Here is a 55,473-nt window from a genome sequence, read left to right on the forward strand (position 1 = left end):
GCACCGCGGGCGAGAACAAGACCATCGGTGTGGTCAAGGCCATCGTGGGGTGGTGGCGTGCCAACGCACTGGCCGACCGACAGCGCACCCTGCATCGGTCGGTGGTGTGGCGGTACGAGGAGTTCGTGGGGGATCCGGATGGACATACGGACCATCTTGCGCGGCTCGTGCCCGACCGGGGAGCGCGACGGACTCGGGAGCAGACGGCTCACGCCGTTGCCGGAAACCGACTGGCGCGTTCCGACTGGGACGGGGCCATCAGGCTCGACGACGAGTGGGCCAGTGAGATCTCGAGGCCTTGGCGCATCCTCGGTGGCCTTCTCTCGGCTCTCCGTCGACGGACCTAGGACGCCGCCCGGGACCTCGCTCGGGTCATCCGGGGACTATCGGGATCCGCCCCGTCTTGGCGAAGGTCGGTCTCGCTCATGAGCCACCACGAGACGCCGATGAATAGAGCCAGCGTGATTGAGAAGAAGCCCTCGTAGAAGTTGAGGCTCGTCAGGACTCCCGCCGCCGCCACCAGAACGAAGGCTCGCCGGTCATGCTGCTCGGAGGTCAGCTCTGCCGTCTCGACCGTCCGCAGGATCCGGGCGAGCGGGATCCAGTAGAAGGCGGCGATGGTCAACGTGCCACCGATGACGCCGAGAAAGACCAGATTGGACAAGAAGTGGTTGTGGACCCCGGCTTCCGTGTCCAGGCCATTGATCTCTGCCCAGGCCGAGTGCGGCCAACCGAACGCGGCAGCCCAAGGGTTCTCCGTCAGAAGTCGCACCGCGCCGTAGGCCAACGTGCCCCTCACGGTGACGTTGCGTTCGAAGATGCCCTCACCGACGAGTGCCCTGACGAACCCGAGCTCGGTCAGTGTCGGGAGAGCCTGACTGACCAGGAAGGTGGCAAGGCTGGCTCCTAGCAGGGCGAACCGGGTGAGGACCCATGACCGGGTACGTACCGCCAGGAACCATGTCGCGACGAGGACCGCCGCCGCCAGCATCATGTTCCGCGACTGCCCCATACCGAGAATCACCGCACAGCCACCCAGCAGCAACCATCGGCGAGGGGTGGACATCTGCTTCCAGTACACCAGCACGAAGGCCAAGGCGATCGAGAGGATGATTCCTTGCTCACCGTAGCTCCGCGGAACGCCGGCCGTCTTGAAGAACGGCATGGGAATGCCGAAGGTTCGCGCTGGCAGAGGTCGTTCGAAGAGAGCGAATCCCGTGACGCCGATGAAGGCAGCGAGAGTTGCGAGGACGAGGAATCCGATGAGGTACGTAGCCAGGCCGCGACGAAAGGCCCGCGGGGTTGCCATGAGCAGAGAGACGCTCAGGGCTGCGAGGATGAGCGCCCAGCGTGACGCGGCGAAGGTGATTTCGGCCCCCTCGTGCAGCGCGACAACTCGCACCGAGTACAGGGTGGTTGCGAGCACCGAGAGACCGAGCACCAGCATGTGGGAGGTCGTGAGCCAGCGGTGAGCGCCGGTGACGAGGGAGTAGATGATCGTGAGGTAGGCGAGGCCGGCGACGAACAGGGGAGCGGCAAGTGCCTCGACTCCACCACTCGTGGGTCGTGGCAGCAGAGGCAGGAAGAACAGGCTGAGCAGGGCCAGGGACTGCGCGAGGTCGTTCCGAGTTGCGGATCTGGTCACGTCAGACCCCCTCAGCTCGGTAACCCAGAGGCTCCGCCTCGTCGGCAACCACAGACCATGCCGCTGACGACCAGGAGTCAGGCCAGGACCTCCACCCTCCGGTGGAGAGGCTGAATCCTCGGGTGCCCGCGACGCGGCCGGCTTCCCGGCCGAGGTCGTGGTCGTGGTCGTGGTAGTCCAAGACGTCGGGGCTCCAGGTCAGCCCGAAGTGGTCCGTCACCGCGTGCAGGGTGTCGTCGGGATGCGCACAGAGATCTTCATACCGGATGCTGAGTGTCTGTCGGGGGTGATCCACTGCGAAAGAGCGCAGGCCGCGGGCGAGAGTTGCCCAGTACCTGGCCGCGCTGAGCACCAGTTCCTCACCCGTGCCCTGCGAACCCAGCGCAGGATGACGGACGGTGCCCCCCTTCGTGAAGGAGTGGATCTGGTCGAGGGGGTGCCGCTGCATGACAAGGAATGCCGCATCCGGGAACAGCGTCCTGATGCCGTCGGGCATCTCCGCGTACCGCGGTGACTTGTCGGCCCAACCGGACGCGGCTCCCCTTCCCTCGGCATAGGTGTCCAGCGGGTTGCGGGCGGCCTGTGACAGCAAGCGGCGGACATCGACTTCCTCGTAGCCCAGGTCGCGATATCCGGCCATGCTGGCGTCATCTGCCATCACCTGCGCGATGGGAGCCATGAAGTCAGTCTCCGGCGGGACTGCCAGGTCGGGATGCGAATCGAGACAGTAGCGCAGGAGTGTGGTCCCGGATCGGTAGGGCGAGAGCACGAACCGTGCCGGAGTGTTGCTGACAGCCACCGAGGCGTGGATGACACGCACCCGCGTTCTGCCTCGAATCACTTCTCCGTAGGCTCGCCGAGCCGACTCCTTGAGTCGCATCAGCCGAACCTGCATCGCGTTGCGGGCCATGGTCACTGAACCTCTTCTGTCCGTGTCCGCGGTGCCGGCTTCGTGGTGCGGATTCCGTCGAAGCCGTCGACCTGGTTTCCCTGGAAGACGACGTCGTTCGAGCGCATGCCTCGCAGTCGAAAGGCGGAGCCTGCAGTGGGACTCTCAGTCTGCAGGATGTTGTTGTTGACGCTGATTCCTTGCCCACCGTCGATCAGGCCCGCCGGTACGCCATCGGAGACGCGCATGGTGTTGCCATCGATCACCCACCCGTTGGGCGCGGCGCCTGCTCTCGCCCTGAGCGATATCGCGTAGCGCCCCCGAGCGGCCAGGATGGTGTTGCCCGAGATCTGGCAGCGGTCTGACTGTCGGACGGCCGTGACTGCGTCACGGCTGATGGCCGCCGTCGCATCGATGCGGTTCTCCCGGAGCGTGATGTCGCGGGAGTTGACGACGTGCACGGCGCCGACAAGGCTGTTGTTCGCCACCAGGGCACGGTGCACCCAGGCGAGCGCCACTGCGTAGTTGTCGCGTGCTACCAGGCGGCAACCTTCGACCCGCAGATCTTGAACGGTCGCACCCTCGACGGGTTCGGAGTCGATGGGCTGGACGTCCGAGGAGATGTGGCAGTCCATGATCGTGATCCCTCGAGGCCCATCGCCCGTCCCACGCCCGTACAGAGTCACGCCGTTCTGCTTCATTCCTGTGATGGAGCAGCGGCGCAGCTCGAGATCGCTGCCACCCAGGATCTGAACGCCTCCCCGGTGGGGGTTGTTCGTGAGTGTCAGCTCGTTCAACAGGATTGAGTGTGCTCCGCGGACGACGCTGACGCCGAATGAGGTCCCCCTGGGTGCGCGGCGGAGGTCCAGGGAGAGTCCTTGGAGACTGATGTCAGGGTTCTCGATCCGGATCAGCCGCACGGACTTGCGGGTGCGTCGGGCGAAGCGCAGCGTGCCGGGCCCACTCATGGTGGTACCCGCTGTGGGGACTAGGGAAGCGAACGCGTTGGTCTCAGAAAGGACGTAGGTCCCCTCTGGCACGGTGAGCGTGCTGCCCGCCGCGCGCTCCAGCCCTGCGATGAATGCGGCCGTGTCGTCCGTGAGCCCGTCCCCTACGGCGCCGACATCGCGCACGTTGGTGGACTGTCCGCGACCGGCACGGGTGCAGGCGCTGAGGGTGAGGGCCGCCGCACCCGCGGTGACGAGCGCTCTGCGCGACAGGGAGGTGTCGGCCCGCCCTGAGGGGATCGCGCGCTCGTCAGGTGTCGTCATGGGTCTGAAGGTAGAACTCTCGCCAGAGGTCGCGCACCATGGGCTGAGAGAATCTGCGGAGGACGTCGCGCTGTGCGGAGCGCCCGAGTCTGTGACGGCGTGCCGAATCACCGCTCAACGTGCCGATCGCCGCGACGAACTCATCGACGTCGCCCTGTGTCACCAACAACCCGGTGACGTCGTTCTCGACCACGTCGCGGGTTCCGGTCGCATCCATCGCGATCGTCGGCACGCCGGCTGCGGCCGCCTCGATGATGACCGTGGCCAGGCCTTCTCTGCGGGTGGGCAGGATGAGCATGTCGCTGACGGCATACAGCGGGCGCACGTCATCGATCCTTCCGAGCATCCGGACGTTTGGGAGCGCCTCGAGTTGCGCGATGGCTACTTCGTCCGCCTGACCGGCTGGTTCAGGTCGACCCGCCACAACGAAGGTCACGTCGGTGAGCCTCGACGCCGCCGCGACCAGGGCGTCGACTCCCTTGTCCCGGGTGAGTCGGCCGACGAATGCCGCGGTGGGCCTCCCACCCTCGATCCGGTGTGTCTCGCGGAAGGCCGTGCTGACGTCACCCGGGACTGGTTCGAAGAAGTGTGGGTCGACTCCGTCGGCGGAGCCATGTCCGATCACGCGGACGGAAGAAGGACGCACCCCCACATCGATCAGGCCCTCACGCACCGACTCGCTGACAGCCGCGGTCTCCGTTGCCAGCAGGCACATGGAGCGCTCGATGAGCTCCTGGATTGCTCGGCGCTGACCCTCCATGCCTTCATGCCGCAGCCCGTGACAGACATACACACGCCGGGGAACGCGGCGCAGCCATGCCGTGACGAGGAGCAGGAGCGACATCTTGGGAGTTCCCGCACTCACGATGTCGGGACGGATCCGACGCACGATGCGGTCAAGATGGAGGAGCGCCCGGACATCCTGGGTTGCCCGCACGTCTCGACTGATCGGCAACGCGTGCACCGTCGCAGAGTTCCTGGCAGAGAAGTCGTCGAGAGGGATGCCGTCAGCCTCACCGCAGACAAGGTGAACCATCGCTCCGGCGTCGGCGAGCTCTTTGATGTGTCCGTCGAGGAAAGCCAAAGCCGTGTGGGGCGATGTGACGCCGAAGAGAATCGTCGTCATGACTCAGCCCTCCCCGGTGGGGGCGTGCCACGGGGGGAAGTAGTCCGTCGACGGCACCTCGGACGACAAGCTCGCAAACGCCGAGGAGTCGATGACGGCAGTGCGGAGCTGCATCACCGCGTTCGAGCTGGTGCAGCGGCTCTTGAACCTGGCCAGGGCGTCGTCACCTCCGAGTCCGCCACCCAGGTGCAGGGTGAAGGGGGTCGGCAACATCTCACGCTTGGCGAACTCGATGATCGCATTGGTCGCCTGAACACTTCGGCCCTGCACGGTCGCTCCGGAGAGGTGGTAGTGGAGGCGGCTTCCCCAGGCCAGGAAGATGGCCCCCGCAACCACGTCCCCATCGATCGAGGCCAGGACGAGTCTGACGGCTCGGTCAGGCAGCTGCAGAAGCCGACGGTAGTACTCGTCCGGGAGGCGTAGCGAGCCGCGAGCCCCGACTCGGGCCATGGTCTGGTCGTAGATCTCTCGGAACGGGTGATCGGCCGTCACCAGGCCCGCAGGATCGGTCTCGGCGACGCTGACGCCGGACCTGTCTGCCTTGCGGCAGGCGGTGCGGTGAGCGCCCGAGACGGCCGCGAACTCGGTGTCTACGTCATGGATGTGGGACAAGAAGGTCGGGTGATCGCGGAGATGCGACGTGGTCTCCACGAGGGCGCCCTGCGGATCGAGCGGGGAGAGCCGGAAGACCTCAGCCACGAGTCCTCGCGCCCTGGCCGCGGCGATGTAGGCGTCTCGGAAGGCCGTGACCGACTCAGGTGACGTGCCGTCGGGCACAGAGATGCCGCCGTACCCGTAGGGGGTCACCGTGTCGTACATCCGCGGACCACCAGCTTCACGGCGGATGTAGGGGTAGACGATTCCGGTGCTCTGATCGGAGGCGCACTCCCACCTGCCACCGTCGATCAGTTCCGCGCTGTGCCCGTAGGCCGAGTGCGAGTAGACATCGGCGACGGCAATCCCTGGGTCGTGCTGATAAAAGGAGATCACAGGCATCACGCCGGCTGCTGGAGGTCGTCGACGGCATGAGCGTTGCGGTCGGCCGACACCGTGGGTCGCAGCAGGGCGAGTGGTGTGCGAAGGAGGGTGCTGAGGTAGAGGCGAACCGACGCCGTGTCGGACCAGCGGGTGTCCAGGGTCAGACGCTCCGACCAGAGGACGGTGTTGCGGCCGGCGATCTGCGCCAGGCCGGTGAGGCCTGGCCGGGTCCGGAATCGTGGGTGGCTCGCGCCTTCCGGGAACCGGTCCACCCAGCTGGGCAGCACCGGCCGGGGGCCCACCAGGCTCATATCGCCTCGGATCACGTTGGCGATCTGCGGAAGCTCGTCCAGCCCCGTGCGCCTCAGCAGCGCGCCCGTCGGAGTCACGCGCTGGCGGGTCGGCGCACCGCTGTCATCCAGGTAGGAGTCGGCATCGTTGATCATCGTGCGGAACTTGTACGCGGTGAACGGCTCGGCGTGCAGACCTGCTCGCTCCTGCGTGAAGATCACCGGTGCGCCCTGCGCGACTCGGCACAGCAGGGCACAGCCTGCGAGGAGCGGTCCCCAACCGGGAGAGGTGAGCCCCACGACGGCCAGGTCCAGGATCCGCAGAGACCTGTTGCTGTCAGTTCGGAGAGTCACGAGTCGTCTGTCCCAGGTAGTGGTCGAGGTGAGTCAGGAGGGCACGTCGGTCCATGGCCGGTAGCGAGTGTAGTGAGTCCTGCGGCTGGCGAGGCTGCGGCCATGCCCTCTGCTCATCTGGCGCCACGTCAAGGTGGTCCAGGACTCGAGAGAGCTCTCGGGCAGGATCGCGACAGAGCTGCTCGTAGGTGACCACCAGGGTCTCGGCCCGGTCTCGGATACCGCTGCTCTCGATGGCCCGCTGGACGTTGGCGACCTGGAAAGCCACCCTCTCGAGGTCGCTGGAGAAAGCAGGCCACGGGCCAGGGGGCGCGATGCCGAACCACGATGACTCAGAGATGTCAAGAGATCTGCGCGTTCGCACCAGGCTCGCGGCAATCTGCTCGAGCGAGCGCTCGACGAGGAGGTACCGCTGAGCACCGACCTCGGAGAGGTAGTCGAGATGGGCGGGCACCAAGAAGTTCTTGTAGACCGTCGGAGCCTGGAAGATGGACGAGATCGCGTCCAACGCCCTCCGCAGGTCTGCTGGTGGCCTTGCTGATCCAGAAGGCTCCAAGGCGTTGGTGTCGTGGCCAAGCGCGTCTCGCCAGAAGTATCCGAACTCGTGGGGATCCAAGGGGTCAGGAGTGCGGCCGGCCACGGAGTTCAGTGACGTCGTGCTGGCTGTCACAGACAGTTGCCTCTGGAGCCGGGCTCCTACCCATGGGCTGCGCCAGAAGAGAGCCATCAGATTGCTGGGGTAGCCGACCTGACCGGACGCCGCGAGTGCCTGGAAGAGAAAGGTCGTGCCAGATCGAGGAAGCCCGACGACATGCCCCGAGGGGAAGGTCGGCCCGATGACCTCGTCGGCAGGGAACTCGGCCGCGATCGTGATGTTCAGCCGATCGAGAAAGGCTTCGAACCCCGCATCCTTCTCCGCGTACCTCATCGCAGCGAGATCAGCGCATCGCGTAGAGCCGCGATGACCGTGTCGATGTCGTCGTCCGTCAGAGCAGAACCGCTGGGCAGGGTCAGCCCACGCCGGAACAGACTCTCGCCGTGAGTCGAGCCGAAGAAGCGGCCAGAGGTGTAGACCGGCTGCAGATGCATCGGCTTCCACAGATGACGTGCTTCGATTCCTCGCCCCTCCAAGTCTGCGAGAACGTCGTTGACGTCGATTCGATCACTCTCGATGACTGCGGTGGTCAGCCAGCAGTTGTCGGACTCGTCGCCACGCTCCGGGCGGACGCCGAGGAAGCGGAGGGGAAGGTCGGCCAACGCCTCGACGTAGCGCCGGCGGATGCTGTGCCTGCGCTGGATCATGCGGTCGAGCCTGGTGAGTTGACCACGGCCGAGAGCGGCCAGGATGTTGGACATCCGGTAGTTGTAGCCCACTTCTGTGTGCTCGTACCACGGCACCGGCTCCCTGGCCTGGGTTGACAGCTTGCGGGCGTGCTCGATGAGCCGCGAGTCGTCGCTCAGCAGCATGCCTCCACCGGACGTCGTCATGATCTTGTTGCCGTTGAAGGAGAGGGCTGCCGCGGCGCCGAACGACCCCGCCGGACGCCCGCGATAGGTCGCTCCGAGCGACTCTGCGGCGTCCTCCACGAGTGGCACTCCACGAGCCTCGAGGTCAGACTCGATCTGGTCGTAGTCGCAGGCGCGTCCGAAGAGATCGACCGTCATGGCCGCCACGACCTGCGTGCCCTCGGCCCTGAGCGTGTCGACCGCCTCGATCAGCAGGTCGGGGTCCACGTTCCCGTCCTCCACCTGGCAGTCGACGAAGACCGTCTCTGCTCCTGTGTAGGCCACCGCGTTCGCCGACGCGGCGAAGGTCATGCTCGGTAGGACCACGGCGGTGCCGGGTCGTGCGCCAAGATCGAGAAGCGCGAGGTGGAGAGCCGCGGTGCCGGAGGCCAACGCCAATGCGTGACGTACGCCGACCCGTTCGGCTACCTCTCGCTCGAACGCGTCGACGTCTGGTCCGAGAGGAGCCACCCATCCCGAGCGCAGGGCAGCGAGAACGAACTCCTCCTCGACCTCGGTGATGTCAGCCTTGGAGAGGTGGATCCGATCGGTCACTCCGCAGGCTCCAGGGCGGTCGTGGGTGAGTTCTCGACGTGCGCAGCAAGCCACGCCGCAGCCTGGTCCGCCGTGCTGAAGGAGCGTGGGCGCACCAGTTCTGGCGCGATGCGCGGGACGTTCACTGCCGTGATCAGCGAGTGCTCGGTCTCGCGGAACACCTCGCCGTCGGTGAAGAGCACCTCGCTCAGCTTCTCGCCGGGGCGCAGCCCGGTGAAGCGGATCTCGATGTCCTTGCCCGAGGTGCGGATCAGGTCGCGTGCGACGTCGACGATCTTGACCGGGGTGCCCATGTCGAGGACCAGCACGTCCCCGTCGCGGCCGATCGCACCGGCCTGGAGGACCAGCTGGGAGGCCTCGGGGATGAGCATGAAGTAGCGCTCCACGTCCTGGTGCGTCACCGTCACCGGACCGCCCTGGCGGATCTGCTCGGTGAACGCGGGGATGACCGAGCCGCGCGACCCGAGCACGTTGCCGAAGCGGACGGAGACGTAGCGCCCCGGCTCGCGGTGGGCGAACTCGGCCGTCAGCCGCTCCGCCATCCGCTTGCTGGTGCCCAGGACCGAGGTCGGGCTGGCGGCCTTGTCGGTGGAGATGTTGACGAAGGTCCCCACACCGTTCTGCGCAGCGGCGTGCAGCACGTTGAGGGTGCCGAGCACGTTGGTCTGCCACGCCTCCTTGGGGTAGCGCTCCAGCAGGCTCAGGTGCTTGAGCGCAGCCGCGTGGAAGACCACGTCCGGCTTGCAGGTGGCGAACTGTGTCTCGAGGTTCTCTGCGTCGCGGATGTCTGCCAGCAGCAGGTCTTCTCCCTCGAGTAGTCCACGGCCCGTGAGGGTCAGCTGCACGGCGTGCAGCGCCGATTCGTCTCGGTCGAGCATGACCAGTCGGCCAGGGTCGAACTTCGCGATCTGTCGGCAGAGCTCCGAACCGATCGACCCGCCGGCTCCGGTCACGAGCACCACTTTGCCGGTGAGGTGCTCGGAGATCGCCTCCTGGTCGAGCTCGACCGCTCGGCGGCCAAGGAGATCCTCCAGATTGATGTCCCGAAGGTCGATGGCCTGAGGGTCGGTCTGACGCAACCAATCTTCGATGGGGGGCAGCACCTGCACCTTCAGCCCGAGATCGCGGGCGTGGCGCTGGACGTCACGGAGGAGTTCGGGGGTGGCGTGGGGGACGGCGACCGCCAGATAGGTGGCCTTGGTCTTGTCCATCGCCCAGGCGAGCCTGGCGAAAACCCCGACCACCGGGACGCCCTCGATCTTCAGACGCCGCTTGCTGCGGTCGTCGTCGAGAAGCGCCACCGGGGTGAACTGGGAGCGGTCGTCATGGAGCATGTTGTGCACCAGGCGGCGTCCGGCCAGACCGGCGCCGAAGACGATGACGCGCTCACCGTCCGGGTTCTTGCTTACCAGTCGGGATCGGTAGGTCCGCACGAGGAAGCGCGACGCGAGCATGAAGACGATGGCCAACGCTGGCGCGAGGAGTGCCGTCGAGCGAGGGAGGAAGATCGCAGGTGTTGTCCACGAGATCGCGATGAGCAGCAGGGCGGCGATCCCGGCCGTCTTCATCAGTGCAGTGATCTCGTCGAAGCTGCCGCGCATGTGCTTCACCATGTAGGGGCCGGTCGCGACACCGACTGCGGCATGCAGACTTGCGGCGACTCCCATCGCCAACCAGAGGTTGCGGTCCGCCAGCACTGCGGGGTCGAATCTCAGCCGGGTCCAGATCGTGATGGCGACGGCCACAGCCCAGCACGACCCGTCAGACACCAACCAGAACGTGCGGATAGCAACTTCACGGAAATTCTTCCGGGGGGCGTTCGGCATCGCGACTCTCCGAGAGAAATGACTGGGACGCGCGGCAGTATGCGTTAAAAGCTGAGGTCAGTGCAACTGCGGTTTCGCCGCGGCACCTGTTTGCCGTCGGGCGCGGCACAAACTGAATGAATGACCAAGAAAAGGTCAAGTCATGGTCAAGAATTGGTCAATTCGTCGCGTCCGCGATCTGCTCGGAGGTCCGACGGCTCGCTCTGGATATCACCCGGCTGGACTCGCGGTTGGCCAGCATCCGCGCCAGCCCGACGAGCGCTCCGGAGAGCACCGCGAAGGCCACCGCCTCCTTGAGGTCGATGTCCGGATCCTCTGGGTTGGTCGGCGAGTCGTTGCCGGTGACGAACTTCCACGTACCGTCCGTGGCCTTGCGCGCGATGGAGCTGGCCGCGATGACGGCACCGACGGTCAGGAGCTTGGCGACGAGATTGCCCATACCGGGATCCTGCCATACCCGCGTGCGGCCCACCTCGCGGGCCGGACCTCCTGCCCCTCACCCTGCGGGGTGAATTCTGCGGGGCGAATTCTTGTGCGACCGGTCGGTGTTGCTATGGTGTGGCTTTCTCATCCCCTGGCAGCGCTGCCAGGGGTAACTTTTTCCGCCCCTCAACCGCACGCGACCCCCACCCGAGAGGAAGACCGCCGAACTATGTCGTTCGAGCTGCCAGGCTGGGTCGTCCTGCTGCTGTGGATCCTGCTGGCCCTCGCCGGGCTCGCGATCCTCGTGGGCAGCACCCGAGGAACGCTGCGCGGGATGGACGTGGTGCTCGGTCCTCCGGAGCGCGACGAGGAGCACGGGGACGGCGGGGAGCAGGGGAACGGTGGGGAGCGCGGGGACGGGGGCGACCGGGACGACGGTGATAGTGTCGGCGACGACCACGACAGGGGAGCGCCCGAGCGCTGAGAGTGCGGCAACCCGCCGCAGACCCTCGAACCTGCACCGGCTAGCACCGGCGAAGGAAGTCGATGAGGAGACGCATCGCCATGACCTCGACCCGTACCCGACGGATCACCACCACCCTGGCCCTCACGGCCACCACTTTGACCCTCGCCTCCTGCACCCTCACCGGGGGCGGTGGGGACGAGGATGAGAGCGGGCCCACCGGCGCCACCGACGCGGCCACGGAGTCCGCGCCCGGCGAGGAGGACGGTGCGGACCAGACCGCGGCCGCCGCGCCCACGCCGGCGGACACCGGCACCGTGGTGCTCACCGCCCACGACTCGTTCTCCCTACCGGACGAGCTCGTCGCGGCCTTCGAGGCGGACACCGGCTACGACCTGGAGATCCAGCTCGCCGGCGACGCCGGGCAGATGGCCAACCAGGTCGTCCTCACCGCCGGCAACCCCACCGCCGACGTCGTCTTCGGCATCGACACCACCTTCGCCAGCCGGGTCGTCGCCGCCGAGGCGCTGGAGGCATACCGCCCCGACGCGCTGCCCGAGTCCGCGACCGAGCACGACCTCACCGAGGGGGGCGAGGCATACCTCACCCCCGTCGACTACGGCGACGTCTGCGTCAACATCGACACCGCGTGGTTCGCGAACGAGGGCATCGAGCCGCCGCAGACGCTGACCGACCTGACCGAGGAGCAGTACGAGGACCTCTTCGTCACCCCCGGCGCGAGCACCTCCAGCCCGGGCATGGCCTTCCTGCTGGCGACGGTCGGCGAGTTCGGGCCGGGGGAGTGGCAGGGCTACTGGAGCGACCTCATGGCCAACGGGGCCAAGGTCACGAGCGGCTGGACCGACGCCTACACGGTCGACTTCACCGCCGGCGGTGGCGACGGCGACCGCCCGATCGTCCTGTCCTACGCCTCGAGCCCGCCCGCCACCATCCCCGACGGCGGCTTCGAGCCCACCACGCGCGCGCTGCTCGACACCTGCTTCCGCCAGGTGGAGTATGCCGGCGTCCTCGCTGGCACGGACAACCCCGAGGGTGCGCAGGCGGTCGTCGACTGGCTGGTCAGCCCGGCGGTGCAGGCGGCCATCCCCGACGCGATGTACGTCTACCCCGTCGACGACGAGGTCGCGCTGCCCGACCTGTGGGCCCAGTGGGCGCAGGTCGCCGAGGACCCGATCGTGGTCGCCCCCGGGCAGATCGAGGCCGAGCGAGAGACCTGGCTGCGGGAGTGGGCCGACATCGCCACCGGGTGAGCGGCTCGGGGTCGCCGGCCGTACGGGCCGTGGCCTTCGACCTCGACGACACCCTCGCCCCCTCCAAGTCGCCCGTCCCCGAGGTCACCGCCACCGCGCTCAGCGAGCTGACCGCGGTGGTGCCGGTCTGCGTGATCTCCGGCGGCAGCTTCGAGCAGTTCCGCGAGCAGCTGCTGGCCCGGCTGCCGACCCCGGCCACCGGCTGGGGCGGTCTGCACCTCATGCCGACCTGTGGGACGAGGTACTACCGTCGCGCCGCCGGGGCGGCGGACTGGGCCCTGGTCGAGAGCCGTGAGCTGGACCCCGCCCGGCGGCGTCGGGCCGTGCACGTCGTGGAGGAGACGGCGCGCGAGCTCGGGTTGTGGGAGCCCGAGGACCGCGTGACAGGGGCACGCATCGAGGACAGGGGGTCGCAGGTGACCTTCTCGGCGCTGGGGCAGCAGGCCGCCATCGCCGACAAGCAGGCTTGGGACCCCGACGGCGCCCGCCGCACCCTGCTCGCCCGTCACCTGGCGCAGCGGCTGCCCGACCTCGAGGTCCGCGTCGGGGGCTCGACCTCGGTCGACCTCACCGAGCGTGGGGTCGACAAGGCCTACGGCGTCGGTCGCTTCGCCCGCGAGGTCGGCGCCGACCCTCGCGAGGTGCTCTTCGTCGGCGACCGGCTGGACCCGCTGGGCAACGACTACCCCGTGCTACGGCTCGGGGTCCAGGCCCGGCCCGTCGCCGACCACCACGAGACCGTGCAGGTGCTGCGCGAGCTCCTGCAGCGGCTGCGTGGGACGTCGCCCGGCCGCGCCTGACCGTGCGGGTCGCTGCTCACCGGCACGGCCCCCGGCGCCGGCACGCCCCGAGCACGCCCCCGGCGCCGGCCGCCCCGAGCCCGCCACCCTCAGGGGTGCCGCTGCCGCCAGTGCTCGACGACCACGTCGGCGGGCACCGGCTCCACCCAGCGGCCGGGGAGGCCGAGGGTCGGCGCCGGTACCCCCTCCCACCGGGCCTCACCCTCGCGCCGGGTCGAGCGCACCCGCACCCCGCTGTCCCGGCTGTCCCCCGCGTCGTCGAGATCCGCCCCGGGGGGCGCGCCGAGCGTGAGGTGCGCCGGACCGGGCGGCCAGGGCAGCCGCAGCACCGCCTCGGGGCGGGTCACCTCCACCACGGCGCGGCAGCGGGCGAGCACCCGCCCGGGTGGGTCCCCTCGGTGCACCCGGGGGTCCGGCGGCACCGGGGCCGGGTGCGGCACCCACACCCCGAGGTCGCCCAGCCGCAGCAGCGCCTCCACGACGACGACGAGCTGGCCGGGGGACCACGAGGCGCACCCCGGTCCCAGGACGGCGACGACGTCGGGCTGGGTGTGGTGCCACCCACGACCACGGACGAGCGGGTGGGGTATGCGCTCGGCCAGCGCGGCGGTCTCGGCGTTCTTCAGCCGCGCGAGCCCCGCGGCGTCGCCCTCGTGTCGCCCCGCCAGGTCGGGACCGTCGTGCCAGGCGAGGGCAGCCGGCTCGTGGCGCAGCCGCGCCCCGGCGAGCCAGGCCCGCCAGGCCAGGTCCCAGTCCTCCCCGCCGTAGCCGGTCAGCGTCTCGTCGTAGCCGCCCACCGCCTCGAAGACGTCCCGGGAGATCGCGCTGACCGCCCCGATCACGTAGCGGAACGAGGTGTCGTCGGCATCCCGGAGGTCGCGGGTCGCGGCATACCCCTCACGCAGCCACCCGGGCTCGGTCAGGCACGCCGACGGCGGCCAGTCCTGGTCCGTCCCGGCGCCGCCGAGCCGGGCGTGCCGACGGCGCCCCACCGCGAGGGTCGGGCCCTCCAGGCAGGCGCGCTGCAGCGTCGCCACGTAGTCGTCCTCCGGCGCGGTGTCGCCGTCGAGGAAGACGATCACCCGGCCCTGCGCCCGGGAGGCACCGAGGTTGCGTGCGGCGGCCAGGCGGAAGCCGAGGTCCGGCTGCCGGACGACGGTGACCGGCAGCCGCACCGGGCGCAGGACCGGCTCGGTGGGGGAGCCGTCGTCGGCAACCACCACCTCCAGCCCCCCGAGGACCCCGCGCTGGGCGTCCAGCCGGGCCAGGACGAGATCGAGCATCGGCTGGTCGCGGTAGTAGGGGACCACCACCGTGCACGCGGGACGGTCGGCCACCTCCCGCACCGCCCGCGCCGCCTCCGGCGAGGACGGACCCAGGGTGACCCCCCCGCCCAGCCAGGTGAGGTCGGGGTCGAGCAGCGCCGTGGTCACCGCCCGCGCCAGCCCTCCCGGCTCGACGAGCTGCACCGCGCCCGGCAGCCGGTGCGCCAGCTCGCTGGTGTAGCGCGAGCGGAGCACCAGGGGTCGCCTGCCCGCCGCCAGCCAGGTGGCGATGGACCCGGAGGCGGACACGTGCTGGTGCCCGGCCACCGGCACCGTCGCCGCGGCCAGCAGGCCGGGCAGCGCCTCGTCCGCCACCCACCCGGTCGTCGACCAGGACACCCCCGCCCGCCGGGCGCGGTCCGCCAGCAGGTCGGGAAGGTCCTCGTGGCCGCGGGATGCCCGCCCCAGGTTGCGTCCGACCACCGGCACGTGCCGGAGCGCCGGCTCCCGCGCCGCGGCCGCCGTCGCGTCGATCACCTGCTCCAGGCCCTTGCCCGGATAGAGGTAGCCCAGGGTCACCACGCTGCGCGGCCCGCCCGCCCTGGGCTCGACCGGAGGGGGGTCCGGCGTGACCGCGCCCGGCAGCGGGTCGACCGGCAGCGGGACCACGTGGGTGCGGCGGTCCACGGCGTCGGCCACCAGGCCGCCCCGGGCGTGCCGGACGGCGGCGCGCAGCAGCAGCCGCTCGTGCTCGCTGGCCACGACGACCGCGTCGGTCCCGGCGGCGAGCGCGGCATAGAGCCGCACCCGGTCGGCGCGCCACCGCCCGTCGCTGGCCTGCGGCAGGTCGTGCAGCACGACCGTGACCCGTGCCGCGCCGGCGCAGGCACGGCGCCACGCGGGGAGAGCCCCGGCGGGCTGCCTCGCCAGCAGCCGGTCGGTCACCTGGGCCAGCACCGTCCTGCCGGCCAGCGCACCCTCGGGCAGGTCCTCCAGCGTGCCGGGCCGCAGCAGCTCGGCATCGCCCAGGTGCGGGTGCAGCGTCACCCCGTGCCGCACCACGCCGTGCTCGGCCGGGCCGGGCACGAGGTGGGCCAGGGTCAGGGGCGCCATCCCAGCGCCGCGAGGCGGGCACCCTTCTTGTCCAGGCCGACCTCGACGACGCGCGGATGCCGGGCGTAGAACTCCAGGTGCGCCTGCGCCACCTCCTCGTCCGTGACCTCCTCGCCGTCCACCAGCCAGTGCTCGCGCGGCTCACCCGGCAGCCCCAGGGCCTGCAGCACCTCGGCGCGCAGCGGGGTGCGCACCGAGGACAGCAGCACCCGGCCCGGGTCCGAGACCCGGGCGCGGGGTGTGTCTCCTCCGATGTCGTCCACGACGCGCTGGGCCAGCCCGAGGAGCACCTCGTTGCCGGGGTGGTCGACCGTCCACCCGGCCCGTGCCCCGGCCTCGGCGACCAGGTCGCTCACCGGCAGCGTGTCCTCCGCCTGCTCGCGCCGGCGGAGCTCGGCGCCGGAGTCCGCCGCGACCTGCCGCACCGCCTCGGCGGGGAGCGTGGCCGGGCCGCTCCAGCCGGCGGCCAGGCCCAGCCTGCGCACGTCGTGGTAGGGCACGACCGGCGGGTCGACCACCTCCTCGTCCTCGTGCCGGACCAGCACCTGCTCGGGGTAGAGCGCCTCGGAGAAGTAGTTGGCGACCCGGACCACCCGGGCCCCCTCCGGCAGCCGCGTGGCCACCTGTGCGGTGCCCAGCGGCATACCGTGGTAGTCCGCGCCGACCGGCTGGGCCACCAGCACGTCGAGCCGCTCGAGGAGGCGCCACAGGTGCGGCAGGTCGGACTCCACCAGCTCGTGCACCGGGGGCAGCCGGACCCCGCTGACCCGGCCCGAGGTGCCCACCGCCACGCGCAGCGCCTCCGCCTGGCAGTTGCCGTGGACCGCCAGCAGGGGCAGTCCCTCGTCGGGCAGGGGGTCGATCCCGTAGAAGACGCCGTAGTGCCGGCGTCGGCCCTCATCGCTCACGGCACGCCCTCCGTCTCCGCATCGACCCGGCGGCCCGAGAGCACCGCCGCATACACCGCAGTATGCAGCGCGGCACCTGCCTCCCGCTGTCGCACCCGCTCCTCCCGGTCCACGCGGGGCGGCGGGGACCCCGCGGCGCGCAGCAGCAGCTGGGCCAGCCGGCCCGGGTCCGGCGGCCGGGACGCCGGCCCCCACGACAGCACGCCCCCCTGCTCGCGCAGGTGCCCGACCTCGGGCGCCAGCACCCAGGTCCCCAGGTCGCGGCAGGCCTCGACCCAGCCGGAGTGGGTGGCCCAGGCATAGGGCAGCACGGACACGTCCAGACCGCGCAGGTAGTCCCAGAGCTGGTCGTCCGGCAGCCGCGGGGCGACCCGGACGTCGACGACCCCCCAGGCCGGCCCACCCAGCTCGGTGAGCAGCCCCGCCACCCGGGGGTCGTGACCGGGCCGGTCCGGGTCCAGCACCTCGGGGTGGGCGCGCACCTCGAGCCGGGCGCCCGACGGGAGCACGGAGTCGACCTCCCGCACCGCGGCGGCCAGGGCGGGCAGCGAGCGCAGCGGGGCCAGGTTGGCGCGCAGCGACTTCAGGTGCAGCCCGACGGTCAGCGGCCCGGACCGGGCCGGCCGGGGCCGGCCGACCAGGGGCAGCGGGGCGACGTGCGGGTGCGGCACGACGAGCGGTCGTCGCCCCAGGGTCCGCTGCACCACCTCGGCGGCCCCCTCGGTGAGGGTGAGCAGCCCGGCGGCGTGCTCGACGAGCAGCTCCAGGTGCTCCCGGTGCCGCCGCTGGTCCCGCAGCTGGGGGTGGTCCAGGTCGTGGACGGTGTGCACCAGCGGCAGGCGCTGCTCGCGCAGCACCTCCAGCCAGGTCCGGAGCCGGGCGGTGTCCTGGCCCTCCAGCCCGAAGTGGACGTGCACCAGGTCCTGCTCGCAGGCGTGCTCCCGCAGCCAGGCCGGGTCGAGGGCGGGGTGCGGCCACCACTGGCCGGGGGGTGCGCCGGGCACCGGCGGGTCCGGCAGGTGCACCACGGCGGGCTCGGTGCGGGGGTCGGGGCGGACGGGCAGGAGGGCGGCGACGTAGGCGTGCCCGGCCGGGATCTGCCGGACCCGGATGGTCACCGGGTCACCTGCCAACGCCCGTCGCCGTCGGGAGCCGCGAGACCGCGCTCGCGCAGCTGCTCCAGCCACCCCAGCATCGGCCACCACCCCCACCGGTCGGCGAAGACGCCGGCGTTGCGCACCACCGCCTCGACATGGTCGACCGGCGGCGTCCGGGTGGGGTGGTGCTGGTGGTATGCCGTCGCGCCCCCCACCCAGGTGAGGCTGCCCCCGAGGGAGCCGACGACCTGGGCGAAGTCGGTGTCCTCGCCGCCGTAGCCGACGAAGAGCGGGCAGAAGCCTCCGGTGCGGGCGAAGTCGGCGGCGGTGAGGGCGAAGCTCAGCGACCAGAACCTCGTGAGGTCCGGCTCGGCCCGGGTCTCCCCGGGCGCCGGTCGCACCCGGTCGGGACGGTGCACGCCGACCTCGGCGAGCCGGTGCAGCTGGTGCTCCCAGCCGCCGCACTCGGGCTGCCGGGGCGGCAGGTAGGCCACGTCGGCGCCCAGCACCGCCGGGGACGGGCGGGAGGGGCTCGGGTGGAGGTGGCGGGCATACGTGGTCAGCGTGGTGGGGCCGGGTATGCAGTCGACGTCGAGGAAGACGAGCCGGTCGGCGCCCGCGGCGGTGGCCACCCGGGCGGCGGCGTTGCGCGCCGCGGCGAGGGGCAGGCCGAGCGGGTCGGCCGCGAGCGGCTCCACCAGCACCGGAGGAGCGTCGCCGGCCGCCCGCCACGCCCGGTGGGCGACCTGCGCCACGGCAGGGTCGTCCATCGCGACCACCACGTGCAGGTCCGGTCGGCGCACCCCGGCCGCCAGCCCGGCCACCTGGGCACGCAGGTGGTCGTGACGGCCGTGGGCGAGGGTCAGGACGGCCAGCACCGCTGCTCCTGCAGCCGGGCGGCGGCCTCGTCGAGGCGGTGCGCCGCGCGGGCGGCGCCCTGCTGCGACCCCCAGGCCGACCACCCCTCGCCACCGGTCGCCAGCGCGCGGTCGAGCAGACCGGGCCAGGCCTCGGCGGCCGGCCACCCGGAGGCGGTCGCGGCCAGGCCGCGGCGCTCCAGCGCGCGCGCCGTGGCCTCCTGCTCGCCGTGCGGCCGGGGTTGGGCGAGGACGACGGCGGGGCGCCCCGCCAGCGCGACATCGGCCACCGCACCCTGCCCGGCGTGGCACACGACGACCTCGGCGGCCCGCATCTCCGCGAGGAGGTCGGGGGAGGGCGGGTGGTCACCGCCCCGGACCAGCCAGCGCCGACCCGTGCTGGCCCGTGCCGCCTCGACGTCGTGCTCACCGGGTCCGGCGCCGCCCGAGCCCCAGACGACCAGGACCCCGCCCCGTCTCGGCTCGACCGCGCCCAGCGGGCCCCGCCCCGGCTCGACCGCGCCCGTGGCACCCTGCCCGCTCCCGGCGGGGAGCGCACCCGGCTCGCCCTGCCCGGTCCCTGGCCGCGCGGAGCCCTCACCGGGCGCGCCACCGGCGACCGCGAGGGCGCTGATGCCCCCCACCTCCCACGTCCTGGGCGCCGGCCCGCTCGCGGCGCCGTCCCCGTGAGCGCCCGGCGGCCACGGCGCCAGGACGGCCTCGGCGAGGGATCGCGCGAGGCGGTGCGGCTGGTCCTCGCGGTCCCCGGGCATACCGCCCAGCACGACCGGCACGCCGCACAGCCGCACGAGCACGGCGATCTCCACCGACACGTCGACCACGACGAGGTCGGGACGGGCGCGGTCCAGCCACCGGGCGACCTGATGGTGACGCCTGGCCAGACCGGGATGGTGCAGCGGCACCCAGTGCAGGGCACCCCCGGCCTCCGGCTGCGAGAGTCGCGGGTCCACCGGGGGCTGGTCGTCGCGCTCCAGCTCGACCCAGTCACCGGGCCAGCCCGCGGGCGGCCCACCCGAGCCCAGCCCGACCGCCTCGGTCCGCAGCGACCGCGCCACCGCCGTGCCGCGGCGCCGGTGGCCCTGCCCGACGTGGTGCAGGTAGTAGCCGATCACGACGCGACCGCCGGGCCGACCACCGGACCCAGGGGGTGGGGTGGTGCGGCCGCGAGCACGTCGTCGTAGACGCCGAGGTAGTCCTCGACCATGCGGTCCATCGAGTGGTGGGCGACCGCGTGCGCCCGGGCCCTGGCGCGGGGGAGCCGCACCACGTCGGGGACCAGCGCCGCGGCCTGCTCCACGAGGGTCGCGTCGTCCGCCGGGGGGACCAGCCGACCCACGCCGGGTCCGACCACCTCGGGCAGCCCGCCCCGGGCGAAGCCCAGCACGGGGGTGCCGCAGGCGAGCGCCTCGGCGGCGACCAGCCCGAAGGGCTCGTCCCAGGCGGGCGTCACGAGCAGGGCCGCGCTGCGGCCGACGAGGCGGGCCAGCTCGGCCGTCGGGAGGTGCCCGGCATAGCTCACCCCGCCGTCCCGCCCGCACCAGGGCCACAGCATCTCCCGGGCGTAGTCCTCGTCGCTGACCGGACCGGCGATGGTCAACGGCAGGCCCGCGCGGCGGGCGATCCGGGCCGCCAGGTGCGGCGCCTTCTCCGGGACGATGCGGCCGGACCACACCAGGCCCGGGCCCCCCGGCCCTGGTGTCCACTCCCGCACGTCCACCCCGTTGCGCACCACGCGGGCCGGGGTGACGTGGTGCCAGGCCGCCGCCGTCCACCGGCTCACCGCGGTGACGTGCAGGCGGTCGCGGCGGGGAGCGGTGCCGGCGATCGCGATGGCCGACTCCAGCCAGGGCGTGGGCGGTGTGTGCAGCGTCAGCACGGTGGGCACGCTCAGGGTCGGCGCCATCGCCGCCGGAAGGTGGTGCAGTGCGTGCGTGTGGACCAGGTCGACATCGGTGCGCCGCGCCAGGTGCAGCATGAGCTGGAGATAGGCGTGATGACGCTCCATCCAGCCCTCCTCCGGCATCGACACGTCCCGCCGGGCCGCCTCGGACAGCTCGAGCCGGTCCGGCCACAGGTAGTCCACGCCGGGGATGGGATCGCTGTGCCGGTCGGCGAAGACGCTCACCCGGTGACCGCGCGCCACCAGGCCGCGGGCCAGGTGCCACGTCACCGACTCCAGCCCGCCCGCGAAGGGTTGGGAGATGGGGTGGCGCGTGTGGGCGACGACGACGACGTGCACCGGTGGTCCTCCTTAACGGTCACAGCGCGGGCGGGACGAGGGGCCGACCCGGACAGCGCTCGTTGGGTCCCACGCGGCGCACCAGCGACACCTTAGGTCCGCCGGTCGCCTCCCGCGCGCCGGATCGTCCGGGTGGACCCCGACCCCGGGCCCGGCCTGCCCTGTAGGCTGTGAGCGACCGACAGGGGAGCCTCGAGCTGAGAGTGCGGCACGGCCCGCAGACCCTTAGAGCACCTGCTCCGGCTAGCACCGGCGAAGGGAGTCGACGTGGACCAGCCTGCCGCGCGCCGAGCGCGACGCGGGCGCCGGGCATACCTCAGCGGTCCTGGGGTCGCCCTCGGGCTGGCCGCGGTGATCCCGTTGACGTTCCTCACGGTCTTCTTCGCGCTGCCGGTGGGCGGGATGCTCGCGCGGGGGCTGTGGCCGGAGGGCCGGCTCGACCTCAGCGCGGTCCCGGAGGTGCTCGGTCGTGCCCGCACCCTGCGCGTCCTGACCTTCACCCTCGTCAGCTCGCTGGCCGGCACCGTCGTCACCCTGCTGCTCGGGATCCCGGTCGCCTTCGTCCTCTACCGGCTGCGCTTCCCCGGCCGGACGCTGCTGCGGGCCGTGGTCGTCATGCCGTTCGTGCTGCCGACGGTCGTGGTCGGCGTGATGTTCCGCTCGCTGCTCTCCGACGGCGGGCCGCTGGGCGGCCTCGGGCTGGACGGCACGTGGGTGCCGATCCTGCTCGCCTTCGTCTTCTTCAACCTCGCCGTCGTCGTGCGGACCGTCGGCGGGCTGTGGGAGGGCATGGACCGGCGGGCGGAGGAGTCCGCCGCGACCCTGGGCGCCTCCCCCTGGCAGGTATGGCGCACCGTCACCCTCCCCGCGCTCGCGCCGGGGGTGATCTCGGCCGGCACGCTCGTCTTCCTCTTCTGCTCCACGGCGTTCGGGGTGGTGCTGACCCTCGGCGGGCTGCGCTACGGCACGGTCGAGACCGAGATCTACCTGCTCACCGTGCAGTTCCTCGACCTGCAGGGGGCCGCGGTGCTCTCGCTGCTGCAGCTCGCCGCGGTCGTCGCGATGCTCGCCGTGGCCGCGCGGGCGCGCAACACCCGCGAGCAGGCGCTGCGCCGCGTCGGTGCCCGGGCCTCCGCCCGCGCGCCCCGGCGCGACGACATACCGGCCCTCGTGGTGACCGCCGTGGTCGTCGCCTTCGTGCTGCTGCCGGTGGGGACGCTCGTCGCCCGGTCGCTGCGGGTGGGACAGGGGTGGGGGCTCGACCACTACCGCGCCCTCACCGACCCCGAGGCGACCAGCGCGCTGCGGGTCAGCGTCACGGAGGCCATGGCCAACTCGCTGCGCACCGCGGTCGACGCCACCGTGCTGGCCATGGTGCTCGGGCTGATCGTCGCCGTCGTGGTGTCCCGCCGGCCGCGCCAGCCGGGGTGGTCGCGCGCCGTCTCGGTCCTCGACGGCGCCTTCATGCTGCCGCTGGGGATCTCCGCCGTGACCGTCGGCTTCGGCTTCCTCATCACCCTGGACCGCCCGCCGCTGGACCTGCGGACCTCGCCCATCCTCGTGCCGATCGCGCAGGCCATGGTGGCGCTGCCGCTGGTCGTGCGGACCCTGGCCCCGGTGCTCCGCTCGGTCGACCCGCGTCAGCGCGAGGCGGCCGCGGCGCTCGGCGCCAGCCCGTGGCGCGCGGCGTGGACCGCCGAGGCCCCTGTGCTGGCCCGCCCGCTGCTCGCGGCGACCGGCTTCGCCTTCGCCGTCTCGCTGGGGGAGTTCGGCGCGACCAGCTTCCTCGCCCGTCCGGACCGGCCCACCGTGCCGGTCGTCATCTACCAGCTCATCTCCCGGCCCGGCGCCGACCACCTCGGGATGGCGCTCGCCGCCAGCGTGCTGCTCGCGCTGGTGACCGTCGTCGTCATGGGCGTGGTCGAGCGGCTGCGGGTCGGCTCGGTAGGAGCCTTCTGATGCTCGAGCTCACCGACCTCACCGTGACCTTCCCGGGTGCGACCGCGGTCGACCACGTGTCTCTGCAGGTGGCGCAGGGCAGCGTGCTTGCTGTGCTCGGCCCGTCGGGCTGCGGCAAGTCGACGCTGCTGCGGGCGGTCGCCGGGCTGGAGCGACCCTCCGCCGGCAGCATCCGCTGGCGGGGCACCGACCTGTCCGGGGTGCCCACGCACGAGCGCGGCTTCGCCCTGATGTTCCAGGACGGGCAGCTCTTCGCCCAGGCGAGCGTGGGCGACAACATCGGCTACCCGTTGCGGCTGCGTGGGGTCGGGCGCGGCGCGCGGGCCTCGCGGGTCGCCGAGCTGCTCGAGCTCGTCGGGCTGCCCGGGTATGCCGACCGCCGCCCCGCCACCCTCTCCGGCGGCGAGCAGCAGCGCGTCGCGCTCGCCCGGTCGCTGGCCGCCGACCCCGAGCTGCTCCTGCTCGACGAGCCGCTCAGCTCCCTGGACCGGGCGCTGCGGGACCGGCTCGCCGGGGACCTGCGGGAGATCCTCGTCTCGACCGGCACCACCGCGATCCTCGTCACGCACGACCACGACGAGGCCTTCTCCGTGGCAGACCGGATGGCCGTCATGCTGCAGGGCCGGATCGCCCAGGAGGGGGACTCCACCCAGGTCTGGCGCGCTCCGGTCTCCCGTGAGGTCGCCGCCTTCATCGGCTACGACACGATCCTCGAGGGTCCCGCCGCGCAGACCCTGCGCGACCTCCTCGACCTCTCCGCCGACCGGGCGTCCGGTCTGGCGGCCTCCTCCGACCGGGCGTCCGGTCTGGTGGCCCTGCGCCGCAGCGCGCTCCGCGTCGACCCGGGCGGCAGCCTCACCGGCACGGTCCGCCGGGCCACCACGGTCTCCGACGCGGTGCACCTCACGGTCGAGGTCGAGCGCCTCGGCCGGTGCGAGGCGCTCTCCTCCGAGCTCGGCCCGCAGGCCGGCGACACGGTCGCGCTGACGGTGGATCCGCGCGGTGTCGCCGCCCTGCCCACCCCGGACCTGCGGACCGGCTCGACCGATGCCGAAGAGTCTGCGGAGACAGCCTCTGACCTGCGATGACGCGGGCGCGGCGGCATACCTGAGGCTGGGGTAGGCCGTGCGGCGCGAGGGGTCTCGACCGCCTACATTGGACGACATGGAGACCCCTGACGGATGGCGGCCCGACACGCTCGCAGTGCGCGGCGGTCTCATGCGCAGCCCCTTCGACGAGACGGCCGAGGCGCTCTACCCGACCTCGGGCTTCGTGTACTCGAGTGCCCAGGAGGCGAAGGCCGCCTTCGAGGAGGAGATCGAGCGCTTCGTCTACAGCCGCTACGGCAACCCGACGGTCGCGATGCTCGAGGAGCGGATGCGGCTCATGCACGGCGCCGAGGCGGCGCAGGCCACGGCCTCCGGAATGTCCGCCGTCTTCACCGCGCTCGGCGGGCTGTGCGCCGCCGGTGACCGGATCGTCGCGAGCCGGGCGCTCTTCGGCTCCTGCTTCGTCATCGTGGACGAGGTGCTGCGCCGGTGGGGCGTCGAGAGCACCTTCGTCGACGGGCGCGACCTCGACGCCTGGCGCGAGGCGCTCGCCACCCCGGCGGCCGCCGTCTTCTTCGAGACCCCGAGCAACCCGACCCAGGAGCTCGTCGACATCGCCGCGGTGAGCGAGCTCGCCCACGCCGCCGGCGCCACGGTCGTCGTGGACAACGTCTTCGGCACCCCGGTCTTCTCCCGGCCGCTGGACCACGGCGCGGACATCGTCGTCTACTCCACGACCAAGCACATCGACGGCCAGGGTCGGGTCATGGGCGGCATGATCCTCGGCCCCACCGAGCTCGTGGCGGGTCCGATCCAGACCCTGCTGCGGCATACCGGACCCGCGATGTCGCCCTTCAACGCCTGGGTGACGCTCAAGGGGCTGGAGACCATGACGCTGCGGGTGGAGCGGCAGGCGGCGACCGCCCTGACCCTGGCCGGCGAGCTCGAGGCCGACCCGCGGGTGCAGGCGGTCCACCACCCGTGGCTGGAGTCGCACCCCCAGGCCGAGCTGGCGCGGCGCCAGATGACCGGCGGCGGCACCGTCGTGACCTTCACCCTCGACGCGGGGCAGGAGCAGACCTTCGCCTTCATGAACGCGCTGCAGGTCGTCGACATCTCCAACAACCTCGGCGACGCGAAGTCGCTGACCACGCACCCGGCGACGACGACGCACCGGCGGCTTCCGGAGGAGGCGCGGCGCGCGGCGGGCATCACCGAGGGCACGATCCGGCTCTCGGTCGGGCTCGAGGACGTCGACGACCTGCGCGAGGACCTGCAGCGGGGGTTCGCGGCGGCCTTCGGCTGACCCCGTCGACCCCACGGGCCCCACGCGTCACGTGATGCCAGGAAATCCTGATCCGCGCACGTCATAGCGTGAGCGGATCAGGATTTCCTGGCGTTCGGGTGCGGGTGGGACGCCTGGGACTAGAGGGGTGAGGCCGGCCGGTATGCCTCAGCGGTCGGTGGTCGTGCCGCCGGACTCGGTCGACGCCGGGGCGACGGGCTGGGCGCAGTAGCTGAAGTTCTTGCCCTCCGCCGCGTGGTAGCTCGCCCGCGTGCCGTCCACCTCGAGCACGAGCTGGTAACCGGGCACGAGCGCCTGGGTGTACATCATCCCCTCGCGCGGGCAGCCGATCGAGCCGTCGCTCCAGGTGACCGCGGCATACCCCGCGACCGTCACGGCGCTGCTCTCGACCCCGGCCCGCTTGGCCTCGGCGTCGATCGCGGCCTGGACGTCGTCACGCTGCACGACCTCGTCGGGCACGGGGCCGAGCGGCAGCGCCGACTCCCCGCCGGGGGAACTGGGCAGCGCGGTCTGGGTGGGCTTGTCGATGGGCTCGTCCACGGTCTCGGTGCTCCCGTCCTCGGTGGTCTCCTCGCCGTTCTCCTCGCTCGAGGACGACGACGTCGCGGCGCCCGTGTCGACATCGGTCTCGCCGCAACCGGCGAGCGCGGCGGTCAGCGTGAGCGCGGCGAGGGCCAGGGTCGTGCGGCGTCTGCGGATCATGGGATGACACCTCCAGGTCGCGTCCCCGCCAGTCTAGGTCGGTGCATCGGGGCGCGATCCGCGGTGCGATGAGGGTGAGAGTGTGGGGCGCCGGTCCCTGATCCGGCGCCCCACCCTCCTGTCACCCCCACCGTCCCGCACGAGTGCGGCCCCTCACGACGGGGTGTGTCGGCTGTCCCGAACCGACACTACCTAGACGTCGTGGGGAGCGGATTCGTTGCACGCAGATACTGTGATCTCTGTCACATCCCAGAGGTATGCCTCATCCCGCCGGTCGCAGGGTCAGCGCCTGCACCACGGTGCCCACCGGCCCACTCACGTCGTGCACGACGCTCGAGGTCTGCCCGAGGCCCGTCGGCCCCCACGAGACACGGGTGTCCAGCCCGACCCAGGGGCCTTCCGGCAGCCGGTGCAGGTGCAGCGTGAGGTCCACGTTGGGGAAGGCCCAGTCGCGCGGCGCCGCACGCCCGGCCGTGCCGTTCGCGGTGTCCAGCAGCCCCACCCAGGACGCCAGCGCGGAGGCCTGCTCGTCACCACCGACCAGCGGCACCGGGGTGCGGACCCAGGTCTGCCCGCGGCCGGGGCGGGAGCCGGGCACCGCGCGGAAGTCCAGGGAGCGGATGAAGCCGCCGCCCCAGTGCTCCATCCCGCTCCACGCCTCGAGACCTTCGGGGCCGGGCAGGTCGGCGTGCTCGCCCTCGGCCACCGCGGTGGTGTCGCTGCCCACCAGCCGCCAGGCGGTCATCCGCACCGCCGCGCGCCCGGCGATCTCGACGCTGGACTCCAGCAGCTCGATGGTGCGCCCCGGCCGGAGCACCCGCGTCGTGACGGTCATCTCCTCGCGGCGGATGAAGCCCAGGATGTCGACGCTCAGCCGCGCCCACTGCAGGTCCTCGCGCGGATGGTTCAGCTCCAGCGTGTGCAGCAGCAACCCGATGACCGGGGCCACGTGCTGCTCGTCCGGCGACCACGCCCCCTGGACGTCCTCGGTCGGGAGGTACCTCCCCTCGCCCAGCGCTGTGAAGTAGTGCCGCCCGTCCGCTGTCATGGTGCGCGAGTGTAGTAATGGACCCATGCCATCTCGCGCAACGACCCCGGGCGACGCGGCCGGCGCAGCCACCACCGCCGCGCGGCACGCTGCGGACTGGAGCCGGATCGCCCGGGAGGTGATCGGCACGGCATACCCCTGGGCGCCGGCGCACGTCGTCACCGGCCCCGACGACACCGACGTCACGCCGCACCGCCTGCACCCGGCCTTCCACGGCTCCCTCGACTGGCACTCGTGCGTGCACATGCAGTGGTCGCTGGTCACCCTGCTCACGAGGTATGCCGGTGCGCTCGGCGAGCGCGAGGCCGCCGCGGCGCGCTCGCTGCTGGAGGAGCGGCTCACCCCGGAGCACGTGCGGGTCGAGGTGGACTACCTGCGCGCCCGGCCCGGGTTCGAGCGTCCCTACGGCTGGGCCTGGGCGGCCCAGCTCGCCGCGGCGGCGCACGAGCTCGGTGTGCGGGACCCGCAGGCGGCCGGCTGGGCGTCGGCGCTGGCCCCGCTGATCGACCTGGTCGCCGGGCGGGTGCTGGAGCACCTGCCGCGGCAGGCCTACCCGGTCCGCCACGGCAAGCACCAGAACGACGCCTTCGCCCTGCTGCTGCTGCGCGACGCCTACGCCCGCCTGGGCCGGGAGGACGTGGTGCGCGCCTGCGAGGAGGCGGCGCGGGCGTGGTTCGCCGACGACGGGCCGGCGCCCACGGACGCCGAGCCCGGCGGGTCGGACTTCCTGTCGCCGGCGCTCACCGAGGCGCTGCTCATGACGGCGGTGCTCGAGCCGGGCGACGCGCGGCGCTGGCTCGAGCGGGTGCTGCCCGGGCTGGGGGAGGGCCGGCACGCGCACCTGCTGGCCGTGCCGGAGGTCCGCGACCCGACCGACGGCCAGGGCGCGCACCTCCTCGGGCTCGCCCTGTCGCGGGCCTGGGCGCTGCGGACTCTGGCAGCCTGGGTGCAGGAGAGTCCCGCCGCGGCGCTGCGCGCGGCGGCGGACGAGCAGGAGGACGCGGTGCTGGGCGACATCACGCAGGGCGACTTCATGGCCACCCACTGGCTGGTGTCCTTCGCGCTGCTCGCCGACGGGGCGCCGGGCCGGTCGTGAACGAGGCATACCGCGGCTGGACCGTCCGGCGCCGGCTCCTCGCCCTCATGGTCGGGATGATGGCGCTCGGCATCGCGCTCACCGGGGTGCTGTCCTTCGCGTTGCAGTTCCGTTCGCTCGACGAGCGGGTGCAGGCCGACCTCGAGCAGGAAGTGCAGGAGGTGCAGGCCTTCGCGCAGTCCGGGCCGCTGCGCGACGGCGAGCCCTACACCGACGCCGAAGCGCTGCTCTTCGCCTTCCTCCGGTCCTCGATCGCCTCCTCCAACGAGGCCTTCCTCGCGCTCGTCGACGGCGAGCCGCTCTTCCAGAGCACCGGGGAGCGCGACTTCGACGTCGCCCACGACGACGTCCTCGCGCTCGTGGGCCGGACCGACGTCGGCCCGGGGCGGGCCGTCATCGACACCGTCGACACCCAGGGCACGACCCTCACGGTGATGATGGCCGACGTGCAGCTGCCGGAGGAGGAGCGGTGGGCCACCTTCGTCGTCGCCATCGACACGGGCACGCTCACCGGGCAGATCTGGCGCCGGGTGTGGACGTATGCCGGTGTCGGGCTCGCCTCGCTCGCGCTCGCCGGCGCGCTCGCGCACGTCGTGCTCGGCCGGCTCCTCCGCCCGCTGCGCGAGCTGCAGGAGGCGACCGCCCACATCACCACCGAGGACCTGTCGCGCCGGGTCGAGGTCTCGGGGGAGACCGACATCACCGACCTGGCGCTGCGCTTCAACGGCATGCTCGACCGGATCGAGGAGGGGGTGCAGATGCAGCGCCAGTTCCTCGACGACGCCGCGCACGAGCTGCGGACCCCGCTGACGATCCTGCGCGGCAACGCCGAGCTGCTGCGCGCGGACGACCCCGAGGACGTGCGCGCCACCCGGACGCTCATGCTCGACGAGGTCGACCGGATGCAACGGCTCGTCGACGACCTGCTCATGCTCGCCCGCGCCCAGCGGCAGGACTTCCTGCGGCCGGTGGACGCCGACGTCACCGAGCTGGCGGTCGAGTGCATGGAGCGGCTCACCGCGCTGGGGGAGCGCCAGTGGCGGCTCGCGGCGCACGCCGAGGGGCGGATGACGCTGGACCGGCACCGGCTCATCCAGGCCGTCGTCCAGCTCGCCGCCAACGCGGTGAAGTTCAGCGAGCCGGGCAGCATCGTCGAGCTCGCCACCGAGTGGGTCGGCGAGGAGGACCCGCAGCACGCCCGCGCGGTCAAGGGCGGGGCCCGGCGCGCGCCGCGCTACCTGGCCCTGTCCGTCTCCGACCACGGCACGGGCATACCCGAGAGCGAGCAGGACCGCGTCTTCGAGCGCTTCGGCCGGGCCGAGGCCGCGTCCTCGGTCGAGGGCAGCGGCCTCGGGCTGGCGATCGTGTCCGCGATCGCCGAGGCGCACGGGGGCGCTGTCGGGGTCGACTCGGTCGACGGGCTGGGCTCCCGGTTCACCATGTGGATCCCCGCGACCGGGGCGCGCGAGGAGGACGGCCAGGTCGGGCCGGCCGAGCGCGACCGCACCGGCAGCCTCACCACCGGCGGGTAGCCTTCCCCGCATGGCGCACATCCTGATCGCTGAGGACGAGGACGGGATCGCCCGGGTGATCGACCGGGGGCTGCGGGGGGACGGGCACCGGACCACCCTGGTCACCGACGGGATCGCCGCGCTCGAGGCGGCCAGCAGCGGCCAGGTGGACCTCGTCGTGCTCGACGTGGGGCTGCCGAAGATGGACGGCTTCACCGTGCTGCGGATGCTGCGCACCATGGACGAGCCGGTGCCGGTCATCATGTGCACCGCCCGTGACTCGGTCGAGGACACGGTGCACGGGCTGGAGAGCGGGGCGGAGGACTACCTGCCCAAGCCGTTCCGGGTCGAGGAGCTGCGGGCAAGGGTCAAGCTGCGGCTGCGCCAGCACGCCGAGGCCCAGGGCGGCGGACGCTCCGACGACGTCTTCGAGGAGGGCGGCGTCCGCCTCGACATCCCCGCCCGCACCGTGACCGTCGACGGGCGGCAGGTCGAGCTGTCCGCCCGCGAGTTCACGCTGGCCCGCGAGCTCATGGACCACGCTGGGCAGGTGCTGAGCCGGGACCAGCTCCTGGACCGGGTGTGGGGCTTCGAGGTCACCGGCAGCTCCAACGTCGTCGACGTCTACATCCGCTACCTGCGCTCCAAGCTCGGCGCCGACCGGATCACCACGGTCCGCGGCGTCGGCTACCGCTTCGAGCACTGACCCGCCGTCCCCCGACCGGACACCCCTTCTGTCCGCAACCGGGCATACCTGCTGACCTGCGATGAGAGGACTCTCATCGGTATGTCATGGACGGCTCATCCCGGGTGTGTTCACTCGTCCTCACGCACCGACCACCGGGTCGGGCGGGAGAGGACGAGATGGACACGGGCACCAGCACCCCCGCCCCGGGCGGCGGCCACGAGCCGCTGCGCGTGGTGTTCTACTCCCACGACTCGCAGGGGCTCGGGCACTTCCGGCGCAACCGGGCGCTCGCGCACACCCTGGCCCAGCGGCTGCCCGTCCTCACCGGGCGTCCGGTCACCGGGCTGCTGCTCAACGGGGTCGCCGGCGCTGCGGCGCGCAGCCTGCCGCGCGGCTTCGACGTCGTCACGCTCCCCGCGATCGGCAAGACCGCGTCGCACCAGGGGTATGGCCCGCGTCACCTCCAGCTCGGCATGGACGCCGTGCTGTCGGTGCGGGGCGAGATCGTCCGGGCCACCGGGCTCGCCTTCCGCCCCGACCTGGTCGTCGTCGACCGGCACGCGCTCGGGGTCGGCGGTGAGCTGCTCGCCGGGCTGCACGCGATGCGGCGCGAGCTGCCGCAGACGCGCTTCGTGCTCGGCCTGCGGGACGTCCTCGACGCCCCGGAGGCGGTCGAGTCGGAGTGGCGGATCACCCCGGCCGAACTCGTCGCCGAGCTCTACGACGAGGTCTGGATCTACGGCGACCCCGCGGTCCACGACCTGCGCACCTCCGGGGAGGTCCCGGACGAGCTCGCGCCGCTGATCCGCTACCAGGGCTTCCTCGCCCACGGCCGGGCGGAGGAGCCGACCGACCTCGACCCGGAGCGGCCCTACGTCGTCACCACCGCCGGGGGCGGCAGCGACGGCACCCGGCTCTGCCTTGCCGCGGCCCGGGCCGAGGTGCCGCGCGGCCACCAGCACGTCCTCATCACCGGACCGCAGATGTCCGACGCCGACCACCGCGCCGTCGAGCGCGAGGCCGGCCCCCGCACCTCGGTGACCCGCAGCGTCGACGACGCGGCGGGGCTCATCCGGCGGTCGGCGGCCTCGGTCTCCATGGCCGGCTACAACACCGTCGCCGAGACGCTGGCCACCGACGTGCCCGCCCTCCTCGTGCCGCGCGAGCGTCCGCGGACCGAGCAGCTCATCCGGGCCCGGGGCCTGGAGCGCGTCGGAGCCAGCGACCTGCTCCGGGAGCAGGACCTCACCCCGCAGGCGATCAGCCGGTGGTGGGCGAGTGCCGTGCGCCGCACCGTCGACCGGCGGGCCCTGGACCTGGGCGGGCTGCGGGCGGTCGCGGGCTCGGCGGCCCGGCTCGTGCGCACCTCGCCCGTCCTCGCCGACCGGACAGGCCTTGCCGACGGTGCGGGGCGGACCGAAGGGGTGTCCGGTCGGGAGAAGGTGCTGAGCCATGTCGGCTGAGCGCACCGCCTACGTCCTCAAGGTCTACCCCCGCTTCTCCGAGACCTTCGTCGTCACCGAGATCCTCGCCCGCGAGGCGGCCGGTGAGGATCTCGCGATCTACGCCCTGCGGCCGACCTCCGACTCCCGCTTCCACCCCCAGCTCGCGCAGGTCCAGGCGCCGGTGACCCACCTGACCAAGGCGCACAAGCTCTCCGACGAGTGGGCCGTCCTCGCCCGGGCCCAGGCCGAGCTGCCCGACTTCGGGGAGCGCTTCGGCGCGCTCATGCCGCTGCTGGTCCGCCTGGACCCCTCGGCGGTCGCCCAGGGCGTCGAGCTCGCCCTGCAGCTGCGGCGCGACGGCATCACCCGGGTGCACGTGCACTTCGCCAACCTCGCGTCCTGGTGCACCGCCATCGCCTCCGCGCTCACCGGCATACCCTTCACCGTCACGACGCACGCCAAGGACCTCTTCCACGACGACGTCGACCGCGTGGTGCTGCGCGAGGTGCTGCGGCGGGCCGCGGCGGTCGTCACCATCAGCGACTACAACCGCCGCTTCCTGCTCGAGCACGTGGACCCCGACCTGGGGTCCAAGGTCGAGCTGGTCCGCAACGGCCTCGAGCTGGGGCGGTTCACCTACCGCGACCCGGCGCTGGTCGACGGCACGCTGCGCGTCCTCGCCGTGGGCCGGGTCGTGGAGAAGAAGGGCTTCGACCACCTCGTGGACGCGGTCGCCCTGCTCCGCGCGGAGGGTATGCCGCTCGAGGTCCGGATCGTCGGCGAGGGCGAGCGGGCGGACGAGCTGGCCGCGCAGGTGCGCCGACTCGGCCTCGAGGACGTCGTCACACTGCTCGGCTCGCGCAGCCAGTCCGAGCTGGTCGCCGAGCTGGGCCGGGCCGACGTGCTCGCCGCCCCCTGCGTCGTCGGTGCCGACGGCAACGCCGACGGGCTGCCCACCGTGCTGCTCGAGGCGATGGCCAGCGGCGTGCCGTGCGTCGCGACCGACGTCACCGGCATACCCGAGGCGATCCGGGCCACGCCCGGCGGACCCAGGACCGGCCTCCTGCTGGACCACGACCGCGAGGGCCTGGCCGCCCGCGTCGCGCAGGCGCTGCGCGAGGTCGCCGACCCCGCCTGGCCGCGCGTCGAGGTCGCCCGCGCCGCGCGGGCCCTGGTCGAGCGCGACTACGACACCACCACCCAGGCGGCGCACCTCGCCGCCGTGACCGCAGGAGCATCCCGATGACCCGCGTCGCCTACGTCTGCGCCGATCCCGGCATCCCCGTCTTCGGCACCAAGGGCGCCAGCGTCCACATCCAGGAGATGGTCCGCGCCTGGCGGGCGCGCGGCGCCGAGGTCGAGGTGTATGCCGTGCGCCTCGGCGACGCCGCGCAGGTGCCCGCCGACCTCGCCGACCTCGTCGTGCACCACGTGCCGGTCGGGAAGGTCGGGGGCGGGTCCGGTGACCCGGGCGCGGCCGCGCGCCGCGAGGTGGCCCAGCGGCAGGCGGCCGCCGAGATCGCCCGCCGCGTGGTCGTCGCGGCGCCGGACGTCGTCTACGAGCGCTACTCCCTCTTCTCGCCGGTCCTCGCCCTCGCCCGGCGCGGGCTGGGGGAGCGGGTGACCACCGTGCTCGAGGTCAACGCGCCCCTCATCGACGAGCAGCGCTAGCACCGGGTGCTCGTCGACGGGGCGGGCGCCGAGGACGCGCTGCGGGCCCAGGTCGGCGCCGCGGACGTCGTGGCCTGCGTCAGCGAACCGGTGGCCGCGTGGGTGCGGGAGCGCACCGGGGTCGCGCCGGGCACGGCTCAGGTCGTCGTCGTGCCCAACGGCGTCAACACGGCACGCATCCGCCCGGTGCGGCCGGACCTCACCGGTGACCCGGTCGTCGTCTTCGTCGGCACGCTCAAGCCCTGGCACGGGGTCGAGCAGCTCGTGGCCGCCGCGGCCCGGGCGCGGACCCGGTGGCGGCTGCGCGTCGTCGGCGACGGCCCGCAGCGGGCGGCGGTGGAGGCGGCCGCGGCCGAGCACGGGCTCGCGGTCGAGCTCACCGGCGCGGTGCCGCCCGAGCAGGTCCCGGACGCCCTGGCCGGCGCGCTCGTAGCGGTGGCCCCCTACCCCGCGAGCGGCGACCACTACTTCTCCCCGCTCAAGGTCTACGAGTACGCCGCCGCCGCCCTGCCCGTCGTCGCCTCCCGGATCGGCCAGATCCCGGCCGTGGTGCAGGACGGGCGGACCGGGCTGCTCGTGCCGCCCTCCGACCCCGACGCGCTCGCGGCCGCGATCGACGCCCTCGTCGCCGACCCCGACCGGGCCGCCGCCATGGGCGCGGCCGGGCGGGCGCTCATGGAGCGCTCGCACACGTGGGCGCACGTGCTCGACGCCACCCTCGCCCCGCTCGCGACGGGCACGTCGACGGGCACGGACGACCCGGCAGCGCGGAGGGCCTCGTGAGCGCGACCGACGCGCCGGCGGCGACAGACACCCCTGACGCGCCGGACGCCCCCGACGCGCAGGGCTCGCCGCTGCGCCGGACCCTGCGCCTGGTGCTGCCGCACCTTGACGGCCAGCGCACCCTGCTCGCCGGCGGCGGCGTGCTGCTCCTCGCCGAGGTGCTCTTCCGGGTGCTCGAGCCCTGGCCGACGAAGCTGGCCATCGACGCGCTCACCCGCAGCCTCGGGGCCGACCTCGCCGACTCCGGGCCGCAGGCCAGCCTGCAGCTGCTCCTCGCCTGCGGCCTCGCGACGATCGCCATCATCGGGCTGCGGGCGGTGTGCAACTACGGTGCCACCGTCGCCTTCGCGCTCGGCGGCAGCCGGGTCGCGACGAGGCTGCGCGCCCGGGTCTTCGACCACGTGCAGGGCCTGTCCCGCAGCTACCACGGCCGCGCCCGCTCCGGCGACGTCGTCCACCGGCTCGTCGCCGACGTGGGGCGGCTGCAGGAGGTCGCCGTCAGCGCGGGTATGCCGCTCGTCGTCAACGTCTTCACCCTCGTCGCCATGCTCGGCGTCATGACCTGGCTCGACCCGGTCCTGGCCCTCATCGTGCTCGTGGCCATCCTCGTCTTCGGGCTCTTCTCCCGGCTCTCCACCGGCAAGATCACCACCGCCTCCCGCAAGACCCGGCGCAGCGAGGGCGAGCTGGCCAACGTCGCGCAGGAGACCCTCACGGGGATGACGCACGTCCAGGCATACGGGATGGAGGGGGACCGCTCGGCGACCTTCCAGGGGTCCAACGACCGCTCGCTCAAGGACGGCGTGGTGGCCCGCCGCCTCGCGGCCGGGCTGGAGCGGCGCACCGACGTCCTCGTCGGGATCGCGACCGCGGCGGTTCTCATGCTCGGCGGGATGCGGGTGCTGCAGGGCGCCATGACCCCCGGCGACATGGTGATCTTCCTGACCTACCTCAAGACGTCGATGAAGCCGCTGCGCGACCTGGCGAAGTACACCGGCCGCATCGCCCGCGCCAGCGCCTCCGGCGAGCGGGTCGCGGACCTGCTCGACGAGACCCCGGACATCGTCTCGCCCGCCGACCCGGTGCGGCTCGGCGTCGTGCGGGGCGGGCTGGAGCTGCGCGACGTCACGCTGGAGTTCGTCCCCGGCCTGCCGGTGCTGCGCGGGGTCGACCTCGCGGTGGCGCCGGGGGAGCGGGTCGCGGTCGTCGGACCCTCCGGCTCGGGCAAGTCGACCGTGGCCTCGTTGCTCCTGCGGCTGCTCGACCCCGGCTCGGGCAGCGTCCACCTGGACGGCACCGACCTGCGCGAGCTCGACCTGCGCGACCTGCGCGGCCAGATCGCGCTGGTCCAGCAGGAGGCCGTCCTCTTCACCGGCACCATCGAGGACAACATCCGCCAGGGCCGGCCCGAGGCCAGCGACCACCAGGTGCGCCGCGCGGCCCGGCTGGCCCGGGTCACCGAGTTCACCGACGATCTGCCCGACGGGCTGCAGACGGTGGTGAGCGAGCGGGGCGGCAGCCTGTCCGGCGGTCAGCGGCAGCGGATCTCGCTGGCCCGCGCCTTCCTGCGCGACGCCCCGGTCCTGCTGCTCGACGAGCCGACGACCGGGCTGGACCCGGACAACGTCACCCTCGTCGGCGAGGCGATCGCGGAGCTGAGCCGGGGCCGCACCACGGTGATGATCACCCACGACCTCGACATCGCCCGCGCCGCCGACCGCGTCGTCGTGCTGGAGCAGGGTCGGGTGACCTGGTCCGGCCCGCCGGAGCAGGCGCCGCTGGACGGGGTGCTGGAGGAGAGCCGTGGCTGAGCACGCGAAGGTCCACGCCCCGGCCCGCGCCGTGGACGACCCGGTCCTCAAGCTGCTGCTGGACCCCGAACGGCTCAGCGCGCTGCTGCGCACCCCGGTGCGGGTGACCCGGGTCCGCCCCAAGACCGGGGTGAGCCACACCGCCGCGCTCGTGGACGGCACCGGGACGGGATGGGTGCAGGTGCTCGTCGGCGAGGCCCGGGCCAAGGGGGTGAAGGCCCGCGAACGCGCCGAGCGCTACGGGCTGGGTCATCTCGTGCGCACGGTGCCGCTGCCGCAGTGGGACGCCGAGCTGCTCTGGGGCGGGATCGCCACGGACCCGGCGCTCGCGGCGCCGCTGCGGCGATCTGGCCTCGACCTCGGTGCCGATGGGCTGAGGGTGCTGCGCTACAACCCGCTGCGCCGGGTCGTCGTCCGCGACGGCGAGGAGGTCGTGCGCATCAGCGCCGCGCGCCACCGGGACGACATGGTCGCGGTCGCCCGCGCGCTGCACGACCGGGGGGTCGCCGTCGTGACCCCGCTGGACGGTGCTGACGGCTCGGACCGCCGCGGTGGCCGGGTGAGCCGGTGGCCGTGGGTCGAGGGGGAGGACCTCGCCACCCTCGAGCAGCGCTGCGCTCCCCTGCCGCCGGCCGACCCCGGGCGGGACGACGTCCTGGACCGGGTGGCCGCCGCCGGGGCGGTCGCGGCCCGGCTCCACGCGGTCCCGGTCAGCGCCGTGCCCTCGCTGGAGCATCGGGGATGGGACGACCTGCTGCAGTCCGCCGGGCGGGCCGTCCGGCAGCTCGAGACCGTCGCGCCGGAGGTGGCGGACGAGGCGGGGCGGGCGCTGTCCGCGCTGCCGCGCACCGTGCCCACCGGCCCTTCGGTGGTGCTGCACGGCGACCTGTCGTTGGACCAGTTCCTCGTCGGGCAGGACGGGCAGGTCCGGCTCACCGACCTGGAGCGGGCCTGCCTCGGCCCGGTCGGGCTGGACCTCGCCTCGCTCGCGGCCGAGCAGCTCGTGCGCCTCGTCGACCCGGCAGGGCCGGACCGTCCCGGCGACGGCGCTGACGGTGCCGACGTGGCGCAGGCCTTCGCGGCGGGCCACGGGGCGGAGCCCGCCGGACCGGTATGGGTGGCGGCGGCGCTGCTGACCCGGGTCGCCGGACCCTGGCGGGCGCAGACCCCGGGCTGGGCCGCGCACACGCGCCGGATCGGCGAGGTCGCTCTCGAGCACGCGATGCGCCACTCGGCGGAGCGCTCCGCGGGCGCGGCCTCGCCCGGACGTCGCGCCGGGAGCACACCGGTCGGCAGCACACCGGCCGGCAGCACACCGGCCGGCAGCGCGCCGGCCGGCTCGCCCGCTCGTGCGGTCCCTGGCCCCGCGGTGCCGTCGACCGTCCGCACCGCCGACGGCGAGACCGTGCGGGTCGACCGCGCCTGGCCGCACAGCGACGGCACGGCGCAGGTCGCGATCGAGGGCCGGGACGCACGGGGCCGGCTGCGCGCCGGCGTCCTCGGCGAGGACGGCGGGCTCGACCTGCTGCCTCCCGGCGAGGACCCCCGGCTGCCGGGCCTGGCCGCCGCGGCCCGGACGGGCAGCCTGCTGGTGCACCGGCCCGGCCGTCGCGCGGTCGTGCACACCGCGGAGGGCTACCTCAAGGTCGTGCGTCCCGGTCGGGCCGAGGCGGTGGCGGCCGGGTCACGCATCGGTGCGCGGCTGGCCGACGGTGCCGGTCTCGGGTCGGCCGTGGTGCTGGCGATCACCGGTGACACGGTCCGTTTCGCCGCGCTGCCCGGCATACCGGTCCAGCGGCTGTCGGCGGACCCGGCCTGGCCGGCGGTCTGGGACGCCTGGGCGGACGCCTGGACCGTGTGGCAGACCCTGCCCGCCCCCGACCTCCCCGAGCACGGACCGGGGCACGAGGCCGAGGTGCTCCGGACCTGGGCGCGGCGGGCGGACGCGGTCGGCGTGCTCGCCGGCACGCCCTGGGCGGACCGGCTGGAGCGCACCGCGGCCGCGCTGGAGACCTCGCCCCGCGTGGGGACGGTCCCGGCGCACCGGGACCTGCACGACGGGCAGGTGCTGTGGGACGGCGAGCGGCTGGCGCTCATCGACCTGGACACCGTCTGCCGGGCCGAGCCGGCGCTCGACCTCGCCAACCTCGAGGCCCACGCGCGGCTGCGTCGCGCCCAGGGTCTGTGGTCGGGCCGGGCCGCCCGGGTCGTGGGCCAGGCGGTCGACCGGGTCGCCGGTGCCGGCGGCGTGGAGGAGGACCGGATGGCGCTGATGCGCCGGGCGACCCTCGCCCGGCTCGCGGCCGTCTACGCCTTCCGGCCGCGATGGCGGGAGACCGTGCTCGCCTGGGCGGACGAGGAATGGTGCCGTGGCCTGGGCGGATGAGAGACCTCTCATCCGGGTCTCACCGGTCTCTCCGACGGGTCGGGCACAGTGGTGACCATGAAGATGCTCGCCTCGGCCCTGGCCCTCGTCCTCATCGGTCTGACCGGTGGGTGGCTGTGGATCGACGCCGCCGCCGACGCTCGCGAGACCGAGGGGATCGTCGTCGTGGGGGCGCTGGAGCAGGCCGACGGCAGCGCCTCGCACGCGCGCGCGGCCGGTGACAGCGGCGCGGCCGTCATCACCGGACACCTCGTCGGCGCCGTGCAGGAGGGCACCCGGCAGCTCTCGGGGACCTTCGAGCAGGCCCGCAGCGAGGCGGAGCAGGCGGCCGCCGAGAAGGAGGCGGCCGAGAAGGCCGCGAAGGAGAAGGCGGCCCAGGAGAAGGCAGCCGAGGAGAAGGCCGCGGAAGAGAAGGCCGCCGAGGAGAGGGCTGCCGAGGAGGCCCGGCAGGCCGAGCGCGAGGCGCAGGAGGCGCAGCCCGCCCCGGCCCAGGTCCAGCCCTCGCCCGTCCTGTGCCGGGACGACGACGAGTGGGAGGAGTGCGACGACGACGACTGGGACGACGACTGGGACGACTGATCCCGCCGTCGCGCGCCTAGTCTGGGCGGGTGAGCACCCACCGTCCGGCGGTCCCGCCCACCACGCTGTCGCGTCACAGCCTGCTCGTCGAGACGCTGCTCGTCCTCGGCGTCAGCCTGGGTGCCTCGGCGCTCTGGTCGGTGCTCAGCCTGGCCCGCAAGCTCACTGCGCAGGGCGGGCTGGCCGCGCAGACCACGAGCATGAACACCAGCACCACCCCGGACCGGCCCTGGCTCGACCTCGCCCACCAGCTCGTCGGCATCGGGCTCGCGCTGGTGCCGGTGCTGCTGGCGGTGCACCTGCTCGGCCGCGGGATCTCCCGCCCCTGGCGCTTCCTGGGGCTCGACCGCACCCGGCCGGTGCGCGACCTGGCGCAGGGCACGATGCTCGCCGCGGTGATCGGCATACCGGGGCTCGGCCTCTATCTCCTCGCCCGCGGGCTCGGCGTCAACACCACCGTCGCGCCGGCGAACCTGCCGGACGTCTGGTGGGCGGTGCCGATCCTCGTGCTGGCCGCGGTGCAGAACGCGGTGGTCGAGGAGGTCATCGCCGTGGGCTACCTCTTCACGCGGTGGGCCCAGGCCGGGTGGTCGACCTGGACGATCATCGTCACCTCGGCGCTGCTGCGCGGCAGCTACCACCTCTACCAGGGCTTCGGCGGCTTCGTGGGCAACGTCGCGATGGGGATCATCCTCGGCTGGTTCTACACCCGGACCCGCCGGGTCATGCCGCTGGTCGTCGCGCACACGCTCCTCGACGTCGTGGCCTTCGTCGGGTATGCCGCGCTCGCCGGGCGGGTCGACTGGCTCTGACCGGAGCGGGTCGCCGCGCGCGGGACTGACAGGTGGCGCACAGGTCGCGCTGGGCGGGGGCATACCCCGGGCGGTGATCGTGGGGTGGACGCCGCGCCCTGCGGCGACCGACGACCCTGGAGGGAACCACCATGAAGAAGACCACCGCCACCGTGCTCGGTGTCACCGGACTGGCCGCCGTCGTCATCGGCTTCGGCGTGGCCGTCCCCAGCATCGCCGAGGACAACGAGCAGAGGACCACGACGGTCGACGCCGCGACGGGCACCGCGGAGCCGGAGGCACCCCAGGCGCCGGAGGACGGGACGACGCCGGAGGGCACGACGACCCCCGACGGCACGACCCCGCAGGACCCGGGTATGCCGGCCGCGCCCGGGCCTGGCGCGATGGCCGGCCCGCGCGGGCTCTCGCTCGCGACCGCCGCGGAGGTGCTGGGCCTGGGCGAGGAGGACCTGCTCGCCCAGCTGGCCGAGGGCACGACCCTGGGCGAGGTCGCCGACGCCCAGGGCGTGGCGCGGCAGGAGCTCGTCGACGCGCTGGTCGCCGAGACCGAGGAGCAGCTCACCGCGCTGCTCGACGAACCGATGACCGGGCTCGGCATACCGGGCGGCGGCATGGTGCCCGGTGGGACGCCGGGGGAGGGGCAGGGCACGGCGCCCGGCCAGGAGGGCACCCCGGACCTGCCCTGGGACCCGGACGGCTCGACCGGGCAGGACGGGTCGGGCACCGGCGAGGAGGACTCCACGGCGACCACCGACGGCAGCACCGCGTAGGTGGGGGCGGGGCGCGGCATACCCTGGACCCATGACGCAGATCGTCCACCTGCCCGAGCAGGATCGCTGGGTCGCCCGCGCGGAGGACCGCGAGACCGGGTACCTCTCCTACGAGCTCGACGGCGGCCTCCTCGACCTGCAGCACACGGTCGTCGAGCCGGAGGCGCGCGGTCAGGGCCTGGGCGGCCGGCTGGTCGAGGCGGCGCTGGGGTATGCCCGCGCCGAGGACCTGCGGGTGCGGCCGACCTGCCCGTTCGTGCCGGCCTACGTCGCGGACCACCCCGAGCACGCCGACCTGCTCGAAGGGGCGGCGGGCGGTGCCGGTGGCGCCGAGGGCGTGCCGACCGTGGAGATCCGGGACCAGAGCATCCGGCTGGGGCAGCTGCTCAAGCTGGCCGGGCTGGTGCAGGACGGGGCGATGGCGCGGATGGTCATCGAGAACGGCGAGGTGACCGTCGACGGCGAGACCGTGATGCGGCGCGGCACGCAGGTGCGGCCCGGTCAGGTCGTGACGTATGCCGGTGAGTCGGTCTCCCCGGTCAACGGCTGAGGCGGCGCGCCCCGTGCGGCGTCTATCCTCGGTGGGGTCGAAGGAGGTCCGATGACCCTCTCCCCCCACGGCTCCAGCGCGGTGGCCACCGGCTCGCTGCGCAAGGGGCTGCCGGTGATGCTGCTCGGCGGGATCCTCGCCTGGGTCGCCGGGCAGTCGTGGAGCGTGCAGCGCGGGTCGGGCGAGGTCTTCCAGGTGCTCATGGCCTACGGCAACCTCGCGGTGATGGCGGTCGCCGCCCAGCTCATCGCCGGACCCCGCGGGCGGGCCTGGATGATGGCGACCGCCGGGGCGATCGGCATGACGGTGCCGTGGTTCTTCGGTCTCGCGGTCGCCCAGGACGGCCAGGGGGTGCTCGTGCCCACGCTCGTCGTGGCGGTGACGAGCTGGGGGATGACCTATGTCGTCTCCACCCTCACCCGCATCACCGTCCGCCGCCGCGGCCGCTGAGGTGCGCCGGGCCCTCCGCCAGGCTCAGCCGGGCCGGGCTCAGCGCCGACCGGCATACCTGGACCCGCCGGGCCGCCCGGCATACCTGCCTGAATTCGACCTCTCGAAACGTCGCCATGGCGACGTTTCCAGAGGTCGAAATCGTGCTGGCGCGACCGTCGCCGGAATTCGACCGTGCTTTTCACTGCCATGGCGACGTTTCGAGAGGTCGAATTCGGGGGAGGGCCCGGAACACCGACACCGCCCGGCCCGCGACCGAGCGCAGGCCTGCGACCGGGGCCAGGCCCGCGACCGGGCTCGGGCCCGCGACGGGGGTCAGCCCTGCGTCCGCAGCCACTCCGCGGCGACGTCCAGCAGGCGGTCGTTGGCCTCGGTCTCGCCGATCGTGCAGCGGACGCCGTCGCCGGCGAAGGGCCGGACCATGAGCCCCCGCTCCTGCGCGGCCTGGGCGAAGGGCACGGCGTCGTCGCCGAGCGGGAGCCAACAGAAGTTGCCCTGCGCCTGCGGCACCTGCCACCCCTGCTCGCGCAGCCCGGCCACGACCCGCTCGCGCTCGCCGACGAGCTCCTCGACCCGGGCGAGCAGCTCGTCCTCGGCCGCCAGGCTGGCGATCGCGGCGTGCTGCGCGAGGTCGGTCACGCCGAACGGGGTGGCGGCCTTGCGCAGCGCGGTGGCGACCGCGGCGTGCGCGACGGCATACCCGATCCGCAGCCCGGCCAGGCCGTAGGCCTTGGAGAAGGTCCGCAGCACGACGACGTTCGGGTATTCCTGCGCGATCGCCAGCGCGTCGGACACCGACTCCTCGGTGGTGAACTCGACGTAGGCCTCGTCGACGACCACGAGCAGGTCGCTCGGCACCTTGTCGAGGAAGGCGCGCAGCTCCTGCTCGGTCACGGCCGGGCCGGTGGGGTTGTTGGGCGTGCAGACGACGACGAGGCGGGTGCGGTCGGTGATCGCCTCGGCCATCGCGTCGAGGTCGTGCCGCGCATCCGCGTCCAGCGGCACCTGCACCGAGCGGGCGCCGGAGAGCGCCACGACGATCGGGTATGCCTCGAAGCTGCGCCAGGCGTACACCACCTCGTCGTCCGGGTCGCAGGCGATGGCGACGAGCTGGGCCAGGACCGCGACGCTGCCGGTGCCGGTGGCCAGCTGCTCGACGGGGACGCCCAGTCGCACGGCCAGCGCCTCGGTGAGCGCGACCACGCCCATGTCGGGGTAGCGGTTGACCTGCTGCGCGGCGTCCGAGATGGCCTGCGTGACCGAGGGTAGCGGGGGGAAGGGGTTCTCGTTGGACGAGATCTTGTAGGACGTGACCCCCTCAACCGGCGCCGGCGGCTTCCCCGGGACGTAGGCCGGAACCCCGGCCAGGGTGCTGCGGAGACGGACGGGCGCGGGCTGGTCGGTCATGGGGTCAGCGTAGCCAGGGGTCTGCGGCCAGAGGTGCCTACCCTCAGCCCTTCCCTGTGCACGGATCTGCAGCCTGTGCACGCCACAGGAACCCCAGCCACACCTGTGCACGCTTGCTGGAGCAAGGCTGCAGATATTTCCTCGGCTCCGCCCCAGCAAGCGTGCCCAGGTCTGACCGAGGCTGGCGAGGTCAGCGGCGCGCGGGGAGTACATCGGTCGCGGCGAGGTCGTCCCCGACGAAGAGCAACGGCTCGCCGCTGGTGACGGAGAGGGCATACGAGAAGCAGTCGCCGTAGTTCAGCCGCGCCGGATGGCCGGACCCGCGACCGAAGCGCCGGTATGCCGTGCGCGCCACCTCGGCGTCGCGGGCGGTGACGGGCACGACCTCGACGGCGAGCTCGCGCAGGAGGTCGTCCAGCCGCGCGCCGTGCGTGGACGAGCGCTGGTCGGCGACGATCCCCACCTCGAGCCAGGTCGCGGCGGACATGCGGCACTGACCCGCGAGCGCGGTCCTCGCGAGATCCTCGAAGCCCTCCTCGCCCTGCAGGATCGCGAGCAGGGCCGAGGAGTCGAGGATCATCGCGGGAGCCCGGTCCGGTCGTCGTAGAGGTCGTCGGCCGAGGCGATCTCCATCTCGCCGACGAGCCGGGCGTCGGCCGCGGCGAAGGCGTCGACGACAGCGCGGACCCGCTCCATCCGGGGCCCGAGACCGGCTCCGTCGGGGTCGACCTCGTAGTCGCGCAGCAGCCGGGTCAGCGCCTCCCGACGGCACCGGTCTGGGACCGTCCCGTCACGCGGGCGGCCTCCCGGGCGAGGGCGTGGACCCGTTCGCTCTTGATGTTGAGGCTCACAGTGCCATTCTACCCGTCGAGAGATCTACCCTTCTACCATCACGTTCTTGAGGCCCGAGAGAGTCGTCGCGCACCGCCGCGCGGATGCCAGCGCCCGGACAGCCGCGCGTGGGATCATGGGCGGCATGAAGATCCTCGCCAGCATCGTGGCCAACGGTGTCGCCCTCTGGGTCGCGGCCTCGCTCCTGTCCGGCATCGAGTTCGGCGGACAGGGTCTGTCGGCGCTGCTCACCGTCGTGCTCGTCGCCGCCGTCTTCGGCGTCGTCAACGCCTTCGTCCGGCCCTTGGTGCAGCTGCTGTCGCTGCCGCTCATCATCCTCAGCCTCGGGCTGTTCCTCGTCGTGATCAACGCCCTCATGCTGCTGCTGACCTCCTGGCTCGCCGGCGTCCTCGGCCTGGACTTCCAGGTCACCGACTTCTGGTGGGACGCCGTCCTGGGCTCGATCATCATCTCGGTGGTCTCGATGTTCGTCGGGATGCTCCTGCCGGACGGTCGCAGCCGTCCATGACGTCGCCCGGCCGCGCCGCGTCAGCATGCCGCGAGGTCAGGCTGACGTCTGCGGTACCGTCGCCAGGCACGTCCCCAGCACGAAGGAGTTCCGCGTGAGCGACGACGAGGTCGCGGCCAGCGCCGCGCCCGGAGGTCACGAGCCGCCCGAGCGCGACATCACCGACGGCGGGCCCGAGATGGTCCAGTTCCTCGCCGCCGACGGCACCCGCGTCGAGCTGAGCGAGAGCAACGAGCCCTACGCGGCATACCTCGAGGACGTCGGCACCGACGAGATGGTCGCGATGCTGCGCGACCTCATCCTCGTCCGCCGGGTCGACGCCGAGGGCTTCGCGCTGCAGCGCCAGGGAGAGCTCGGCCTGTGGCCCAGCCTGCTCGGCCAGGAGGCCGCCCAGGTCGGTGCCGGCCGCGCGATGCGCCCGCAGGACTACGCCTTCCCGGGCTACCGCGAGCACGGTGTCGCCTGGTGCAAGGGGGTGCCGCCGGAGAACCTGCTCGGGATGTTCCGGGGGGTCAACCACGGCGGGTGGGACTCCAACGACAACAACTTCCACCTCTACACCATCGTCATCGGCAACCAGATGCTGCACGCCGTCGGGTATGCCATGGGCGTCGCCCGCGACGGCGACGTCGCCACCGGCGACGCGGACCGCGACACCGCGGTCATGGCCTTCACCGGTGACGGCGGCACCGCGCAGGGCGACTTCAACGAGGCGCTCGTCTTCGCCGCGGTGACCCACGCGCCGGTCGTCTTCTACGTCCAGAACAACCACTGGGCGATCTCCGAGCCCAACGACCGGCAGTTCACGATCCCGCCCTACCGCCGCGCCGACGGTTTCGGCTTCCCGGGGATCCGGGTGGACGGCAACGACGTGCTCGCCAGCTACGCCGTCACGCGGTATGCCCTCGACCGGGCGCGCAACGGCCAGGGGCCGACGCTCGTCGAGGCCTTCACCTACCGCATGGGCGCGCACACCACGTCCGACGACCCGACGAAGTACCGCATCTCCGCCGAGGTCGACGCGTGGAAGGCGAAGGACCCGATCGACCGCATGACGGCATACCTCAAGGCCGAGGGCGCCATCGACGACTCCTGGGTCGAGGAGACCCAGGCGGAGGCCGACGAGCTCGCCAAGCGCATCCGCAAGGCCTGCCAGACCATGCCCGACCCGCCGCACGAGGAGATGTTCGCGCACGTGTATGCCGAGCCGCACCAGCTCATCGAGCGAGAGTCCGCGCAGTTCGCGGACTACCAGTCCGGGTTCGAGGACTGAGGCGCGAGGATGAGCACGCAGGCACAGCAGTCAGGCAGCACGGCGACGCGGATGACGATCGCCAAGGCCCTCAACGCCGGGATGCGGGCCGCGATGGAGCGCGACCCGAAGGTCGTCCTCATGGGCGAGGACGTCGGCAAGCTCGGCGGCGTCTTCCGGATCACCGAGGGGCTGCAGAAGGACTTCGGCGAGGACCGGGTCATCGACACCCCGCTCGCCGAGGCCGGGATCATGGGTGCGGCCGTGGGGCTCGCGCTGCGCGGCTACCGGCCCGTGGTGGAGATCCAGTTCGACGGCTTCGTCTACCCCGCCTTCGACCAGATCGTCAGCCAGGTCGCCAAGATGCACAACCGCAGCCAGGGCGCGCTCAAGGTGCCGATGGTCATCCGCATCCCCTACGGCGGAGGCATCGGGGCGGTCGAGCACCACAGCGAGTCCAACGAGTCCTACTTCGCGCACACCGCCGGGCTGCGGGTCGTGACCTGCTCGAGCACCGAGGACGCCTACTGGATGATGCAGCAGGCGATCGCCAGCGACGACCCGGTCGTCTTCTACGAGCCCAAGCGGCGCTACCACGAGCGCGGCGTCCTGGACCTCGGCGAGGGCGGGGTCGCCGGCGCCTCCCTCGACGACGCGCCGCACGCGCTGGACGAGGGCGTGGTCCGGGTCGAGGGCAGCGACGTCACGATCCTCACCTACGGCCCCATGGTCAAGGTCGCGCACGCCGCGGCCCAGGCCGCCGAGCTGGAGGACGGCCCCTCGATCGAGGTCGTCGACCTGCGCTCGCTGTCCCCGCTGGACGCCGAGCTCATCGAGGAGTCGGTGAAGAAGACCGGCCGGTGCATCGCGCTGTCCGAGGCGCAGACCTTCGCCAGCATCACCTCCGAGATCGCGGCGCACGTGCAGGAGCACTGCTTCTACCACCTCGAGGCGCCGGTCCTGCGGGTCGGCGGCTACAACATCCCCTACCCGCCGAGCCGGCACGAGGAGGTCTTCCTCCCCGACCTGGACCGTGTGCTGCACGCGGTCGACACCCTGCTCGCATACTGACGGCTCACGCCAAGGAGAGGCGATCCTCGTGCCAGAGTTCAAGCTCCCCGACCCCGGCGAAGGTCTCGTCGAGGCCACCATCGTCCAGTGGAAGGTCGCGGTCGGCGACACCGTGAAGACCAACGACATCGTCGTGGAGGTCGAGACCGCGAAGTCGCTCGTCGAGCTGCCGATCCCGTATGACGGGACCGTCACCGAGCTGCTCGCGGCCGAGGGCGACGAGGTCGAGGTCGGCACCCCCATCGTCGTCGTCGACGACGGGAGCGGCGCGAAAGGGACCGGCGGCGCGAGGACTCAGTCCGGCACCGACGTCGAGGACGTCACCGACGAGGAGACCGCGGCCTCCGACGACCTCGTCCCGAGCCCGCCCGAGGGTGGGGACAGCACGCCCGAGGACGACGGGTCCGGCGGCAGCAAGCGCGAGGCGATGCTCGTCGGCTACGGCGCGATCGAGGGGTCCACCTCGCGGCGCAAGCGGCGCCGCGGTGCCTCGGGCGCGGAGGCCGAGGCCGCCGCCACCCCGAAGCGCAAGGCCAAGGCCTCCCCGCCGGTCCGCAAGTACGCCAAGGACCGTGGCGTCGACATCGACGAGGTCACGGCCGCCGGACCGACGGGCATCGTCCGCCGCTCCGACATCGACGCCCACCTCGACGGGAGCGCCCCGTCCACGCCGGACGTCCAGGACGTCCCCTCCTCCACCCCGGCGGACGTCGAGAGCGGCGCCGTCTCCGCACCGGGCGTCCAGAGTGGCGGCGGCGCGGCATACCAGCGACCCTCCTTCGACCGGACCGGCGAGCGGGAGGAGCGGGTCGACGTCAAGGGCGTGCGCAAGATGACCGCTCAGGCGATGGTCGGGTCGGCCTTCAGCGCGCCGCACGTGACCGAGTTCATCACCGTCGATGTCACCCGCACGATGGAGCTCATCGACCGGCTCAAGGCCGACCGCTCCTTCCGTGACCTGCGGATCAACCCGCTGCTCGTGCTCGCCAAGGCCATGACCGTCGCGGTCCGCCGCAACCCGGGCGTCAACGCGGTCTGGGACGAGGACGCCCAGCAGATCGTGCAGCGCCACTACGTCAACCTCGGGATCGCGGCGGCGACCCCGCGCGGACTGGTCGTGCCCAACATCAAGGACGCCGACCTCATGGACCTGCGGCAGCTCGCCGAGGCCATGACCGACCTCGTCGCGACGGCCAAGGCCGGGCGCACCCAGCCCGCCGACATGTCCGGCGGGACGATCACCATCACCAACGTCGGGGTCTTCGGCGTCGACACCGGCACCCCGATCATCAACCCCGGCGAGTCCGCGATCGTCTGCTTCGGCGCGGTCCGGCGTATGCCCTGGGTCGTCGGCACCGGGGAGCAGGAGCGGATCGAGCCGCGCTGGGTGACCCAGCTGGCGGTGAGTTTCGACCACCGGCTCATCGACGGCGAGCTGGGCTCGATGTTCCTCGCCGACCTGGCCGCCCTGCTCGAGGACCCGGCCCGGGCGCTGGCCTGGGCCTGACGGCTCTGACTCAGCCGAGGCTTCCGGCCCGTCCGGCGGCCTCTGCAGGAGGAACGGGACGTAGCCCGCAACCGACGAAGTCGTCGTCGGTGGTGACGATCTCCTCGAAGCCCGCGAGCAGGGCGGTGGCGGCGTGCACGGCGTCCCGCCCGCGCAACGGCGTCGTGATGACCAGCTGCAGGGCACGCTCGAGCACGGTGGCGTCCACGGGGTGCAGGACCAGGGCATCCATCATGGCCCGGGTCTGCGCGACGGCACCCTCGCGGTCTCCCCGCCGCAGGCGATGGAAGAGGAACTCCTGGACGGCTTCGGCGCTGGCGTGCAACTGTGTGCGCTGCGCTGCCGAAGCCTGGAGGAAGGACCGGCACGCCTCGCGCTGCGGGTGGGGGGAGCCGACGGCATACGCGAAGACTGCGGTGTCGACGAAGAGGGGCGTCACGGGACCTCGGTGAGCGGGTCGGCCTCCAGGAGCGCTCGGGTGTCCTCCCACGTGTCCGAACCGTTCTCGTCGGGGGTGAAACCCAGGAACCGGTCGAGGCCCGCCTGCCGGACCGCCACGTCGGGGTCGAGGTAGACGTCGATCGCGTTGCGGATCACGGCGGCGACACTACGGCCGCTGCGCTCGGCCTCGCCGGCCACCGCGGCATAGCGCTGCTGGTCGAGCAACAGTTGGAGTCGACGCTCCATGACGGACATACACATACATTAGCATGTGTATGCCATCAGGCATCACTACTGCTGCGAGCCTCGACGACGACGAGCACGGCCACCACGGCGGCGCCGAGCAGGGCCAGGAGGGTCGGCCCGAGCACCGGGTCGTAGGGCGCCACGAGCGTTCCCGGTCCGTGGGCGTCGCCCGCGGACTGCTGCCAGGGCCAGAGCGCCCGCAGCGAGCCGACCATGAGCCCGGCCATGACGAGCAGCGTGCTGCGCCGGTGGTGCTCCAGCAGCCAGGTCAGCAGCTGCACGAAGGAGGCGAGGCCGGTGACGGCACCGAGCGCGAAGACGGCGAGGTAGCCCAGGTCGCGCGAGTCCACCGCGTCGAGGGTCGCGGTGTAGAGCCCGACGGCCAGCAGGAAGAACGACCCGGAGACGCCCGGCACCACCAGCGCGCAGATGGCGACGGCGGCCGCACCGAAGACGACGATCAGCGGGGGGTCGGCGACCGCGTGCCCACCGGCGAAGCCGATGAGCGTCCAGGCGATCACCGCGGCGCCCACGACGAGCACGACCTCGAGCCACGCCGGCCGGCGGCGCTCGGGCAGCATCCGCAGCGGCACGAGCACGCTCATCGCGACCATCCCCAGGAAGAGCCCGCGCGCGTGCTCGGGGGCGTTGGTGACGAAGCTGCTCATCACCCCCGCCATGGTGAGCACGGCCAGACCCATCCCGGCCAGGACGGGCACGAGCAGCCACCAGTCGGTGCGTCGCAGCTCGGTCACCGCACCCGGGACGCGACCGCGCTCGCCGCCCACCACCAGGGCTTTCGCCGCGTTGACCACGTGCGAGGCGGAGCCGATGAGCTGCTCGTAGAGCCCGGTCACGAGCGCGACCGTCCCGCCGGAGACCCCGGGGATGAGCTCGGCCATGCCGATGAGGAAGCCCCGGAGCATGTCGAGAGGGAGCAGCAGGCGGCTGCGCGTGGGCGTCACGGTCGCGGCGTCGGTCACGGCTGGAAGCCTACGTGCCGGTGCTGGCAGCTCTCTGCACACCTACGATCGACGTATGCCCGCCCGCCCGCGCCTCAAGGACCGCCTGCTCACGATCCTCACCACGCTGGCGGCGGTCGTGATCTTCGTGGCCGGGATCTCCCGCGGCAACACCCGGGTGGCCGTCCTCGGCGCCCTCTTCTTCCTCGGCTACGGGGTGCTGCACGCCGTGACCCGGCGGCTTGAGCCGGCGGCGCGGCTGCTCACCGGCAGCGAGGCGGACCGGGCCGAGGCGATGGCGCAGTTCCGGGCGACCCGGCTGGCGGGTCAGGGGGCGCTGCTCATCGCCCTGGTCGGCGTCGTCCTGGAGTTCACGCTGCAGTGGCCACCAGGGCTGTGGGTCGCGGGGACGGCGCTCGCGGTGCTGGCGATCTTCGTCGGCGGGCTGTGGTGGTTCAGCCGCAGCCTGCGGGCGCGCTGAGGGTCAGCGGGTCAGCGTCAGCGCGTCGAGCACCCGGCGCGCGAGGTCCTCGTCGCCGTGCGCGTGGTAGGCCGTGTCGGCCGTCGGGGTGCGCCCGGCGGTCCGCCGGGCCAGGGCGTGGGTCGACAGCGCGATCGTCGTCGTCGACTCGGCGCCCGGGTCGGTGACCGGCACGTCGTCCTCCTCCTCGGCGGCCGAGTGGCCGGTGAAGAGCTCGTGCGCGACCGGCTCCCCGGACTCGTCGACGTCGATCCGCACACCGCCGCGCCCGGTCACCGGACCCGTGCTCTCGACGATGACGACCGTCCCGGGCTCGGGGGAGACCCGGCGCAGCACCACGGCGGGCACCGAGTCGAGCACCATCGCCGTCCACTGCGCTGCACCGGCGCCGTCCAGCGACCCCGGCCGATCGACGGCCGCCCGGATGTCCTGCTCGTGGCTCCAGATGTCGCACAGCCGCAGCCGCACCAGGTCGACGAAGCGGGCCTCCTGCTCCCGGATCGAGCGCACCGTCGACTCCAGCTCCAGGTCCGGGGCGTACAGGTCGGCGGTGCGGATCTCGACGAGCGAGCGGAGCTCGGCGAGCAGCTGCTCCGGCGTGAGCCCGGCGCGCGAGCGGACCCCCTGCTCCATCCAGAGCCCGAGGTCGTTGCGCACGTGCTCGGGGGTGCCGACCTCGATCGTCTCCTCGACGACGGGGTGCTCGGAACCGGAGAGGTAGTCCTCGACGTGCACGACGTGCGCCACGTGGTCGCGGACGGTCCAGCCGGGGCAGTCGGTGGGCAGCTCCCACTCGGCCTCGCGCAGGCCGTCGCAGACGTTGACCAGGGACAGCAGCACCTGGCGGTAGGCCTCGGCGAAGCCGGGCACGTCGGCGGGCGGGGCGGGGTGGACGACCATGGGGCCAGCGTAACGAGGACGCCTAAAATGGGAGGTATGACCGTTCCCCCCGCCGCGAGCGCCCCGACGCTGCGGTGGACCGTCCCCGCCACGACGATCCTCACCGCGCTCGTCGTCGCGGTCCCGGCGGCGGCGCTCAGCGGTGCGGCCGCCCCCCTCGTCCTGGGCGACGCCGGCCCGTTCGTGCGCTGGGGCATGGTCCTCATCGAGACGGTGCACCACCTCGCCGCCGCGCTGACCATCGGCCTGCTCGTCGTCGCGGCCTTCCTCGTCCGCGAGGGGCGCGGCACCGACCGGCGCCGCAGCGCCGCCCGGGTCGCCGCGCTGTCGGCGGTGCTCTGGGCCGCGAGCGCCGCGGCGATCCTCGTCGTCGGCTTCGGCGACCTGGCGGGCATACCCCCGAGCACGCCGGGCTACCTGTCCGACCTCATGGCCAACCTGTGGGGCCTGGAGCTCATGCGGCTGCGGCTGATCGAGCTGGTGCTCGTCGCGGCTATCGTCCCGCTGGCGGCGGTCGCGCGGACCCGGGGCGCCCTCGCCTGGTCCGCCGCCCTCGCGCTCCTGAGCCTCGTCCCGCTGGCCTACGGCGGTCACGCGAGCGGCACGGACGGGCACGAGACCGCCGTCACCGCGCTGCTGCTCCACCTGGGCGGCATGACGGTCTGGGTCGGCGGCCTCATGGCGCTGGGACTGCTCCTGCCGGTCGTGGGCTCGGCGCTGCCGGACACGCTGCGGCGCTACTCCACCCTGGCGACCTGGTCCTACGTCTCCATCGCCCTCTCCGGCCTGCTCTTCGCCCTGCTCACCGCGGACGACCTCGGCGACCTGACCAGCGCCTACTGGATCCTCATCTGGGCCAAGGTGCTGCTGCTGGGCGCCCTGGGCGTCTTCGGGCTGGTGCAGCGCCGGGCCATCATCGCCCGCGGCGCCGACCGGCCCTGGCTCTTCGCCGCGCTCGCCGCCGGCGAGCTCGCCGTCATGGGGGCCGCCGTCGCCCTCGGCACGGTCCTGTCCCGCACCCCGCCACCCGTGGTCGAGTCCGCCGCGGACCTGGACACCCCGGTCTACGCCCTCACCGGCTACCCCATGCCCCCGCCGCTGGCCCCAGGCCGCTTCCTCGACACCTGGCAGGTCAACTGGCTGTTCCTGCTGGTGGCCCTGCTCGCCGTCGGGCTGTATGCCGCGGGCTGCGTCCGGCTGTGGCGTCGCGGCGACCGCTGGCCGTGGTGGCGGCTGCTCGTCTGGGTGCTCGGCTGGGCGGTCTTCGCCTACGTCACCAACGGCGCCCCCGGGGTCTACGGGCGGGTGATGTTCTCCCAGCACATGGTCATGCACATGGCGCTGATGATGGCGGTGCCGATCTTCCTCGTGCCGGCGCAGGCCATCACGCTGGCCTACCGCGCCCTGCCCTCCCGGCCGGACCGCACCCTCGGCCCGCGCGAGCTGCTCACCGCCGTGGTCCACTCGCGCTGGGCCGCCTTCTTCGCCAACCCCCTGGTGGCCGGGATCGTCTTCTTCGGCAGCCTCATCGCCTTCTACTGGACCGGGCTGTTCGAGCTGGCCCTGACCACGCATACCGGCCACGTGCTCATGGTGCTGCACTTCACCCTCGCCGGCTTCGCCTTCGTCTGGGCCCTCGTGGGCCAGGACCCCGGGCCGGAGCGGTGGGCCCCGCCGCTGCGGATCATGGTGCTGCTCGGCACCCTCGCCGCGCACGCCTTCTTCGGCCTGGCGATCATGCAGGGCACCTGGCTGCTGGCGCCGGGCTTCTTCAAGACGATCGCGGTGCCCTGGGTGCCCGACCTGCTCGCCGACCAGCAGCTCGGCGGCGCGATCGCCTGGGGGGTCGGGGAGCTCCCCACGGTGGTGCTCATCCTCATGGTCATGGTGGACTGGATGCGCCGCGACGAGCGCGAGACCCGGCGGTCGGACCGCCAGGCCGAGCGCGACGACGACGCCGAGCTCGCGGCCTACAACGCCCGGCTGCAGCAGCTGGCGGAGAGGAGCCGCAGGTGAGGATCGCCATCATCCAGCTTGGGTATGCCGAGGGTGCCGACGAGAGCGTCGACGCACGCGCGCAACGGGTCGCCGACCTCGTGCGCTCGGCCGGGGCCGGGCACGACCTCGTGCTGCTGCCCGAGCTGTGGAGCGCCGGCGGCTTCGCCTCCTCGGAGTGGGAGGAGCGCAGCCAGGACCTCTCCGTGCTGGACCAGGGCGAGCTGCCTCCGGCCCTGGTGCCCGTGGCCGAGGCGACCCGCGAGATCGGCGCGGTCGTGCATACCGGGTCCGTGGTCGAGCGCACCGCCGGACCGGGCGAGGAGGGGCGCCACCTGTGGAACACCTCGGTCGTGCTGGACCCCCAGGGCCGTCCGTGCGCGACCTACCGCAAGATCCACCGCTTCGGCTTCGGCGGCGGCGAGCCCAAGCTCATGGAGGCCGGCGGCGAGATCGTCGTGACCGACCTGCCCGCTCCCGCCGACGGGCTGCGGGTCGGGCTGTCGACCTGCTACGACCTGCGCTTCCCCGAGCTCTACCGCCTCCAGCTGGACCGCGGCGCCCAGGTCTTCGTCATCCCCTCCGCCTGGCCGATGGCGCGGGTCGAGCACTGGCGGCTGCTGCTGCGGGCGAGGGCGGTCGAGGACCAGTGCTTCGTCGTCGCGTGCAACACCGCCGGCACCCACGCGGGGGTCGAGATGGGCGGGCACAGCGCGGTCGTCGACCCGGGCGGGACGGTCCTCGCCGAGGCCGGCGCCGGGGAGGAGACGCTGTCGGTGGAGATCGAGGACGACGCCGTCGCGCGGACCCGCGAGGGCTTCCCCGTGCTCGCCGACCGGCGATTGTGAGGCCCGCCCCGTTAGGGTGGCCCCAAGTACGTCGAAAGGATCACCCATGGGTATGGGCTTCGGAATCTTCCTGCTCGCCGCGGGAGCCATCCTCACGTGGGCGGTGGGCGACCAGACCAGCGTCATCGACCTCCCGACCGTCGGCTACATCCTCATGGCGGCGGGGGTCCTGTCGATCCTCCTCGGCCTGGTGATGAACACCCAGCGCAACAACACCACGCACCGCGAGATCATCGAGCGCGACAGCCGTGGGGAGACCCGCTACCGCGATCGCGACGGCTACTGAGCGCCGCCGACCGCTTCGCCCGGGCCCGGGCGCAGGTCTATGCCTGGCTCCCGCGGCCGGTCCGGCGGATCGTGCCGGAGACGGCCATCGGCTTCGCCGCCATCAGCAGCTTCACGTATGCCCTCGACCTGACCCTGCTCGCCGTCCTCTTCGACGTCCTGCGCTGGCCCTACCCGCTCGCGGTGACCACCGGCTACGTCGTCGCCTTCGGGCTGGCCTTCGTGCTCAACCGCTGGCTCAACTTCCAGAGCCACGGACCGGTCGGCCGGCAGACGGGGCGCTACGTCGTCACCGTCCTCGCCAACTACCTGCTCTTCATCCTCGCGCTGTCCACGACCCTGGAGTGGCTGGGCGTGCACTTCCTCGCGGCGCGGCTGATCGCCGGGGCCTGCGAAGCGGTCTTCATGTACCTCATGATGCGCAGCTTCGTCTTCCGGCTGAAGCGCTACGCCTGAGTCACTGCCCTCTGCCGGCTCAGAGCGTCCGGCGCATGACGAGCCGGGGCAGCTTGCTCGCGACCGCGTCGGTCTCGCCGACGACCTCGAAGCCCACCTGCTCGAACATCGCCCGGGTGCCGACGAAGGCCATCGTCGTGTCCATCCGCCCGGGCGGGTCCACCGGGTAGGCCTCGACCGCGGGCGCGCCGTGGGACGCGGCATACCCCACGGCACCCTCGAGGAGGCGCGCGGTGTGCCCCTGCCTGCGGTGCCCGCCGCGGACGACCACGCAGACGATGCTCCACACGTCGACGTCGTCGAGCGGGCGGATCTTGCGGGAGTGCACGAGCGCGGGGATGTCGGCACGCGGGCCGATGTTGCACCACCCCACGGGTATGCCGTCGGCATAGGTGACGACGCCCGGCGGCAGGTCGCGCTCGCACAGGGCGCGCATCACCCGCTCCCGGGCGTCCTCGCCGTCGCCGCCCAGCTCGCGGACGTCGGCGGTGCGCAGCCGGTGCGGGACGCACCAGCAGTGGGTCGCGCGACGGTGGGGGTTGGTGACGTCGGCGAAGTCCTCGAACCGGTCCGGCGTCACCGGGTGCGTCTCGACCTCCATCGCCCCAGTGAAGCACCGGGCGGGGGCGGTCGTCTCAGAACGCGGCCTCCGGGAGGTCCATCACGGACGCCACCTGACCGTCGTCCGCCGCGGTGATCGTGCGTCGGTCGGCGCCCAGGCGCGGCAGCACCTCGGTGGCGAAGAAGCG

57 protein-coding genes (2 of these 57 only partly in view) are annotated in these 55,473 nt (G+C 72.8%); 30 read left to right on the top strand and 27 right to left on the bottom strand.

Annotation, left to right across the window (positions count from 1 at the left end):
- Positions 1-347, top strand: the 3' portion of a protein-coding gene (locus SGUI_RS12310; RefSeq protein ID WP_066640733.1) for a sulfotransferase. The gene continues 511 nt to the left of window position 1, outside the view; only the last 347 of its 858 coding nucleotides appear in the window; the start codon falls outside the window, past its left edge; it ends in the stop codon at positions 345-347.
- On the opposite strand, the gene SGUI_RS12315 is transcribed toward SGUI_RS12310, so the two are convergent.
- From SGUI_RS12315 to SGUI_RS12360, 10 genes are all read right to left on the bottom strand, one after another.
- Positions 344-1,645: a hypothetical protein gene (locus SGUI_RS12315; RefSeq protein ID WP_066640736.1), complete on the bottom strand. Its 1,302-nt coding sequence runs from the start codon at positions 1,643-1,645 to the stop codon at positions 344-346. The genes SGUI_RS12310 and SGUI_RS12315 overlap by 4 nt on opposite strands.
- Before the next feature lies 1 nt (position 1,646).
- Positions 1,647-2,555 carry a sulfotransferase family protein gene (locus SGUI_RS12320; protein WP_066640739.1) on the bottom strand — a complete coding sequence of 303 codons (909 nt, stop codon included), beginning with the start codon at positions 2,553-2,555 and terminating at the stop codon, positions 1,647-1,649.
- 2 nt (positions 2,556-2,557) lie between these two features.
- Positions 2,558-3,805, bottom strand: a complete 1,248-nt coding sequence (locus SGUI_RS12325; RefSeq protein WP_066640742.1) for a right-handed parallel beta-helix repeat-containing protein — start codon at positions 3,803-3,805, stop codon at positions 2,558-2,560.
- Complete coding sequence (locus tag SGUI_RS12330; protein WP_066640745.1) at positions 3,792-4,931, bottom strand: glycosyltransferase family 4 protein; 1,140 nt, start codon at positions 4,929-4,931, stop codon at positions 3,792-3,794. The genes SGUI_RS12325 and SGUI_RS12330 overlap by 14 nt, the downstream gene beginning before the upstream one ends.
- A 3-nt stretch (positions 4,932-4,934) precedes the next feature.
- Complete coding sequence (locus SGUI_RS12335) at positions 4,935-5,927, bottom strand: GNAT family N-acetyltransferase (RefSeq protein WP_066640748.1); 993 nt, start codon at positions 5,925-5,927, stop codon at positions 4,935-4,937.
- Entirely contained in the window at positions 5,927-6,553 is a 627-nt protein-coding gene (locus SGUI_RS12340) for a sugar transferase (RefSeq protein WP_083190672.1), read from the bottom strand. The genes SGUI_RS12335 and SGUI_RS12340 overlap by 1 nt, the downstream gene beginning before the upstream one ends.
- Positions 6,537-7,481 carry a sulfotransferase gene (locus SGUI_RS12345; protein ID WP_066640755.1) on the bottom strand — a complete coding sequence of 315 codons (945 nt, stop codon included), beginning with the start codon at positions 7,479-7,481 and terminating at the stop codon, positions 6,537-6,539. Before SGUI_RS12345 ends, SGUI_RS12340 begins: the two co-directional genes overlap by 17 nt.
- On the bottom strand, positions 7,478-8,614 hold the full coding sequence (locus tag SGUI_RS12350; RefSeq protein ID WP_066640757.1) for a DegT/DnrJ/EryC1/StrS family aminotransferase: 1,137 nt from the start codon (positions 8,612-8,614) through the stop codon (positions 7,478-7,480). Before SGUI_RS12350 ends, SGUI_RS12345 begins: the two co-directional genes overlap by 4 nt.
- Positions 8,611-10,440, bottom strand: a complete 1,830-nt coding sequence (locus tag SGUI_RS12355; RefSeq protein WP_237141350.1) for a polysaccharide biosynthesis protein — start codon at positions 10,438-10,440, stop codon at positions 8,611-8,613. The genes SGUI_RS12350 and SGUI_RS12355 overlap by 4 nt, the downstream gene beginning before the upstream one ends.
- Before the next feature lie 157 nt (positions 10,441-10,597).
- The gene (locus SGUI_RS12360) at positions 10,598-10,879 is read right to left on the bottom strand and encodes a DUF4235 domain-containing protein (protein WP_066640758.1); all 282 of its coding nucleotides are present in this window, start codon (positions 10,877-10,879) and stop codon (positions 10,598-10,600) included.
- Between the two features lie 213 nt (positions 10,880-11,092).
- Between SGUI_RS12360 and SGUI_RS17515 the strand changes: the two genes are divergently transcribed.
- From SGUI_RS17515 to SGUI_RS12370, 3 genes are all read left to right on the top strand, one after another.
- On the top strand, positions 11,093-11,347 hold the full coding sequence (locus SGUI_RS17515; protein WP_157621839.1) for a hypothetical protein: 255 nt from the start codon (positions 11,093-11,095) through the stop codon (positions 11,345-11,347).
- A gap of 80 nt (positions 11,348-11,427) precedes the next feature.
- Positions 11,428-12,597, top strand: coding sequence for a thiamine ABC transporter substrate-binding protein (locus SGUI_RS12365; RefSeq protein WP_066640761.1), 1,170 nt, complete (start codon positions 11,428-11,430; stop codon positions 12,595-12,597).
- Positions 12,594-13,397, top strand: coding sequence for an HAD-IIB family hydrolase (locus SGUI_RS12370; protein ID WP_066640765.1), 804 nt, complete (start codon positions 12,594-12,596; stop codon positions 13,395-13,397). Before SGUI_RS12365 ends, SGUI_RS12370 begins: the two co-directional genes overlap by 4 nt.
- A gap of 89 nt (positions 13,398-13,486) precedes the next feature.
- Here SGUI_RS12370 and SGUI_RS12375 read toward each other — a convergent pair whose 3' ends face one another.
- From SGUI_RS12375 to SGUI_RS12400, 6 genes are read right to left on the bottom strand one after another with little or no spacing between them, the layout of a single operon-like run.
- Positions 13,487-15,775, bottom strand: coding sequence for a glycosyltransferase (locus SGUI_RS12375; protein ID WP_066640770.1), 2,289 nt, complete (start codon positions 15,773-15,775; stop codon positions 13,487-13,489).
- Complete coding sequence (locus SGUI_RS12380) at positions 15,763-16,683, bottom strand: WcbI family polysaccharide biosynthesis putative acetyltransferase (RefSeq protein ID WP_066640771.1); 921 nt, start codon at positions 16,681-16,683, stop codon at positions 15,763-15,765. Before SGUI_RS12380 ends, SGUI_RS12375 begins: the two co-directional genes overlap by 13 nt.
- Positions 16,680-17,801 carry a glycosyltransferase gene (locus tag SGUI_RS12385; RefSeq protein ID WP_066640772.1) on the bottom strand — a complete coding sequence of 374 codons (1,122 nt, stop codon included), beginning with the start codon at positions 17,799-17,801 and terminating at the stop codon, positions 16,680-16,682. The genes SGUI_RS12380 and SGUI_RS12385 overlap by 4 nt, the downstream gene beginning before the upstream one ends.
- Positions 17,798-18,658: a glycosyltransferase family 2 protein gene (locus SGUI_RS12390; RefSeq protein ID WP_066640774.1), complete on the bottom strand. Its 861-nt coding sequence runs from the start codon at positions 18,656-18,658 to the stop codon at positions 17,798-17,800. The genes SGUI_RS12385 and SGUI_RS12390 overlap by 4 nt, the downstream gene beginning before the upstream one ends.
- Positions 18,643-19,770: a glycosyltransferase gene (locus SGUI_RS12395; RefSeq protein ID WP_066640775.1), complete on the bottom strand. Its 1,128-nt coding sequence runs from the start codon at positions 19,768-19,770 to the stop codon at positions 18,643-18,645. Before SGUI_RS12395 ends, SGUI_RS12390 begins: the two co-directional genes overlap by 16 nt.
- On the bottom strand, positions 19,767-20,897 hold the full coding sequence (locus SGUI_RS12400; protein ID WP_066640776.1) for a glycosyltransferase: 1,131 nt from the start codon (positions 20,895-20,897) through the stop codon (positions 19,767-19,769). Before SGUI_RS12400 ends, SGUI_RS12395 begins: the two co-directional genes overlap by 4 nt.
- Positions 20,898-21,164: 267 nt before the next feature.
- Between SGUI_RS12400 and SGUI_RS12405 the strand changes: the two genes are divergently transcribed.
- From SGUI_RS12405 to SGUI_RS12415, 3 genes are all read left to right on the top strand, one after another.
- Positions 21,165-22,856, top strand: a complete 1,692-nt coding sequence (locus SGUI_RS12405) for an ABC transporter permease (RefSeq protein ID WP_083190673.1) — start codon at positions 21,165-21,167, stop codon at positions 22,854-22,856.
- Positions 22,856-23,944 (top strand): ABC transporter ATP-binding protein, encoded by a 1,089-nt coding sequence (locus SGUI_RS12410; protein WP_066640778.1) that lies wholly within the window; start codon positions 22,856-22,858, stop codon positions 23,942-23,944. The genes SGUI_RS12405 and SGUI_RS12410 overlap by 1 nt, the downstream gene beginning before the upstream one ends.
- A 76-nt stretch (positions 23,945-24,020) precedes the next feature.
- A complete protein-coding gene (locus SGUI_RS12415) occupies positions 24,021-25,211 on the top strand; it encodes an O-succinylhomoserine sulfhydrylase (protein WP_066640779.1) in 1,191 nt (396 codons plus the stop codon).
- A 147-nt stretch (positions 25,212-25,358) separates the two neighbouring features.
- On the opposite strand, the gene SGUI_RS12420 is transcribed toward SGUI_RS12415, so the two are convergent.
- Positions 25,359-25,913 (bottom strand): hypothetical protein, encoded by a 555-nt coding sequence (locus tag SGUI_RS12420; RefSeq protein WP_066640780.1) that lies wholly within the window; start codon positions 25,911-25,913, stop codon positions 25,359-25,361.
- A gap of 262 nt (positions 25,914-26,175) precedes the next feature.
- Positions 26,176-26,961, bottom strand: a complete 786-nt coding sequence (locus tag SGUI_RS12425) for a thioesterase family protein (protein ID WP_066640781.1) — start codon at positions 26,959-26,961, stop codon at positions 26,176-26,178.
- Between the two features lie 25 nt (positions 26,962-26,986).
- Here SGUI_RS12425 and SGUI_RS12430 point away from each other — a divergent pair, with 25 nt between their 5' ends.
- The 14 genes from SGUI_RS12430 to SGUI_RS12490 all read left to right on the top strand — a co-directional run bounded on the left by SGUI_RS12430 (position 26,987) and on the right by SGUI_RS12490 (position 41,513).
- On the top strand, positions 26,987-28,057 hold the full coding sequence (locus SGUI_RS12430; protein WP_066640782.1) for a DUF2891 family protein: 1,071 nt from the start codon (positions 26,987-26,989) through the stop codon (positions 28,055-28,057).
- Positions 28,054-29,589, top strand: coding sequence for a sensor histidine kinase (locus SGUI_RS12435; RefSeq protein ID WP_066640783.1), 1,536 nt, complete (start codon positions 28,054-28,056; stop codon positions 29,587-29,589). Before SGUI_RS12430 ends, SGUI_RS12435 begins: the two co-directional genes overlap by 4 nt.
- 10 nt (positions 29,590-29,599) lie before the next feature.
- Positions 29,600-30,274: a response regulator transcription factor gene (locus tag SGUI_RS12440; RefSeq protein ID WP_066640785.1), complete on the top strand. Its 675-nt coding sequence runs from the start codon at positions 29,600-29,602 to the stop codon at positions 30,272-30,274.
- 158 nt (positions 30,275-30,432) lie between these two features.
- On the top strand, positions 30,433-31,719 hold the full coding sequence (locus SGUI_RS12445) for a glycosyltransferase family protein (protein ID WP_066640788.1): 1,287 nt from the start codon (positions 30,433-30,435) through the stop codon (positions 31,717-31,719).
- A complete protein-coding gene (locus SGUI_RS12450) occupies positions 31,709-32,947 on the top strand; it encodes a glycosyltransferase (RefSeq protein ID WP_066640789.1) in 1,239 nt (412 codons plus the stop codon). Before SGUI_RS12445 ends, SGUI_RS12450 begins: the two co-directional genes overlap by 11 nt.
- Complete coding sequence (locus SGUI_RS18075; RefSeq protein ID WP_237141351.1) at positions 32,944-33,372, top strand: glycosyltransferase; 429 nt, start codon at positions 32,944-32,946, stop codon at positions 33,370-33,372. Before SGUI_RS12450 ends, SGUI_RS18075 begins: the two co-directional genes overlap by 4 nt.
- 6 nt (positions 33,373-33,378) lie before the next feature.
- Positions 33,379-34,155, top strand: a complete 777-nt coding sequence (locus SGUI_RS18080) for a glycosyltransferase family 4 protein (protein WP_237141352.1) — start codon at positions 33,379-33,381, stop codon at positions 34,153-34,155.
- On the top strand, positions 34,152-35,966 hold the full coding sequence (locus SGUI_RS12460) for an ABC transporter ATP-binding protein (RefSeq protein WP_237141353.1): 1,815 nt from the start codon (positions 34,152-34,154) through the stop codon (positions 35,964-35,966). The genes SGUI_RS18080 and SGUI_RS12460 overlap by 4 nt, the downstream gene beginning before the upstream one ends.
- On the top strand, positions 35,959-38,352 hold the full coding sequence (locus SGUI_RS12465) for an aminoglycoside phosphotransferase family protein (RefSeq protein ID WP_066640791.1): 2,394 nt from the start codon (positions 35,959-35,961) through the stop codon (positions 38,350-38,352). The genes SGUI_RS12460 and SGUI_RS12465 overlap by 8 nt, the downstream gene beginning before the upstream one ends.
- A 57-nt stretch (positions 38,353-38,409) precedes the next feature.
- Positions 38,410-38,931, top strand: coding sequence for a hypothetical protein (locus tag SGUI_RS17735; protein WP_066640793.1), 522 nt, complete (start codon positions 38,410-38,412; stop codon positions 38,929-38,931).
- A gap of 29 nt (positions 38,932-38,960) precedes the next feature.
- Positions 38,961-39,743, top strand: a complete 783-nt coding sequence (locus tag SGUI_RS12475) for a CPBP family intramembrane glutamic endopeptidase (RefSeq protein ID WP_066640795.1) — start codon at positions 38,961-38,963, stop codon at positions 39,741-39,743.
- A gap of 131 nt (positions 39,744-39,874) precedes the next feature.
- Positions 39,875-40,513, top strand: coding sequence for a hypothetical protein (locus SGUI_RS12480; RefSeq protein ID WP_066640797.1), 639 nt, complete (start codon positions 39,875-39,877; stop codon positions 40,511-40,513).
- Between the two features lie 31 nt (positions 40,514-40,544).
- Positions 40,545-41,063 (top strand): GNAT family N-acetyltransferase, encoded by a 519-nt coding sequence (locus tag SGUI_RS18350; RefSeq protein WP_083190674.1) that lies wholly within the window; start codon positions 40,545-40,547, stop codon positions 41,061-41,063.
- 51 nt (positions 41,064-41,114) lie between these two features.
- A complete protein-coding gene (locus tag SGUI_RS12490) occupies positions 41,115-41,513 on the top strand; it encodes a hypothetical protein (protein WP_066640799.1) in 399 nt (132 codons plus the stop codon).
- Positions 41,514-41,828: 315 nt separating this feature from the next.
- Here the strand turns inward: SGUI_RS12490 and hisC are convergent, their stop codons facing one another.
- From hisC to SGUI_RS17155, 3 genes are all read right to left on the bottom strand, one after another.
- Positions 41,829-42,920, bottom strand: coding sequence for a histidinol-phosphate transaminase (hisC, locus tag SGUI_RS12495; protein WP_066640801.1), 1,092 nt, complete (start codon positions 42,918-42,920; stop codon positions 41,829-41,831).
- A 190-nt stretch (positions 42,921-43,110) separates the two neighbouring features.
- Positions 43,111-43,500: a type II toxin-antitoxin system VapC family toxin gene (locus SGUI_RS12500; RefSeq protein WP_066640803.1), complete on the bottom strand. Its 390-nt coding sequence runs from the start codon at positions 43,498-43,500 to the stop codon at positions 43,111-43,113.
- 172 nt (positions 43,501-43,672) lie between these two features.
- The gene (locus SGUI_RS17155) at positions 43,673-43,771 is read right to left on the bottom strand and encodes a type II toxin-antitoxin system VapB family antitoxin (RefSeq protein ID WP_083190675.1); all 99 of its coding nucleotides are present in this window, start codon (positions 43,769-43,771) and stop codon (positions 43,673-43,675) included.
- Between the two features lie 125 nt (positions 43,772-43,896).
- Between SGUI_RS17155 and SGUI_RS12505 the strand changes: the two genes are divergently transcribed.
- The 4 genes from SGUI_RS12505 (at position 43,897) to SGUI_RS12520 (ending at position 48,110) form a co-directional block, all read left to right on the top strand.
- The gene (locus SGUI_RS12505; protein WP_066643369.1) at positions 43,897-44,280 is read left to right on the top strand and encodes a phage holin family protein; all 384 of its coding nucleotides are present in this window, start codon (positions 43,897-43,899) and stop codon (positions 44,278-44,280) included.
- A 94-nt stretch (positions 44,281-44,374) separates the two neighbouring features.
- Positions 44,375-45,553, top strand: coding sequence for a pyruvate dehydrogenase (acetyl-transferring) E1 component subunit alpha (gene pdhA / locus SGUI_RS12510; protein WP_066640805.1), 1,179 nt, complete (start codon positions 44,375-44,377; stop codon positions 45,551-45,553).
- Positions 45,554-45,562: 9 nt separating this feature from the next.
- Positions 45,563-46,603 carry an alpha-ketoacid dehydrogenase subunit beta gene (locus tag SGUI_RS12515; protein WP_066640806.1) on the top strand — a complete coding sequence of 347 codons (1,041 nt, stop codon included), beginning with the start codon at positions 45,563-45,565 and terminating at the stop codon, positions 46,601-46,603.
- A gap of 28 nt (positions 46,604-46,631) precedes the next feature.
- Entirely contained in the window at positions 46,632-48,110 is a 1,479-nt protein-coding gene (locus SGUI_RS12520; protein ID WP_083190677.1) for a dihydrolipoamide acetyltransferase family protein, read from the top strand.
- A gap of 10 nt (positions 48,111-48,120) precedes the next feature.
- Here the strand turns inward: SGUI_RS12520 and SGUI_RS12525 are convergent, their stop codons facing one another.
- Genes SGUI_RS12525 through SGUI_RS12535 form a run of 3 tightly spaced genes read right to left on the bottom strand, consistent with a single transcriptional unit; the run spans position 48,121 to position 49,780 of the window.
- Complete coding sequence (locus tag SGUI_RS12525) at positions 48,121-48,549, bottom strand: type II toxin-antitoxin system VapC family toxin (RefSeq protein WP_066640808.1); 429 nt, start codon at positions 48,547-48,549, stop codon at positions 48,121-48,123.
- Positions 48,546-48,806, bottom strand: a complete 261-nt coding sequence (locus SGUI_RS12530) for a hypothetical protein (protein ID WP_157621840.1) — start codon at positions 48,804-48,806, stop codon at positions 48,546-48,548. Before SGUI_RS12530 ends, SGUI_RS12525 begins: the two co-directional genes overlap by 4 nt.
- Positions 48,807-48,832: 26 nt before the next feature.
- Positions 48,833-49,780, bottom strand: a complete 948-nt coding sequence (locus SGUI_RS12535) for a DUF368 domain-containing protein (RefSeq protein ID WP_066640813.1) — start codon at positions 49,778-49,780, stop codon at positions 48,833-48,835.
- A 55-nt stretch (positions 49,781-49,835) separates the two neighbouring features.
- Between SGUI_RS12535 and SGUI_RS12540 the strand changes: the two genes are divergently transcribed.
- Positions 49,836-50,240: a hypothetical protein gene (locus SGUI_RS12540; protein WP_066640815.1), complete on the top strand. Its 405-nt coding sequence runs from the start codon at positions 49,836-49,838 to the stop codon at positions 50,238-50,240.
- 3 nt (positions 50,241-50,243) lie between these two features.
- On the opposite strand, the gene SGUI_RS12545 is transcribed toward SGUI_RS12540, so the two are convergent.
- Positions 50,244-51,140, bottom strand: a complete 897-nt coding sequence (locus tag SGUI_RS12545; RefSeq protein ID WP_066640817.1) for a maleylpyruvate isomerase family mycothiol-dependent enzyme — start codon at positions 51,138-51,140, stop codon at positions 50,244-50,246.
- 36 nt (positions 51,141-51,176) lie between these two features.
- On the opposite strand from SGUI_RS12545, the gene SGUI_RS18280 reads away from it, so the two are divergent.
- From SGUI_RS18280 to SGUI_RS12565, 4 genes are all read left to right on the top strand, one after another.
- A complete protein-coding gene (locus tag SGUI_RS18280) occupies positions 51,177-53,156 on the top strand; it encodes a bifunctional copper resistance protein CopD/cytochrome c oxidase assembly protein (protein ID WP_083190678.1) in 1,980 nt (659 codons plus the stop codon).
- Positions 53,153-53,983: a carbon-nitrogen family hydrolase gene (locus tag SGUI_RS12555; protein ID WP_066640819.1), complete on the top strand. Its 831-nt coding sequence runs from the start codon at positions 53,153-53,155 to the stop codon at positions 53,981-53,983. The genes SGUI_RS18280 and SGUI_RS12555 overlap by 4 nt, the downstream gene beginning before the upstream one ends.
- Before the next feature lie 52 nt (positions 53,984-54,035).
- A complete protein-coding gene (locus tag SGUI_RS12560; protein WP_237141354.1) occupies positions 54,036-54,269 on the top strand; it encodes a DUF6458 family protein in 234 nt (77 codons plus the stop codon).
- Between the two features lie 71 nt (positions 54,270-54,340).
- Positions 54,341-54,724: a GtrA family protein gene (locus SGUI_RS12565; RefSeq protein ID WP_237141355.1), complete on the top strand. Its 384-nt coding sequence runs from the start codon at positions 54,341-54,343 to the stop codon at positions 54,722-54,724.
- 19 nt (positions 54,725-54,743) lie between these two features.
- Here the strand turns inward: SGUI_RS12565 and SGUI_RS12570 are convergent, their stop codons facing one another.
- The gene (locus SGUI_RS12570) at positions 54,744-55,325 is read right to left on the bottom strand and encodes a GNAT family N-acetyltransferase (RefSeq protein WP_066640825.1); all 582 of its coding nucleotides are present in this window, start codon (positions 55,323-55,325) and stop codon (positions 54,744-54,746) included.
- A gap of 34 nt (positions 55,326-55,359) precedes the next feature.
- Positions 55,360-55,473 carry the end of an acyl-CoA dehydrogenase gene (locus SGUI_RS12575; protein WP_066640828.1) on the bottom strand. Its footprint extends 1,788 nt past the window's final position, so 114 of the gene's 1,902 nt are visible here — the last part of the coding sequence; the start codon falls outside the window, past its right edge — the gene reads right to left on this strand; it ends in the stop codon at positions 55,360-55,362.

The organism is Serinicoccus hydrothermalis (genome assembly GCF_001685415.1).
In the GTDB taxonomy this organism is placed as follows: domain Bacteria; phylum Actinomycetota; class Actinomycetes; order Actinomycetales; family Dermatophilaceae; genus Ornithinicoccus; species Ornithinicoccus hydrothermalis.

Excerpts from the sequence above, each read along its gene's own strand:
- SGUI_RS12320 (WP_066640739.1), bottom strand. The coding sequence starts at position 2,555 with ATGGCCCGCAACGCGATGCAGGTTCGGCTGATGCGACTCAAGGAGTCG.
- SGUI_RS12325 (WP_066640742.1), bottom strand. The coding sequence starts at position 3,805 with ATGACGACACCTGACGAGCGCGCGATCCCCTCAGGGCGGGCCGACACC.
- SGUI_RS12330 (WP_066640745.1), bottom strand. The coding sequence starts at position 4,931 with ATGACGACGATTCTCTTCGGCGTCACATCGCCCCACACGGCTTTGGCT.
- SGUI_RS12335 (WP_066640748.1), bottom strand. The coding sequence starts at position 5,927 with ATGCCTGTGATCTCCTTTTATCAGCACGACCCAGGGATTGCCGTCGCC.
- SGUI_RS12345 (WP_066640755.1), bottom strand. The coding sequence starts at position 7,481 with ATGAGGTACGCGGAGAAGGATGCGGGGTTCGAAGCCTTTCTCGATCGG.
- SGUI_RS12355 (WP_237141350.1), bottom strand. The coding sequence starts at position 10,440 with ATGCCGAACGCCCCCCGGAAGAATTTCCGTGAAGTTGCTATCCGCACG.
- SGUI_RS12360 (WP_066640758.1), bottom strand. The coding sequence starts at position 10,879 with ATGGGCAATCTCGTCGCCAAGCTCCTGACCGTCGGTGCCGTCATCGCG.
- SGUI_RS17515 (WP_157621839.1), top strand. The coding sequence starts at position 11,093 with ATGTCGTTCGAGCTGCCAGGCTGGGTCGTCCTGCTGCTGTGGATCCTG.
- SGUI_RS12365 (WP_066640761.1), top strand. The coding sequence starts at position 11,428 with ATGACCTCGACCCGTACCCGACGGATCACCACCACCCTGGCCCTCACG.
- SGUI_RS12375 (WP_066640770.1), bottom strand. The coding sequence starts at position 15,775 with ATGGCGCCCCTGACCCTGGCCCACCTCGTGCCCGGCCCGGCCGAGCAC.
- SGUI_RS12410 (WP_066640778.1), top strand. The coding sequence starts at position 22,856 with ATGCTCGAGCTCACCGACCTCACCGTGACCTTCCCGGGTGCGACCGCG.
- SGUI_RS12415 (WP_066640779.1), top strand. The coding sequence starts at position 24,021 with ATGGAGACCCCTGACGGATGGCGGCCCGACACGCTCGCAGTGCGCGGC.
- SGUI_RS12420 (WP_066640780.1), bottom strand. The coding sequence starts at position 25,913 with ATGATCCGCAGACGCCGCACGACCCTGGCCCTCGCCGCGCTCACGCTG.
- SGUI_RS12425 (WP_066640781.1), bottom strand. The coding sequence starts at position 26,961 with ATGACAGCGGACGGGCGGCACTACTTCACAGCGCTGGGCGAGGGGAGG.
- SGUI_RS12430 (WP_066640782.1), top strand. The coding sequence starts at position 26,987 with ATGCCATCTCGCGCAACGACCCCGGGCGACGCGGCCGGCGCAGCCACC.
- SGUI_RS12440 (WP_066640785.1), top strand. The coding sequence starts at position 29,600 with ATGGCGCACATCCTGATCGCTGAGGACGAGGACGGGATCGCCCGGGTG.
- SGUI_RS12445 (WP_066640788.1), top strand. The coding sequence starts at position 30,433 with ATGGACACGGGCACCAGCACCCCCGCCCCGGGCGGCGGCCACGAGCCG.
- SGUI_RS12450 (WP_066640789.1), top strand. The coding sequence starts at position 31,709 with ATGTCGGCTGAGCGCACCGCCTACGTCCTCAAGGTCTACCCCCGCTTC.
- SGUI_RS18075 (WP_237141351.1), top strand. The coding sequence starts at position 32,944 with ATGACCCGCGTCGCCTACGTCTGCGCCGATCCCGGCATCCCCGTCTTC.
- SGUI_RS17735 (WP_066640793.1), top strand. The coding sequence starts at position 38,410 with ATGAAGATGCTCGCCTCGGCCCTGGCCCTCGTCCTCATCGGTCTGACC.
- SGUI_RS12480 (WP_066640797.1), top strand. The coding sequence starts at position 39,875 with ATGAAGAAGACCACCGCCACCGTGCTCGGTGTCACCGGACTGGCCGCC.
- SGUI_RS18350 (WP_083190674.1), top strand. The coding sequence starts at position 40,545 with ATGACGCAGATCGTCCACCTGCCCGAGCAGGATCGCTGGGTCGCCCGC.
- SGUI_RS12490 (WP_066640799.1), top strand. The coding sequence starts at position 41,115 with ATGACCCTCTCCCCCCACGGCTCCAGCGCGGTGGCCACCGGCTCGCTG.
- hisC (WP_066640801.1), bottom strand. The coding sequence starts at position 42,920 with ATGACCGACCAGCCCGCGCCCGTCCGTCTCCGCAGCACCCTGGCCGGG.
- SGUI_RS12500 (WP_066640803.1), bottom strand. The coding sequence starts at position 43,500 with ATGATCCTCGACTCCTCGGCCCTGCTCGCGATCCTGCAGGGCGAGGAG.
- SGUI_RS12505 (WP_066643369.1), top strand. The coding sequence starts at position 43,897 with ATGAAGATCCTCGCCAGCATCGTGGCCAACGGTGTCGCCCTCTGGGTC.
- SGUI_RS12515 (WP_066640806.1), top strand. The coding sequence starts at position 45,563 with ATGAGCACGCAGGCACAGCAGTCAGGCAGCACGGCGACGCGGATGACG.
- SGUI_RS12530 (WP_157621840.1), bottom strand. The coding sequence starts at position 48,806 with ATGTCCGTCATGGAGCGTCGACTCCAACTGTTGCTCGACCAGCAGCGC.
- SGUI_RS12540 (WP_066640815.1), top strand. The coding sequence starts at position 49,836 with ATGCCCGCCCGCCCGCGCCTCAAGGACCGCCTGCTCACGATCCTCACC.
- SGUI_RS12545 (WP_066640817.1), bottom strand. The coding sequence starts at position 51,140 with ATGGTCGTCCACCCCGCCCCGCCCGCCGACGTGCCCGGCTTCGCCGAG.
- SGUI_RS18280 (WP_083190678.1), top strand. The coding sequence starts at position 51,177 with ATGACCGTTCCCCCCGCCGCGAGCGCCCCGACGCTGCGGTGGACCGTC.
- SGUI_RS12560 (WP_237141354.1), top strand. The coding sequence starts at position 54,036 with ATGGGCTTCGGAATCTTCCTGCTCGCCGCGGGAGCCATCCTCACGTGG.
- SGUI_RS12570 (WP_066640825.1), bottom strand. The coding sequence starts at position 55,325 with ATGGAGGTCGAGACGCACCCGGTGACGCCGGACCGGTTCGAGGACTTC.